This window comes from Caballeronia sp. GAFFF1 (genome assembly GCF_023630705.1).
In the GTDB taxonomy this organism is placed as follows: domain Bacteria; phylum Pseudomonadota; class Gammaproteobacteria; order Burkholderiales; family Burkholderiaceae; genus Caballeronia.
The window spans coordinates 173,015-229,296 of the sequence record NZ_JALQEM010000005.1 but is presented as its reverse complement, the minus strand read 5'-3'; the positions used below and the strand labels follow the sequence as shown (position 1 = coordinate 229,296).

53 protein-coding genes, 1 other RNA gene and 1 riboswitch (2 of these 55 running past the window's edge) are annotated in these 56,282 nt (G+C 65.1%); of the genes, 21 read left to right on the top strand and 33 right to left on the bottom strand.

Annotated features, from left to right (window positions below; all coding sequences use genetic code 11):
• A protein-coding gene (locus tag NCR37_RS03370; protein ID WP_250471617.1) for a bestrophin family protein crosses the window boundary here: on the top strand, positions 1 to 206 show its 3' portion. It extends 727 nt beyond the left edge of the window; 206 of the gene's 933 nt are visible here — the last part of the coding sequence; its start codon lies beyond the left edge, outside the window; the stop codon is at positions 204 to 206.
• Here NCR37_RS03370 and NCR37_RS03365 read toward each other — a convergent pair.
• Both NCR37_RS03365 and NCR37_RS03360 read right to left on the bottom strand, forming a co-directional pair.
• Complete coding sequence (locus NCR37_RS03365) at positions 193 to 576, bottom strand: T6SS amidase immunity protein Tai4 family protein (protein WP_250471615.1); 384 nt, start codon at positions 574 to 576, stop codon at positions 193 to 195. The two genes, NCR37_RS03370 and NCR37_RS03365, sit on opposite strands and share 14 nt — an antisense overlap.
• On the bottom strand, positions 576 to 1,064 hold the full coding sequence (locus NCR37_RS03360) for a type VI secretion system amidase effector protein Tae4 (protein ID WP_250471614.1): 489 nt from the start codon (positions 1,062 to 1,064) through the stop codon (positions 576 to 578). Before NCR37_RS03360 ends, NCR37_RS03365 begins: the two co-directional genes overlap by 1 nt.
• 180 nt (positions 1,065 to 1,244) lie before the next feature.
• On the opposite strand from NCR37_RS03360, the gene gstA reads away from it, so the two are divergent.
• The gene (gstA, locus tag NCR37_RS03355; protein ID WP_250471612.1) at positions 1,245 to 1,850 is read left to right on the top strand and encodes a glutathione transferase GstA; all 606 of its coding nucleotides are present in this window, start codon (positions 1,245 to 1,247) and stop codon (positions 1,848 to 1,850) included.
• A 90-nt stretch (positions 1,851 to 1,940) separates the two neighbouring features.
• Here the strand turns inward: gstA and NCR37_RS03350 are convergent, their stop codons facing one another.
• The 4 genes from NCR37_RS03350 to apbC all read right to left on the bottom strand — a co-directional run bounded on the left by NCR37_RS03350 (position 1,941) and on the right by apbC (position 6,813).
• Positions 1,941 to 4,226, bottom strand: coding sequence for an arginine/lysine/ornithine decarboxylase (locus tag NCR37_RS03350; protein ID WP_250471610.1), 2,286 nt, complete (start codon positions 4,224 to 4,226; stop codon positions 1,941 to 1,943).
• 104 nt (positions 4,227 to 4,330) lie between these two features.
• Complete coding sequence (gene dcd, locus NCR37_RS03345; protein ID WP_014190693.1) at positions 4,331 to 4,900, bottom strand: dCTP deaminase; 570 nt, start codon at positions 4,898 to 4,900, stop codon at positions 4,331 to 4,333.
• A 158-nt stretch (positions 4,901 to 5,058) separates the two neighbouring features.
• Positions 5,059 to 5,604: a superoxide dismutase family protein gene (locus NCR37_RS03340; RefSeq protein ID WP_250471608.1), complete on the bottom strand. Its 546-nt coding sequence runs from the start codon at positions 5,602 to 5,604 to the stop codon at positions 5,059 to 5,061.
• Between the two features lie 120 nt (positions 5,605 to 5,724).
• Complete coding sequence (gene apbC, locus NCR37_RS03335) at positions 5,725 to 6,813, bottom strand: iron-sulfur cluster carrier protein ApbC (RefSeq protein WP_250471606.1); 1,089 nt, start codon at positions 6,811 to 6,813, stop codon at positions 5,725 to 5,727.
• A gap of 259 nt (positions 6,814 to 7,072) precedes the next feature.
• Between apbC and NCR37_RS03330 the strand changes: the two genes are divergently transcribed.
• Positions 7,073 to 7,729 (top strand): YiaD family glycine zipper/OmpA-like lipoprotein, encoded by a 657-nt coding sequence (locus NCR37_RS03330; protein ID WP_250471604.1) that lies wholly within the window; start codon positions 7,073 to 7,075, stop codon positions 7,727 to 7,729.
• A 606-nt stretch (positions 7,730 to 8,335) separates the two neighbouring features.
• Positions 8,336 to 10,474: a methionine--tRNA ligase gene (metG, locus tag NCR37_RS03325; RefSeq protein WP_250471603.1), complete on the top strand. Its 2,139-nt coding sequence runs from the start codon at positions 8,336 to 8,338 to the stop codon at positions 10,472 to 10,474.
• Between the two features lie 127 nt (positions 10,475 to 10,601).
• Here the strand turns inward: metG and NCR37_RS03320 are convergent, their stop codons facing one another.
• The 10 genes from NCR37_RS03320 to NCR37_RS03275 all read right to left on the bottom strand — a co-directional run bounded on the left by NCR37_RS03320 (position 10,602) and on the right by NCR37_RS03275 (position 21,714).
• Entirely contained in the window at positions 10,602 to 11,546 is a 945-nt protein-coding gene (locus NCR37_RS03320) for an amidohydrolase family protein (protein ID WP_250471594.1), read from the bottom strand.
• Positions 11,543 to 12,859, bottom strand: a complete 1,317-nt coding sequence (locus NCR37_RS03315; protein WP_250471593.1) for an MFS transporter — start codon at positions 12,857 to 12,859, stop codon at positions 11,543 to 11,545. The genes NCR37_RS03320 and NCR37_RS03315 overlap by 4 nt, the downstream gene beginning before the upstream one ends.
• A 14-nt stretch (positions 12,860 to 12,873) precedes the next feature.
• A complete protein-coding gene (locus NCR37_RS03310; protein WP_250471591.1) occupies positions 12,874 to 14,112 on the bottom strand; it encodes an MFS transporter in 1,239 nt (412 codons plus the stop codon).
• Positions 14,109 to 15,395 (bottom strand): MFS transporter, encoded by a 1,287-nt coding sequence (locus tag NCR37_RS03305; RefSeq protein WP_250471589.1) that lies wholly within the window; start codon positions 15,393 to 15,395, stop codon positions 14,109 to 14,111. The genes NCR37_RS03310 and NCR37_RS03305 overlap by 4 nt, the downstream gene beginning before the upstream one ends.
• Positions 15,392 to 16,456 carry an amidohydrolase family protein gene (locus tag NCR37_RS03300; protein WP_250471587.1) on the bottom strand — a complete coding sequence of 355 codons (1,065 nt, stop codon included), beginning with the start codon at positions 16,454 to 16,456 and terminating at the stop codon, positions 15,392 to 15,394. The genes NCR37_RS03305 and NCR37_RS03300 overlap by 4 nt, the downstream gene beginning before the upstream one ends.
• A 13-nt stretch (positions 16,457 to 16,469) precedes the next feature.
• Positions 16,470 to 17,621: a porin gene (locus NCR37_RS03295; protein WP_350029044.1), complete on the bottom strand. Its 1,152-nt coding sequence runs from the start codon at positions 17,619 to 17,621 to the stop codon at positions 16,470 to 16,472.
• Between the two features lie 42 nt (positions 17,622 to 17,663).
• Positions 17,664 to 19,043, bottom strand: coding sequence for an MFS transporter (locus NCR37_RS03290; RefSeq protein WP_250471585.1), 1,380 nt, complete (start codon positions 19,041 to 19,043; stop codon positions 17,664 to 17,666).
• Positions 19,044 to 19,127: 84 nt separating this feature from the next.
• Positions 19,128 to 20,054, bottom strand: a complete 927-nt coding sequence (locus tag NCR37_RS03285) for an SMP-30/gluconolactonase/LRE family protein (RefSeq protein ID WP_250471583.1) — start codon at positions 20,052 to 20,054, stop codon at positions 19,128 to 19,130.
• Positions 20,055 to 20,074: 20 nt separating this feature from the next.
• The gene (locus NCR37_RS03280; RefSeq protein ID WP_250471581.1) at positions 20,075 to 21,022 is read right to left on the bottom strand and encodes an NAD(P)-dependent oxidoreductase; all 948 of its coding nucleotides are present in this window, start codon (positions 21,020 to 21,022) and stop codon (positions 20,075 to 20,077) included.
• Positions 21,022 to 21,714, bottom strand: a complete 693-nt coding sequence (locus tag NCR37_RS03275) for an RraA family protein (protein ID WP_250471579.1) — start codon at positions 21,712 to 21,714, stop codon at positions 21,022 to 21,024. Before NCR37_RS03275 ends, NCR37_RS03280 begins: the two co-directional genes overlap by 1 nt.
• Positions 21,715 to 21,880: 166 nt before the next feature.
• On the opposite strand from NCR37_RS03275, the gene NCR37_RS03270 reads away from it, so the two are divergent.
• Entirely contained in the window at positions 21,881 to 22,609 is a 729-nt protein-coding gene (locus NCR37_RS03270) for an IclR family transcriptional regulator (RefSeq protein ID WP_206470315.1), read from the top strand.
• A 53-nt stretch (positions 22,610 to 22,662) separates the two neighbouring features.
• Here NCR37_RS03270 and NCR37_RS03265 read toward each other — a convergent pair whose 3' ends face one another.
• The 4 genes from NCR37_RS03265 to NCR37_RS03250 all read right to left on the bottom strand — a co-directional run bounded on the left by NCR37_RS03265 (position 22,663) and on the right by NCR37_RS03250 (position 30,864).
• Positions 22,663 to 23,373, bottom strand: coding sequence for an IclR family transcriptional regulator (locus tag NCR37_RS03265; protein WP_250471578.1), 711 nt, complete (start codon positions 23,371 to 23,373; stop codon positions 22,663 to 22,665).
• Entirely contained in the window at positions 23,370 to 24,602 is a 1,233-nt protein-coding gene (locus NCR37_RS03260; RefSeq protein WP_250471576.1) for an alpha-hydroxy acid oxidase, read from the bottom strand. Before NCR37_RS03260 ends, NCR37_RS03265 begins: the two co-directional genes overlap by 4 nt.
• 393 nt (positions 24,603 to 24,995) lie before the next feature.
• Positions 24,996 to 29,150, bottom strand: a complete 4,155-nt coding sequence (locus NCR37_RS03255; protein ID WP_502800480.1) for a translocation/assembly module TamB domain-containing protein — start codon at positions 29,148 to 29,150, stop codon at positions 24,996 to 24,998.
• A 7-nt stretch (positions 29,151 to 29,157) separates the two neighbouring features.
• The gene (locus tag NCR37_RS03250) at positions 29,158 to 30,864 is read right to left on the bottom strand and encodes an autotransporter assembly complex protein TamA (protein WP_250471849.1); all 1,707 of its coding nucleotides are present in this window, start codon (positions 30,862 to 30,864) and stop codon (positions 29,158 to 29,160) included.
• A gap of 476 nt (positions 30,865 to 31,340) precedes the next feature.
• Here NCR37_RS03250 and NCR37_RS03245 point away from each other — a divergent pair, with 476 nt between their 5' ends.
• From NCR37_RS03245 to panD, 4 genes are all read left to right on the top strand, one after another.
• On the top strand, positions 31,341 to 31,529 hold the full coding sequence (locus NCR37_RS03245; RefSeq protein WP_175940608.1) for a DUF3460 family protein: 189 nt from the start codon (positions 31,341 to 31,343) through the stop codon (positions 31,527 to 31,529).
• Positions 31,530 to 31,624: 95 nt separating this feature from the next.
• Entirely contained in the window at positions 31,625 to 32,452 is an 828-nt protein-coding gene (locus tag NCR37_RS03240) for a segregation and condensation protein A (protein WP_175940607.1), read from the top strand.
• A gap of 72 nt (positions 32,453 to 32,524) precedes the next feature.
• Positions 32,525 to 33,358, top strand: coding sequence for a pantoate--beta-alanine ligase (gene panC, locus NCR37_RS03235; protein ID WP_250471574.1), 834 nt, complete (start codon positions 32,525 to 32,527; stop codon positions 33,356 to 33,358).
• A 14-nt stretch (positions 33,359 to 33,372) separates the two neighbouring features.
• Complete coding sequence (panD, locus tag NCR37_RS03230) at positions 33,373 to 33,759, top strand: aspartate 1-decarboxylase (protein WP_250471566.1); 387 nt, start codon at positions 33,373 to 33,375, stop codon at positions 33,757 to 33,759.
• Between the two features lie 60 nt (positions 33,760 to 33,819).
• On the opposite strand, the gene NCR37_RS03225 is transcribed toward panD, so the two are convergent.
• Positions 33,820 to 34,446, bottom strand: coding sequence for a nucleotide-binding protein (locus tag NCR37_RS03225; RefSeq protein ID WP_250471556.1), 627 nt, complete (start codon positions 34,444 to 34,446; stop codon positions 33,820 to 33,822).
• A gap of 177 nt (positions 34,447 to 34,623) precedes the next feature.
• On the opposite strand from NCR37_RS03225, the gene NCR37_RS03220 reads away from it, so the two are divergent.
• The gene (locus tag NCR37_RS03220; protein WP_250471555.1) at positions 34,624 to 35,040 is read left to right on the top strand and encodes a PaaI family thioesterase; all 417 of its coding nucleotides are present in this window, start codon (positions 34,624 to 34,626) and stop codon (positions 35,038 to 35,040) included.
• A gap of 5 nt (positions 35,041 to 35,045) precedes the next feature.
• Here the strand turns inward: NCR37_RS03220 and NCR37_RS03215 are convergent, their stop codons facing one another.
• The gene (locus tag NCR37_RS03215; protein ID WP_250471553.1) at positions 35,046 to 36,518 is read right to left on the bottom strand and encodes a cobyric acid synthase; all 1,473 of its coding nucleotides are present in this window, start codon (positions 36,516 to 36,518) and stop codon (positions 35,046 to 35,048) included.
• A 56-nt stretch (positions 36,519 to 36,574) separates the two neighbouring features.
• Here NCR37_RS03215 and cobU point away from each other — a divergent pair, with 56 nt between their 5' ends.
• The 4 genes from cobU to NCR37_RS03195 all read left to right on the top strand — a co-directional run bounded on the left by cobU (position 36,575) and on the right by NCR37_RS03195 (position 40,569).
• Positions 36,575 to 37,123 (top strand): bifunctional adenosylcobinamide kinase/adenosylcobinamide-phosphate guanylyltransferase, encoded by a 549-nt coding sequence (gene cobU / locus NCR37_RS03210; RefSeq protein ID WP_250471551.1) that lies wholly within the window; start codon positions 36,575 to 36,577, stop codon positions 37,121 to 37,123.
• A gap of 13 nt (positions 37,124 to 37,136) precedes the next feature.
• Positions 37,137 to 38,078: an adenosylcobinamide-phosphate synthase CbiB gene (cbiB, locus tag NCR37_RS03205; protein WP_250471550.1), complete on the top strand. Its 942-nt coding sequence runs from the start codon at positions 37,137 to 37,139 to the stop codon at positions 38,076 to 38,078.
• On the top strand, positions 38,071 to 39,120 hold the full coding sequence (gene cobD / locus NCR37_RS03200; protein WP_250471540.1) for a threonine-phosphate decarboxylase CobD: 1,050 nt from the start codon (positions 38,071 to 38,073) through the stop codon (positions 39,118 to 39,120). The genes cbiB and cobD overlap by 8 nt, the downstream gene beginning before the upstream one ends.
• Before the next feature lie 546 nt (positions 39,121 to 39,666).
• On the top strand, positions 39,667 to 40,569 hold the full coding sequence (locus tag NCR37_RS03195; protein ID WP_502800479.1) for a cobalamin-binding protein: 903 nt from the start codon (positions 39,667 to 39,669) through the stop codon (positions 40,567 to 40,569).
• 7 nt (positions 40,570 to 40,576) lie between these two features.
• Here the strand turns inward: NCR37_RS03195 and cobC are convergent, their stop codons facing one another.
• The 6 genes from cobC to NCR37_RS03165 are packed head-to-tail and all read right to left on the bottom strand — an operon-like array spanning position 40,577 to position 46,649.
• Positions 40,577 to 41,146, bottom strand: a complete 570-nt coding sequence (cobC, locus tag NCR37_RS03190; RefSeq protein WP_250471532.1) for an alpha-ribazole phosphatase — start codon at positions 41,144 to 41,146, stop codon at positions 40,577 to 40,579.
• A complete protein-coding gene (locus NCR37_RS03185) occupies positions 41,131 to 41,892 on the bottom strand; it encodes an adenosylcobinamide-GDP ribazoletransferase (RefSeq protein WP_250471530.1) in 762 nt (253 codons plus the stop codon). Before NCR37_RS03185 ends, cobC begins: the two co-directional genes overlap by 16 nt.
• A gap of 1 nt (position 41,893) precedes the next feature.
• On the bottom strand, positions 41,894 to 42,946 hold the full coding sequence (gene cobT, locus NCR37_RS03180; protein ID WP_250471528.1) for a nicotinate-nucleotide--dimethylbenzimidazole phosphoribosyltransferase: 1,053 nt from the start codon (positions 42,944 to 42,946) through the stop codon (positions 41,894 to 41,896).
• A 12-nt stretch (positions 42,947 to 42,958) separates the two neighbouring features.
• A complete protein-coding gene (locus tag NCR37_RS03175) occupies positions 42,959 to 43,738 on the bottom strand; it encodes an ABC transporter ATP-binding protein (protein WP_250471527.1) in 780 nt (259 codons plus the stop codon).
• Positions 43,735 to 44,751, bottom strand: a complete 1,017-nt coding sequence (locus NCR37_RS03170; protein WP_250471847.1) for a FecCD family ABC transporter permease — start codon at positions 44,749 to 44,751, stop codon at positions 43,735 to 43,737. The genes NCR37_RS03175 and NCR37_RS03170 overlap by 4 nt, the downstream gene beginning before the upstream one ends.
• Before the next feature lie 26 nt (positions 44,752 to 44,777).
• Entirely contained in the window at positions 44,778 to 46,649 is a 1,872-nt protein-coding gene (locus NCR37_RS03165) for a TonB-dependent receptor domain-containing protein (protein ID WP_502800478.1), read from the bottom strand.
• An 85-nt stretch (positions 46,650 to 46,734) separates the two neighbouring features.
• Positions 46,735 to 47,029, bottom strand: a riboswitch (cobalamin riboswitch).
• Between the two features lie 228 nt (positions 47,030 to 47,257).
• Between NCR37_RS03165 and NCR37_RS03160 the strand changes: the two genes are divergently transcribed.
• From NCR37_RS03160 to NCR37_RS03140, 5 genes are all read left to right on the top strand, one after another.
• Positions 47,258 to 47,647, top strand: a complete 390-nt coding sequence (locus tag NCR37_RS03160; RefSeq protein ID WP_248321487.1) for an ATPase — start codon at positions 47,258 to 47,260, stop codon at positions 47,645 to 47,647.
• Positions 47,644 to 47,958: a cell division protein ZapA gene (locus NCR37_RS03155; RefSeq protein ID WP_159835490.1), complete on the top strand. Its 315-nt coding sequence runs from the start codon at positions 47,644 to 47,646 to the stop codon at positions 47,956 to 47,958. Before NCR37_RS03160 ends, NCR37_RS03155 begins: the two co-directional genes overlap by 4 nt.
• 105 nt (positions 47,959 to 48,063) lie before the next feature.
• Positions 48,064 to 48,246: non-coding RNA, 6S RNA (ssrS, locus tag NCR37_RS03150), on the top strand.
• A gap of 92 nt (positions 48,247 to 48,338) precedes the next feature.
• On the top strand, positions 48,339 to 48,809 hold the full coding sequence (locus NCR37_RS03145; RefSeq protein WP_250471525.1) for an EVE domain-containing protein: 471 nt from the start codon (positions 48,339 to 48,341) through the stop codon (positions 48,807 to 48,809).
• Positions 48,810 to 48,912: 103 nt separating this feature from the next.
• Positions 48,913 to 49,602, top strand: coding sequence for an SIMPL domain-containing protein (locus tag NCR37_RS03140; protein WP_502800481.1), 690 nt, complete (start codon positions 48,913 to 48,915; stop codon positions 49,600 to 49,602).
• 44 nt (positions 49,603 to 49,646) lie between these two features.
• Here the strand turns inward: NCR37_RS03140 and lgt are convergent, their stop codons facing one another.
• Positions 49,647 to 50,543 (bottom strand): prolipoprotein diacylglyceryl transferase, encoded by an 897-nt coding sequence (gene lgt, locus NCR37_RS03135; protein ID WP_250471523.1) that lies wholly within the window; start codon positions 50,541 to 50,543, stop codon positions 49,647 to 49,649.
• A 36-nt stretch (positions 50,544 to 50,579) separates the two neighbouring features.
• On the bottom strand, positions 50,580 to 51,536 hold the full coding sequence (locus tag NCR37_RS03130; protein WP_250471514.1) for a LysR family transcriptional regulator: 957 nt from the start codon (positions 51,534 to 51,536) through the stop codon (positions 50,580 to 50,582).
• Positions 51,537 to 51,642: 106 nt separating this feature from the next.
• On the opposite strand from NCR37_RS03130, the gene ilvD reads away from it, so the two are divergent.
• Complete coding sequence (gene ilvD, locus NCR37_RS03125; RefSeq protein WP_250471512.1) at positions 51,643 to 53,316, top strand: dihydroxy-acid dehydratase; 1,674 nt, start codon at positions 51,643 to 51,645, stop codon at positions 53,314 to 53,316.
• 78 nt (positions 53,317 to 53,394) lie between these two features.
• Here ilvD and NCR37_RS03120 read toward each other — a convergent pair whose 3' ends face one another.
• From NCR37_RS03120 to NCR37_RS03110, 3 genes are all read right to left on the bottom strand, one after another.
• Positions 53,395 to 53,745 carry a DUF2486 family protein gene (locus tag NCR37_RS03120; protein ID WP_250471510.1) on the bottom strand — a complete coding sequence of 117 codons (351 nt, stop codon included), beginning with the start codon at positions 53,743 to 53,745 and terminating at the stop codon, positions 53,395 to 53,397.
• Positions 53,746 to 53,815: 70 nt separating this feature from the next.
• Entirely contained in the window at positions 53,816 to 54,232 is a 417-nt protein-coding gene (locus NCR37_RS03115; protein ID WP_250471507.1) for a DNA polymerase III subunit chi, read from the bottom strand.
• 7 nt (positions 54,233 to 54,239) lie between these two features.
• A complete protein-coding gene (locus NCR37_RS03110; RefSeq protein ID WP_250471505.1) occupies positions 54,240 to 55,781 on the bottom strand; it encodes a leucyl aminopeptidase in 1,542 nt (513 codons plus the stop codon).
• Between the two features lie 160 nt (positions 55,782 to 55,941).
• Here NCR37_RS03110 and lptF point away from each other — a divergent pair, with 160 nt between their 5' ends.
• Positions 55,942 to 56,282 carry the beginning of an LPS export ABC transporter permease LptF gene (lptF, locus tag NCR37_RS03105; protein WP_250471504.1) on the top strand. The gene runs 757 nt beyond the window's last position, so the window shows 341 of its 1,098 coding nt (coding positions 1-341); the start codon lies at positions 55,942 to 55,944; its stop codon lies beyond the right edge, outside the window.

Here is a 56,282-nt window from a genome sequence, read left to right as displayed (position 1 = left end):
CGTTGCTGGTGGCGTATGCGTTCATGGCGCTGGAGGCGATTGCCGCGCAGATCGAAGACCCGTTCGGGCTGGAAGAGAACGACCTCGCGCTGAATGCGATGTGCGCGACGCTGGAAGCGGCGCTGCATGACATGGCGGCGGATCCGGAGTTCGCGTCGGCGCCGCCCGTGTCGCGCGATTCATCGCGCAAGTTCATCGTCGATTAGCGGCGGCGGCTGGCGCAGTCACGATTCGAGCCGTAAGATCGTCGAGCGCTTTGCTATCGAAGAGATCGATGCATTTCTTCGTTCCGAACGACGAGTGAACCGCGCCGGAATATCGCCGGTTCGCATACTCGCTCGCAAGCTTGTCGACAGCCAGGTAGGCGTCAGCCGGGACACTGCCAGCTTCGAGATAGCTGCTCGCTGTTGCGTTCGCGTCGTCCTTCGCCGGTGAGTCGGGATAGACCTTCGCGAGACAACGGCTCAGTGCCCATCGCTTCAGGAGCGCCTGTTGCTTCTCAGTCACTGACCCCGGAGAGGCCAGTGCAAGCTGGCCGAGCGCCAGGAGCACGACACCTGCGACGAACGGGCGCATCAATGCAACTCCCACAGCGACGCCGTATCGGGAATGAACGTGCCGTTGTCGGGATTCTGAAGCAGGTGGCAGGAATCCGAACATGCAGCCCCGTTCCAAAGAGTCACGTGTCCTCGCGCATCCTTCCAGCCGTGTCCGCGTACGACGAGGATGCCTCGCTGACCTCGAAAATCTGCTTCCTTCGGAGACTTGACGGTTTTGTCGGGCCTTCCGAACTCGCGCTCGAGATAGGCCATCATGTCGTTCACCCGGAACAGGTACTGCTTTCCGTCCGCGCCCGATACAGTCGCATAGCCTGCTTCTTTCTTGACGGGAAACCCGGTGCTGTTCAGCACGTAGCTCATTCTTATCGGACATGCATTCTGGAAGATACCGGCCTTGATGTTGTCGTCGACGCGACCGCCGATCATTTTCCCGACATCCGCCACGCCCACGTGTACACGGGTGAATGCGATCCATGCGCTCCCGAATGCTGGCCTGCCGCTCATGATGACCTTTTTGCTTTGTTATTGGATTTAAAAGCATGGTCGTGAACAGCTCGAAGCAACACACGATTTGTCCTATTTACGGCTGCGGCAAATTGATCTCCGAATGTCAGAAGCGATCGCTCGCGCCGCGCCCTCGTCCGAATCGTTCATAATGGCGCGCGTTTCACCTTGGAGATTTGAATGAAACTGTTCTACAAAGCCGGCGCGTGCTCGCTTGCCTCGCATATCGTCCTCGAAGAATCGGGTCTGCCTTACGAGATCGAAGCCGTCGATCTGAAGACGAAAGTCACTGCGAGCGGCGCCGATTTCATGGCGATCAACCCGAAGGGCTATGTGCCCGCGCTCCAACTCGACAACGGCGACGTGCTCACCGAAGGCCCGGCGATCATGCAGTACATCGCGGATCAGGTGCCGGCCAAGCATCTCGCGCCGCTCGCCGACGCCATGTCGCGCTATCGCCTGCAAGGGTGGCTCACGTTCATCGGCACGGAATTGCACAAGAACTTCTCGCCGTTCTTCAACCCCGCCGCGACGAGCGAGTGGAAAGCCGCCGCGATGGCCAATCTGGAGCGCCGTCTCGCGTACGTGGCGAAGCATATCGACGACAAGCAGTATCTGCTGGGCGACGAATACGGCATCGGCGACGCTTATCTCTTCACCGTGCTCGGCTGGGCGCCGTTCATCGACCTCGATTTGAACAAGTGGCCGGCGTTGACCGCGTATCAGGCGCGCGTCGCGGCGCGTCCGGCGGTGCAGGCGGCGATGAAGGCGGAAGGCCTGATCTGAACGATCGGCGCTTACCCCAAAAGACAAACGGCCCTTCTATGAAGGGCCGTTTGTTTTGCGGCAGCGAATCAGACGAGCGTTACGAAGAACTCAATCGCGCACGCAATCGACGAAATACTCGATGCGCCCGTTGATCATCTCACCGACGAGCCCGTGAATATCCGTGTGGAAGCCCGGGAAGCGCTCGTTGAACTCACGCGCGAAACGCAGGTAATCGACGATCGTGCGGTTGAACCGCTCGCCCGGAATCAGCAACGGAATGCCCGGCGGATACGGGGTCAGCAGAATGCTCGTCACGCGGCCTTCGAGTTCGTCGATCGGCACGCGGTCGATCTCGCGGTGCACGAGCTTGGCGTACGCTTCGGACGGCTTCATCGCGGGCTCCATGCTCGACAGATACATTTCGGTCGTGAGCCGCGCGATATCGTTCGCGCGATAGACGCTGTGAATCTGCTCGCACAGATCGCGCAGGCCGATGCGCTCGTACGACGGATGCTGCGCGATGAACTCCGGCAGCACGCGCCACAGCGGCTGATTGTTGTCGTAGTCGTCCTTGAACTGCTGAAGCTCGGTGACCATCGAGTTCCAGCGGCCTTTCGTGATGCCGATCGTGAACATGATGAAGAACGAGTACAGCCCCGTCTTCTCCACGATGATGCCGTGCTCGGCCAGATACTTCGTCACGATGGCGGCCGGAATGCCCGTCTCGCCGAATTCGCCGTCCACGTCGAGCCCCGGCGTGATGATCGTCGCCTTGATCGGGTCGAGCATGTTGAAATTCTCGGCGAGCGCGCCGAAGCCGTGCCACCGGTCGTTCGGCTTCAGCATCCAGTCCTCGCGGTCGCCGATGCCCTCTTCGGCCAGCGCGTCCGGGCCCCAGACCTTGAAGAACCAGTCGTCGCCGTATTCGGCATCGACCTTGCGCATCGCGCGGCGGAAGTCGAGCGCCTCCGCAATCGACTCTTCCACGAGCGCGGGGCCGCCCGGCGCTTCCATCATCGCGGCGGCCACGTCGCACGACGCGATGATCGCGTATTGCGGCGACGTCGACGTGTGCATCAGATACGCCTCGTTGAAACGATGGCGGTCGAACGTGCTGTTCTCGCTGTCCTGCACGAGAATCTGCGATGCCTGCGAAATGCCGGCGAGCAGCTTGTGCGTGGAGTGCGTGGCGAACACGAGCGCGCCGGTACGCGGGCGGCCCGCGCCGATCGCGTGCATGTCCTGATAGAACGAATGGAATTCGGCGTGCGGTAGCCACGCTTCGTCGAAATGCAGCGTGTCGAGCATGTCGCCGAGCAGGTCCTTGATCATCTCGACGTTATAGACCACGCCGTCGTACGTGCTCTGCGTGATGGTCAGGATGCGCGGTTTGACCTTCGGGTTCTTCGCGAGCGCCTCGCGCGCAAACGGATTCGCTTCGATCTTCCTGCGAATGTTCTCGGGCTTGAACTCGTCGCGCGGAATCGGCCCGATGATGCCGAAGTGATTGCGCGTCGGCGTGAGGAACACGGGAATCGCACCCGTCATGGTGATGGCGTGCAGAATCGACTTATGGCAGTTGCGGTCCACGAGCACGATATCGCCCGGCGCGACGGTGGCGTGCCACACGATCTTGTTCGAGGTGGACGTGCCGTTGGTCACGAAAAAGAGATGATCCGCGCCGAAGATGCGCGCCGCGTTGCGCTCCGACGCCGCGACCGGGCCGGTGTGATCGAGCAGCTGGCCGAGTTCCTCCACCGCGTTGCACACGTCCGCGCGCAGCATGTTCTCGCCGAAGAACTGGTGGAACATTTGCCCGAGCGGGTTCTTCAGGAACGCGACGCCGCCCGAGTGGCCCGGACAGTGCCACGAATACGAGCCTTCGTCCGCGTACTGCACGAGTTCCTTGAAGAACGGCGGCGCGAGCGCATCGAGATAGACCTTCGCTTCGCGAATGACGTGCCGCGCGACGAACTCCGGCGTGTCCTCGAACATGTGAATGAAGCCGTGCAGCTCGCGCAGGATGTCGTTCGGCAAGTGCCGCGACGTGCGCGTTTCGCCGTACAGGAAGATGGGGATGTCGGCGTTGCGGCGGCGCACGGCGTTGATGAACGCGCGCAACGCGACGATGGCCGACGCCAGTTCGGGCGTGTCGCCTTCCACGACGACATTGTCGGCGTAAGGCAGCAACTCGTCGTCGTCGATCGACAGAATGAAGCACGACGCGCGGCTTGACTGCTGCGCGAAGGCAGCGAGATCGCCGTAGCTCGTGAGACCGAGCACTTCGGCGCCTTCGCCCTCGATCGCCTCGGCCAGCGCGCGAATGCCGGAACCCGAGATGTTCTCGGAGCGAAAGTCTTCGTCGATGATGACGACGGGGAAGCGGAACTTCATGAGGCGAATCTCCAAATGGAACGACCGCTGCCCGAGACTTTTTCCCGGAGCCAGCGGTCCTTCGACAAGCGCGTGCCGTGTGCGGTTCTAGGGACGCGGAGCGATCAGGTTTTCGGCAGCGTCACGCCGTGCTGCCCTTGATACTTGCCGCCGCGGTCGGCGTAGGACGTCTCGCAGATTTCGTCGCTCTCGAAGAAGAGAACCTGCGCGACGCCTTCATTCGCGTAGATTTTGGCGGGCAATGGTGTCGTATTCGAGAATTCGAGCGTCACATAGCCTTCCCACTCCGGCTCGAACGGCGTGACGTTCACGATGATCCCGCAGCGCGCGTAGGTCGACTTGCCGAGACACACGGTCAGGCACGAGCGCGGAATGCGGAAATATTCGACCGTGCGCGCGAGCGCGAAGGAATTCGGCGGAATGATGCAGACATCGCCCTTGAAGTCCACGAACGATTTCTCGTCGAACGCCTTTGGATCGACGATGGTCGAGTTGATGTTCGTGAAGATCTTGAATTCGTCGGCCACGCGAATGTCGTAGCCGTAGCTCGACGTGCCGTAACTCACGATCTTGCGGCCGTCCTCGGCCACGCGCACCTGATCGCGCACGAACGGCTCGATCATCTTGTGCTCTTCGGCCATGCGCCGAATCCACTTGTCGGACTTGATGCTCATAGGGGACGTACCCAACGTTGCGGCTGAAGTCGCGCACTTGGCGCGACTTCAGGCCTGCGGTGAAACGGCGCATGGCCTCGTGCGGCCAGACGAAAATGGAAGCGCGTATTTTACGCGGAACGACGCTCGCCGCGAGATCGGCCGTTCGGACGATGCCGTTATCGCCGGATGACGCCGCACGCAAGCGTCGGACCCACGTTGTGGGGACTCAGCGCATAAGGGTCGGCCGCTTCGCGGTGCAGCATGATCGCGCGGGAGATGACCGAGCGCACGCCGTCGAGCGACACGTCCGTCGCCACGATAAAGCCAGTGGCCGCGCCCGTGGCGTCCGCGTGAATGTTGCCGAGTTCGCCTTCGAGCCGGCTGCCGTTGCGCCCGCGGTCGGACGGCAGCGCGAAGACCGGGCTCGCGTCCCCGTTCACCGCGATGCAGTCGCCGCGTTCGTGAACTTGCAGCGCGTGGTCGCTATTGGGCGGCATGTCGACGAGGTTGTACGAAATCTGCACGCCGTCGGCGCGTTCGATGAGCGTCACCGTGCCGCGCGCCGTATTGCCGGGCGTGGGCGTCAGCGTGGCGTCCGCGCGTTTCTCGTGATTCTGGAAGATGATGCCGCAGCCGCCGAGCAGCACGCTGCACACCGCCGCGGCGACGGCGAACAAGGTGAACCAGGCGGAGCGCGTCCGCCCGTTGACTCTGTCTCTCATGCGATCCTCTCGGCGGCCCGCCGACACCCGTTGCGTCGACGCTGCCGCGTCTCGAAGGCGACATGATACCGCGAGCCGCGCCGCACAAGGCTCGCGCGAGAGGGCCGCTTTTGCGGCGGATCAGGTGTTCTGCACGACGATGCTCGGGAACTTCGAGGTCATGTCGCGCTGACGCTCGGCGACCGAGATCGCGACGCGCCGCGCAATCGCGCGATACGTCTCCGCGATGCGGCTTTCCGGCTGCGATACGACCGTCGGAGAACCGGCGTCGGTGCGCTCGCGAATCGAAATGTCGAGCGGCAACGAACCGAGAATCTGCACGCCGTATTCCTTCGCCATGCGCTCGCCGCCGCCCGCGCCGAAGATATGCTCTTCGTGGCCGCAGTTCGAGCAGATATGCGTGCTCATGTTCTCGACGATGCCGAGAATCGGAATGCCGACCTTCTCGAACATCTTCAAGCCCTTCTTCGCGTCGAGCAGCGCGATGTCCTGCGGCGTCGTCACGATCACCGCGCCCGTCACCGGCACCTTCTGCGACAGCGTGAGCTGGATGTCGCCCGTGCCCGGCGGCATGTCGACGACGAGGTAATCGAGATCCTTCCAGTTCGTCTGGCGCAGCAGTTGTTCGAGCGCGGACGTGACCATCGGGCCGCGCCACACCATCGGGTTGTCCTGCTCGATCAGAAAGCCGATCGAGTTCGCCTGGATGCCGTGGCCGGTCAGCGGATTCATCGACTGGTTATCGGGCGATTCGGGCCGGCCGGAAATGCCGAGCATCATCGGCAGCGAGGGGCCGTAGATGTCGGCGTCGAGCATGCCGACCGATGCGCCTTCCGCCGCGAGCGCGAGCGCGAGATTCGCGGCCGTCGTGCTCTTGCCGACGCCGCCCTTACCCGACGCCACCGCGATGATGTTCTTGACGTTCGGCAACAGCTTCACGCCGCGCTGCACCGCATGCGCGACCACTTGCGAAGAAACGTCGACGGCGGTATCGGTGACGCCTGGCACCTGACGCAGCGCGTCCTCGACGAGTTTGCCGATCGACGCGAACTGCGTCTTGGCCGGATAGCCCAGCACGACGCCCACCGACACCTTGCCGCCTTCGACCGTCACGTTGCGGATGCTCTTGGTGTCAACAAACTTGCGGTTAGTGTTGGGATCGGTCAGGTTAGCGAGTGCAGTGTCGATCTGCGCGCGGTCAATGCTCATTGATACTCCGTGGAACGAGGGTTGCTGCCGTGCGTCGCCGTGCAACAAACTGAGGAAATTGCAAGTAATTGTTAGCGCCGTTGCGCGCGACTTGCTTCGCGCTGCACTATGCCGCTGCTGTCGTTTTCCGGGGACGTATCGCTGCGGGAAAACGGACGATTCTCAATATTGTAGAGGCTCGTCCGAAAGCCCGTCCGAAGACCCTTTCGCACTGTCGGCGCGTGGGCGTCGAACCGCTTGTTGAATCAAGGAGATCAAGATGAAGATGAAGATGTTGACCCGTTTGTCCGTGTTCGCCGTTGCGGGCGCGCTCGTCGCAGGCTGCGCGTCGCAGCAAGGCACCAACGCGGCGGTCGGTACGGGCGTCGGCGCGGCCACGGGCGCGGGCATTGGCGCGATTTTCGGCGGCGGCAAGGGCGCGGCGATCGGCGCGGCTACGGGCGCGGCGGTCGGCGGCATCACCGGCTACAACTGGCAGGCCATCCGCAACAAGATTTCCGGCGACTCGAAGGGCACCGGCACGCAGGTGACTGAGCAGCAGGACGGCTCGCTGAAGGTCAACATCCCGAATTCCATCTCGTTCGATACCAACAGCTACGCGATCAAGCCGTCGTTCGATCCGGTTTTGAACTCGGTCACGCAAACGTTGCAGCAGCATCCTGAACTGATCGCGAGCGTCGTCGGCCATACGGACAACACCGGCACGGCCGCGTACAACCAGACGCTTTCGCAGAACCGCGCGCAGAGCGTGGCGTCGTATATCTCGACCCACGGCGTTCCCGCGCAGCGGCTGTCGGCGCAGGGCATGGGCCAGAACCAGCCGATCGCCGACAACTCGACGGAAGCCGGCCGCGCGCAGAATCGTCGCGTGGAAATCTACCTGCGCGCGACGGCGCAGCCGGGCCAGGTTCAGTAAGACCTGACTATCAGGGGATGGGCGGGGAGCGGGCAATCTGACACCGATTCAGAGGCGAGTGAAAAATTTTTGAAACTTGCCGGCGCGCCGCTTGTCTGTCGTTATGGTGGGTGGATGGCTGGGCCATCGCCTGCCATTCTCCTCTTGTCGTTGTTGCTCCGGGGCCCGATTGGACCCCGGTTTTTTTTGGGCGAACGACTCAAGCGATATCCTCGATTGCGTCGTTGCGGGGCCGAATCTGTCGGCTTTGCCCAATCCCAATCGCCGCCTCTCGCGGACGCGGATAAATCAACTTATCCATTCACCAAATGTGAACGTCCGTCGCGCGCGGCGTTAGCTTTCCCACTTCTTCAAGGATCGTCCTGTCCGCCAGCAATCGGTTGGCTGGATGGGCGACGCCGGCAGCCCGGCGACTCCTTGCCGCACACAATGGCAACAGCACGTGTGCCGTCCACCGACTGAACCGCGCTTTCGTTGGCTTCTCTCCGGGCGTACCGACTCGTGACGGGAAGAAGCGTCCGCGCCTGCGCGACGTGCCCGCCCGCCCTGCTAGAATCGACATTCCCCTTTTCACCCGCTTCCAGCACTCCTCCGGGCCGCGCCTCCATGTCAGCATCGTCAGCACCGATTTCCGCCACCGCGTCCGCCGCTTCGGCCAACGAAGGCGGCCGCCGCCAGATTCTCGTCACGTCCGCGCTTCCGTACGCGAACGGCCAGATTCATATCGGCCACATGGTCGAGTACATTCAGACTGACATCTGGGTGCGGACGCTGCGCATGCACGGCCACGAGGTCTACTACGTCGGCGCCGACGACACGCACGGCACGCCGATCATGCTGCGCGCCGAAAAGGAAGGCATCACGCCGAAAGCGCTGATCGAACGCGTCTGGAAGGAGCACAAGCGCGATTTCGACAGCTTCGGCATCTCGTTCGACAACTACTATTCGACCGACGCCGAAGAAAACCGCGTGCTGTGCGACTCCATCTATACCGCGCTTCAGCAAGCCGGCCTGATCGAAGCACGCGATATCGAGCAAGCCTACGATCCGGTCAAGGAAATGTTCCTGCCGGACCGCTTCATCAAGGGCGAATGCCCGAAATGCGGCGCGAAAGACCAATACGGCGACAACTGCGAAGTCTGCGGCTCCACGTATCAGCCGACCGAGCTCATCAATCCGTATTCGGTAGTGTCGGGCGCGACGCCCATCCGCAAGACATCGACGCATTACTTCTTCCGCCTGTCCGATCCGCGTTGCGAAGACTTCCTGCGCGGCTGGGTCGGCGGACTCGCGCAAGCCGAAGCCACCAACAAGATGCGCGAATGGCTCGGCGACAAAGGCGAAGCCAAGCTCGCCGACTGGGACATTTCGCGCGACGCGCCGTACTTCGGCTTCGAAATTCCCGGCGCGCCGGGCAAGTACTTCTACGTGTGGGTGGACGCCCCCGTCGGCTATTACGCGAGCTTCAGGAATCTGGCGGATCGCATCGGCGTGGATTTCGACGCCTGGGTGAAGCCCGGCTCGAAGGCCGAGCAGTATCACTTCATCGGCAAGGACATTCTGTATTTCCACACGCTTTTCTGGCCCGCGATGCTTCAGTTCTCCGGCCACCGCACGCCGACGAACGTGTTCGCGCACGGCTTTCTGACCGTGGACGGCGCGAAGATGTCGAAGTCGCGCGGCACGTTCATCACGGCGCAAAGCGTGATCGACACAGGCATCAATCCGGAGTGGCTGCGCTATTACTTCGCGGCGAAGCTGAACAGCACGATGGAAGACATCGACCTGAATCTCGACGACTTCCAGGCGCGCGTGAACAGCGATCTGGTCGGCAAGTACGTGAACATCGCGAGCCGCGCGGCGGGCTTCCTCATCAAACGCTTCGATGGCCGCGTGCAGGACAGCGCGATGCAGCATCCGCTTATCGCGCAACTGCGCGGCGCTGTCCCGCAGATCGCGGCGTTCTACGAATCGCGCGAATACGGCCGCGCGCTGCGCACGACGATGGAACTCGCCGACGCCGTGAACGCATACGTCGATACCGCGAAGCCGTGGGAACAGGCAAAAGACCCCGCGAACGCGGTCGCGCTGCATGAGACGTGCAGCGTGAGCCTCGAAGCGTTCCGCCTGCTCTCGCTGGCGCTGAAGCCGGTGATGCCGAAGCTCGTCGAATCCGTGGAAGCGTTCCTCGGCATTGCGCCGCTCGCATGGGCCGATGCCGAGCGCCCGCTCTCGTCCGCCAATGCGATCAACGCGTACAAGCATCTGACGACGCGCGTTGATCCGAAGCAGATCGAGGCGCTGCTCGCGGCGAATCGCGAATCGCTGCAACCGGCCGCGCCGGAAGCGACGAGCGCCGCGGCGTCGAAACCCGCCGCCAAGAAAGAAGCGAAGGACGACAGCGGCGTCATCTCCATCGACGATTTCGCGAAGGTCGATTTGCGTATTGCGAAGATAGTCGACTGCAAGGCAGTGGAAGGCTCCGACAAGCTGCTGCAACTGACGCTCGATATCGGCGAGGAGAAGACGCGTAACGTGTTCTCCGGCATCAAGTCGGCGTATCAGCCGCAGGATCTCGTCGGCAAGCTGACGGTGATGGTCGCCAATCTCGCGCCGCGCAAGATGAAGTTCGGCATGTCCGAAGGCATGGTGCTCGCCGCATCCGCCACGGACGAGAAGGCCGAACCGGGCCTCTACATTCTGGAGCCGCATAGCGGCGCGAAGCCGGGCATGCGCGTGAAGTAACGCGCGGCGTCGTCGAAGAAAGGGCACACGCGCGATCGTGTGCCCTTTTGTTTTGGTTGATCGTCAATCTGCGGGGATCGACTTCGCCTGATTGGAACAGGATGAGCGTTCCGAGATGGACCACCGCCTACGCGGCATCGAAGCCATAAAGCCTCGTCGGATTCGTCACGAATATCATCTGCTGCCACTCCGGCCTGTCGATCCAGCCCGCGATGACATCGACCAGGCTGGCGTCGTCCGGCTTGCCCGATGTCTGCGTCGGATGCGGCCAGTCCGTGCCCCAGAGCATGCGCTCAGGGGCCATGGCGATGAGTGCCCTGGCGACCGGCGCCACGTCTTCATAGCCGGGCGCGCCCGTCTTGCTGTCCACGTACGGCCCCGACAACGTGATCCACGTGTTGCCCCTCTCGACGAGACGCTGCACCGTGCGTAGCGCGTCGCTGGAGGCTCCGCCGGGCTGCGGCACGTGCCCGATATGGTCGATGACGAGCGGGCAAGGCAGCGCCGCGAGGTGCCCCTCCAGTTGCGGCAGCTTCGCGCCTTGCACGACGAGTTCGATATGCCATCCCATCGGAGCGATGCGCTTTGCGAGCGGCGGGAGCATCTCCAGCGTCGTCGCGCCGGGATAGCTCAGGTTGAATCGAATGCCGCGCACGCCGGCGCCGTTCAACGCATGAAGCTCGTCATCCGTCACCGACGTATCGACGACCGCAATGCCGCGCGCGTCGTTGCCGAAGCGCTTCAACGCTTCGACGGTGCATCGGTTGTCGGTGCCGTATGTCGATGGCGTCACGACGACGTTGCGTCGTATCCCGAGCCGCGTCTGCAACAGCCGATATTGCTCGACTGTCGCATTGGGCGGCCGCAGTTTGGTGCCAGGCGCCACCGGAAAGCGATCGTCATAGATATGCATGTGACAATCGACGGCATGCTCCGGCAATGCGAAGGACGGTCGCTCCGAACCGCTCGACCACGTTTCCTCGGCCGCCGCCGTGCGAGGCAGCGCGGCCGTCGCGAGGGACGCGCAAGCCAGTTCCAGAAAGCCGCGTCGCGACAGACCCTTGCTGCTCATGCCGCCTCCGTCTTGCCGACCATGCGCCCGGATTGACCCTTGCGCGTCAGAAGGAGCAGCGTGGCGACGCTGACGAGCGTCAGGATGCCGAGCGGCATCAGCGCGAGCGAATAGCTGCCCGTCGCGGCCTTGACCCAGCCGTAGACGTTGACCATCAGGCCGCCACCCAGCAAGTTCGCGATGGCATTGACGGTGGCCAACCCGGCTGCGATCGTGCTGTTCGACAGCATGTCCGATGCGAGCGCCCAGAACGGCCCCTTGAACGCATAGGCGCCGACGAGCACGCAGCACAGCATGCACACGGTGGGCACCAGCGAGCCGCTGAGCGACGTGGCGAAGAGACCGCCGCCGATCAAGAGCATCGGCACGACGGTATGCCAGCGATGCTCTTTCGTGCGGTCGGAATGACGGCCCCAGAAGATCATCAGAATCGACGCCAGCGCGTACGGCACGGCGTTCAGCATGCCCGTTTGCAGCACGGTCAAGCCATACGACTTCAACAACTGCGGCTGCCACACCGACAACGTGCTGCCCGCAGCGGACGCACAGGTATCGACGAGCGCGAGACACAGCACGTAGCGGTTGCGAAAGAGCTTGGTCAGCGGCATCGGCGCGACCTTCTTCGGCTGTGCATTTTCCGCGGCGAGCGCGCCGAGCAGCCACGCGCGCTCGTCTTCGTTCAGCCATGTCGCCTTGGCGGGCTTGTCGGTCAGCATGAAGAGGCACGCGATGCCGAGCAGCACCGTCGGCACCCCTTCGAGGACGAAGAGCCAGTGCCAGCCGCGCAGACCCGCAATGCCGTCCATCTGCAGCAAGAGCGCGGAGATGGGCGAACCGATGAAGCTCGCCGCCGGAATCGACACCATGAAGGTCGCGACGACGCGCGCGCGATACGCCTTCGGCACCCAGTAGGACAGATAGAGCAGCACGCCCGGCGCAAAGCCGGCTTCGGCCGCGCCGAGCAGGAAGCGCAGGATATAGAACGTCGTGGCGTTGTGCACGAGCGCGGTCGCCGCCGACACCAGCCCCCACGTAATCATGATCCGCGCGATCCAGATGCGCGCGCCGTACTTTTCGAGCGCGAGGTTGCTCGGCACTTCGCAGATGAAATACGACACGAAGAACAGACTCGCGCCGAAGCCGAATACTTTCGCGGACATGCCGATGTCGTGATTCATCTGAAGCGACGCCATGCCGACGTTGCCGCGATCGATGAACGCCATCAGATAACAGATCATCAGGAACGGCAGCAGCCGCCAGATGACCTTTCGCATCGTCTGCCGCTCGAGTGTCGTGGTGCTTGCAATTGACATGTTCGTCTCCGACTTTATGCGCCTTCGCGCTGTAGTTTGAATCGTTGCCACGCGACGATGGACAGGACGCCCACCGCGAGCACCACCGCCATCGCCGCGAATGTGTGGCGCACGCCGAGCGCCTCGGATATCGTGCCGACGAGCAGATAGCCGAACGGCATCGTCCCGTTGTAGGCCATGCCGTACATGCCGACGAGTCCGCCGCGAACGTGCTCGGGGCAGCGGCGCTGAATGGTCGCGTTCGTCGATGTCGCCGCGAACGTGAGGCTGAAGCCCAGCGCGTAGAACGCGGGCATCGATGCGCCCACCGCGCTCGTCGTGGCGAGCACCATCAGCGCGATGATCGCGGTCCACGGCGCCCACGCGATGAACCGCGCCGACGCGCGCGGACCCAGCGCCGACGAGAGCAGCACGGCCGAACTCAGCGAACCCGCGCCCGCGCAGGCGAAGAACACGCCGGTGAAACGCGCGGCGTCGTGGAACGCGCGGTCCGCCAGAAGCGGCACGAGCGTCTGGTAACTCGCCGCGAAGAGGCCGATGCACGCGAGGATCGGAAGATAGCGCGCGGAAAAGGCGTCCGACATCACATAGCCCACGGCGTCGCGCAAGCTGCTGTCCGCCCGCGAGGCGCGTGCCTCCGTGGACAGTCGAATCGAACGCACGCATATCGCCATGAAACACAGCGCGAGCGCGTAGATTGCGAACGATGCGCGCGGACCGAGCGTCGGATAGACGAATCCCGCAATCGTCGGGCCGACCATGCGGCCGACGTTATAGACCATCGTGTTCATCGCGACCGCGTTCGAGGTCAGGCTCGTATCGCGCAGGCTCGTCAGCAGCAACACCTGACGCGCGGGCACTTCGATCGCACTCGAAATGCCGATCGCCAGCGCATGCGCGAGAATCAGCGGCACATTCAGCAGATGCAATGCGGAGAGCGTGATAAGGCTGCCCGTCAAAATGAGCGACGCCGTGAGCACGCACAGCGTCACGCGACGCGCGTTCTCCGCGCGAATGCGCGATCCGGCGACGGGCGCGACGACCAGTTGCGGCCCGTACAACAGGAAGTTGAGCAGCGCGAGTATCGCCGCCGAACCCGACAGGTGATACACGAGCAGGTTCAGCGTCACGTTCTGCGTCCAGCTTCCCAGCACCGACGCGACCTGCCCGCTCAGATAGCGCCGCAGCGACGCTTCATTGAGGGCGGGAAAGAGCCTGCCGATCCATCCCGGCTGATTTGCGGCGGTCGTCATGCGAGCGTCTTGCCGCGCGTCTCCGGCGCGAAGAACACCACGATCGCGGCGGCGATGAACGCGACGATGGTCGTCGACAAGCCGAGCACGAAGCCGCCCGCAGTCGTTGCGAGTGTCCCGATGACGAGCGGCGCGATGAATCCGCCGAGCCGCCCGCCGTTGTACGCGAGGCCCATGAGAAAGCCGCGCGATGCTGTATTGCCGATGATTTCCGCGAGAAACGGTCCCGCGCCCGCGAAGATGCCGTTCACGCTGAAGCCCGTGAAGAAGATGGCGACCATCAGCACGAGCGCATTCGACGACAGGATGTAGCCGAACACCGCCGCCGCGCCGACGAGCAGATATGCCATGAACATCGGCCGGCGGCCGAGGCGATCGACGAAAGCGGAAAACATCAGAAAGCCGGCGATTGCGCCGAATTGCAGCGCGAGCACGAACTTGAGGCTATGCACGAAATCGAGGTGCTTCACCGTGACGAGGAATGTCGGCGTCCAGGTGAACACGCCCCAGTACAGGTATTGCAGAAAGAAGATGAACATGAACGCAGTGAGCAGACCGCGAACGTTCAACTTCGCATCGACGGGAGCGGTCTTTGCCTGCGCCCTCGCGCGTTTGCGTTCGAGCCAGATGGGCGACTCGGGCGTCTTGCGCGCGACGAAGAACAGGATGAAGAACGGCAGCGCACCGATCAGGAACAGCACGCGCCATCCGTGGCCCGCGAGACCGTCGTTGACGCCGCTGACGATGCCCGAGATCGTGATCGCGAGAATCGCGCCGATGGGCAGTCCCATCTGCATCAGCGCGCCGCCCTTGCCGCGGCGGCTCGCGTGCCACGTTTCGGCGATGAGCGCCGCGCCCGCCGTCCACGTCCCGCCCATGCCGAGCGCGCCGAAGAAGCGGATCGTCGCGAACCAGTGCTCGTTCGGCGCAAACGCGAGCAGCCCTGAGAACAGCGAATAGATGCCGATGCAAAGCAGCGCCGTGCGCACGCGCCCCAGCCGGTCGGACACGTAGCCGAACAGGATGCCGCCGAGAATCTGCCCGGCGGCCGTGATGCTCGTGAAAAGCCCGAGCTGGGCTTTCGACAGACCGAATTGCAGCGCAAGCGTCGGCAAGAGAAGCGAGAGGAGGAACGAGTCATAGCTCTCGAACGTCCAGCCGAGACCGGCGAGCGACAGCGAGCGCCACTCCCCGCGCGTGATGTCCTTGTAACGCTTCCCTTCGGCTTCGCTGCCGATTTCCCTTCCGATTGCGCCCGATGCGACGCTAGCGCTGGTTTTCATGACTCGTCTCCTGGTAGCCGCAAGCAATACGTCGCCGCGGCGGTGCCGCTGAATAGCGCGGATTTTTCATCCGCTGACAATGACTGCGCCAGCCGCTTGAAGGCGTTCCACAGCACGCTGTAGCTGAACATGCCCTTGTCCACGGGGAAGTTGCTCTCGAACATGCAGCGCTTCGCGCCGAACAGTTCGATGCAGGTCTCGAAGTAAGGTCGCCACGCAGCGGCGAGTTCCTCCGACGAAGGCGGCGTTTCGCGCGACGCGAAGCCGAACCCGAAGCCGAATCCGAAACCGAACACGGTCATGCCCGCGCCGCCCAGCTTCATGCGCGTGTTGGGCAGGCTCGCCAGGCGCGCGAGCCCCTGCCGCCATTCGGCCATGACCTGCTCGCGGCTGTTCGCGTGCGGTCCGACGCCGAGCGGGCCGCCGAAGTGATCGATGACCACGGTCACATCCGGCGCAGCGCTCGCCAGTTCGTACAGTTCCGCGAGTTGCGTGTGATAGACCCACGCGTCCAGCGACAGCCCGTAGCGCGCCAGCGTCTTCACCCCTTGCCGGAAGTCGGCGTTCGCCATCAGATCGCGCGGCGGCGTCACCGGGCTCGAAACCACGTCCGCGCTCGAATGCCACGCGAGCGGATTGCGGATGCCGCGCAAGCGGCCGCCCGTGACCTGAAGCATGGCTTCGAGCACGGGCGCGACCGCATCGCCCAGCGCGAGGTCCGCGCCGCCGACGATCGCGTCGCAGGCTCTCGTCGCTCCATACGCCCCGCTTGCGAACATCGCGGCGATGCCGTTGGCGAACTCCGCTTCGCCGACCGGCTTCATCGCCGCGGGACCGTGCTCACGCAGCATCGACCGGCATTGCACATACACGCTCGCTACGATGCGATGCCCGCTGCCGACATCGCGCGCGAACTCGTCGGTCAGATAGCGCCCGCTCTGCCGGTCCCACAGATGATGATGCGCATCGACGATGGGAAGATCCGGCTCCAGAATCGGCTCCTGACGGCGCGCGAGCCATTCTTCGCGGACGGGCAAATGAGGCGCATGGACGATCTGCACGGCGGTTTCCTCGTCAGAACTTCTGGCGCAGGCCGACTGTGACGCCGGTCTGGTTGTACCCGGGCGCGACCGTGCCGTAGCCGTTCACGCCGAGCGCCGACTTGTCCTTGTTGTGCGCGTAACCGACGGTCGCGTACAGGTCGGTGCGCTTCGACAGGAAGTAGTCGGCGTTGATCACAGCAAGCCACGGATCGGCGCCGGTCGAATGAACGTCGTGGTAGTACCCGGCCGCGGTCAGCTGGAACGACGGCGTGATCAGATATTGCGCGCCGAGCCAGTACAGGTTGGCGGCATTGGCGGCCGAACCGTTGGCGACGGCAATCGGATTGGCCGGCAGGAATGCGTTCGATGCCCGCAGATAGCGGTAGCCAGCATAAGCCGTCACCGGACCGAAGCTGTACGTCGCGGCGGCGAGCGCGCGGCGCTCGGTGCTCGTGTTCGTGGTGAGCGTGTTGCTGTTGCGCTGTTCGTAGACTGCGGTCGCCGCGATCGGGCCGCTCGCATAGGTCAACGCGCCGCTGAAGAACCGGCCGGTGATGAGCGCGCCCGGCACTTCGGAACCGTAGCCCGTGTCGTAGCGCGTGCTGTACATCGCCTGCGCGGTCAGCGGACCGAACTTGCCGGTGTACTTCACCGAATTGTCGATGCGAGCGGCGAGCGCATAGTCGAGCGACAGCGCTGAGTACCGCGACGAGACACCCATCGGATCGAACGTCACCGACTGTTCGTAAATCAGCGCGTTCTGGCGACCCAGGGTCAACTGCTGCCCTTTGTAGCTGAGACCGACCCATGCCTGCCGGCCGAAGAGGCGCGAGGTCGTCGTCGGGTTCGTGCCGAGGCCGCGCGTCGACTGCGAGCTCGTTCCGTCGTTGATATTGAAGCCGGCCTCGAGGTTGAACAGCGCCTTCAGCCCGCCGCCCATGTCTTCGACGCCCTTCAGGCCCCAGCGCGAGCCGGAAAGATTGCCGGACACTTCTCTCACTTGCGATCCGCCGGCACTGGTGTTGTTCAGATACTCGACGCCGACATCGGCGATGCCGTACAGCGTCACGCTGCTTTGCGCACGCGCCGCGCTGGACGCGAACGTCATGCTTGCGACTGCGACCGTCCCAAGCGCAAGACCGGTTCTAAGCTTGGCTTTCTTCTGAGCCTTCTTCACGGACATTTCGTCTCCAAACAGAGTTATGAATTTTGTGGACGCAGGGCTTCACGACTTGCGCGCGGCGCTGGCTTCGCCGGCATTCGCGCCGGGATCGCCGAGCCATGCGATCGTCAGCGCGCCGATCAGCAGCACGGCGGAGACGGCGAGCAGCGGCAGCGTGAAGCCGCCGGACATCTGCTTGAGCGCGCCGATCATCGACGGTCCCGCGAAGCCGCCGAGATTGCCGACGGATACAATGAGCGCGAGGCCGCCCGCCGCGGCGCGGCCGGTGAGGAAGCTGGAGGGAATCGCCCAGTACGTCGCCTGGAACGCGAGAATTCCGCTGACGGTGAAACACAGGGCGATGAGCTTCAGGAGCGGCACGTCGGTCAGCGCGCTGCACGCAAGCGCGGCGGCGGCAATCAGCAAAGCGCCGGCAACGTACGGCACGCGCTTTTGCGCCTTGTTCGCCACCCGCGCCCACCACAGCATGGCGAACGCGCCGATCAGGTAAGGAAGCGCCGTCAGCCAGCCGACGACCGAATGCGTGACGCCGAACTGCTTGATGATCTGCGGCATCCACAAGCCGACGCCCACCGATCCGACGATCCCGCAGAAGTTGATGAACGCGAGCACGAACACGCGCCAGTTGGTCATGGCGTCGCGCAACGTGCTGCCGTGCTTGCTGCCGATATCCTTCTGCTCCGCCGCGAGGCGCCGGGCGAGCGTAACCTTCTCTTCGTCGCTGAGCCAGCTAGCCTTGTCGGGACGATCCGCGAGGATGAAGAGGCATGCAACGCCGAGCAGCACGGCGGGCAGACCTTCGATCAGCAGCAGCCATTGCCAGCTTTTCAGGCCGTGCAATCCGCCCAATTGAAGCAGCGCGCCCGAGATCGGCGAGCCGATCATGTTCGCGACGGGAATGCCGACGAGAAACGCGGCCGTCACCTTGGCGCGCCATTTGCCGGGAAACCAGTGCGTGAAATACAGATAGATGCCGGGCGTGAATCCGGCTTCCGCGATGCCGAGCAGGAAGCGCGCGCCGGCGAAGCTCTTCGGCCCGACGACGAACGCGGTCAGCATCGAGCACACGCCCCAGGTAATCATGATGCGCGCGATCCAGACCCGCGCCCCGACCTTCTGCATGATGAGGTTGCTCGGAATCTCGAACAGGAAGTAGCCGATCGAGAACAGTCCGGCAGCCAGGCCGAACTGCTCGCCTGTGAGACCGAGGTCCTTGTTCATCGTCAGCGCAGCGAAGCCGACATTCGTTCGGTCGAGATAGCTGACAACGTAGCAGAGGAAGATGAACGGAAGAATGCGCCGGAACGCCTTCGCGAGCGTGCGTTCGCTGGCGGCGAAGTCTTCGCTGGCGAGCACGTTGCCGCTCGCCGCGTTCTTCGAACGCGCGCTGCGGGTTTCATCGATGGTTTGCGAGAGTTGCATGAGTGGCTCCTCCATCGCGCTGCTTGGGCGCAATGTCTCGGCTTCTCGTCGCGCAGGCGTGCCTGGCCCGTCGACGAGAAAGCCTCAGTATTTCTTTGCTTGCTTGGGAAGCGGTCCGGAAACGGTCATGTCGGCCTTCAACACCAGACCGTTCGTCGACTCGGTCATGAAAAGCGTCTTCATGTCCGCGCCGCCGAAACACAGGTTCGTGAGCGACACGCCTTCCTGCGCGGTCAGAATCTCGACCGGCTCGGCGCGGCGATTGAGCACCCACACGCGGCCAAGCCCCGGATTCGCGATGAACAACCGGCCATCCGAGTCAATCGTCAGACCGTCAGGACCGCTCGGGCCGTAGGACGTGAAGAACTGTCCGACCTTGCTGACCGAGCCGTCCGCCTGCAAGGGCACGCGCCACACGCAGTTGCCGCGCGTCATGCCGACGTAAAGCACCTTCTCGTCCGGCGACAGCACGAGTCCGTTCGGGCTCGGGCAATTGCCAAGCAGCATGTCGAGCTTGCCGTCCGGCGACAGCCGATACACGCGGCCTGTCGGATCGTGCAGGCCGGACTGGCCCTGATCCGTGAAATACAGGTTGCCGTGCGAATCGAAGGTCAGGTCGTTCACGCCCTTGAAGCGCTCGGAGTTGCGGCGCTCGAGGTAGGGCTTCACTTCCCCGCGCTCGATGTCGAGCAGCATCAGGCCGTTGCGATAATCGGTGATGAGCAGGTGAGCGTCGTCGAACAGCTTCATCCCGTTGGGCTCGCCGTCGTACTGCGCGACGAGATCCCACTCGCCCGAAAGCGAAATGCGAAAGATGCGGCCGTAGGGAATGTCGGTCACGTAAAGGTGGCCGCGCGGGTCCCAGACAGGACCTTCGAGAAACGAATCGGTGGTCATGCCGCCGCGATTGGCGCGTGCCCAATCCGTTTGAACATCCGCCTTGCGGTACTTCTCCGGCATGCGCGTGAACACCTGCGCTTCGCGCACTTCGGGCGACGTGAGATAGAACATGCTCAGTACTCCCGCGAACGTCACGCCACCTTGCGGGCGTTTTCCTCGATGACCGCGAGCACGTTGGCCGCAGCGCCCTTGCCCATGTTCACGTAGGCCGCTTCGCTGACGCCGCCGACGTGCGGCGACAGAATCAGATTCGGCACGGACTGGAACGGGTGCGGAACGGTCATCGGCTCGACCGCGAAGCTATCGACGCCGGCCGAGCGCAACCGGCCGCTCGCGAGCGCCTCGACGAGCGCGGCTTCGTCGATCAGCCCGCCGCGCGCCGTGTTCACGAGAATCGCGCCCTGCTTCATGCGAGCAAGCGTGTCGCGATTGATCATGTTGCGGTTCTCGTCCGTCAGCGGACAGTTGAGCGAGAGCACGTCGGACGCTGCGTAGATGTCGTCCATCGACGCGAGCGTCACGCCGTGCGGCGCTTCCTTCGCGAACGGATCGAAGGCGAGCACGTTCATGCCGAACGCGACGCCGATAGCCGCGACGCGTCGCCCGATCGAACCGAGTCCCACCACGCCGAGCGTGCCGCCGTCGAGTTCGAAAGACTTGTGCGTGGACTTGTCCCAGTGACCGGCGCGCATGCGAACATCGAGTTGCGGCACCGACTTCGCGCACGCAAGAATGAGCGCCCACGCGTGCTCGGCGACCGCCGCCGCGTTCGCGCCGACTGCCGCGCGCACCGCGATGCCGCGCGCGCCGGCGGCTTCCTGATCGATCACGTCGATGCCGCTGCCGTGCTTCGAGATGACCTGCAGGTTTTCCGCTGCATCCATGATGCGGGCGTTGATCTTGCCGTAACGGACGATGATCGCGACGGGCTTCGTCTTCTCACACAGCGCGACGATCTCGTCTTCGGTCGGCTGCTTTCCGGCGAATACGACCTTGAACGCGTGCAGCATGTCGAGCGCTTGCGGCGCGAGATCGGCGGCCGTGACGAGAACGACGGGCTCCTGAGCAGTCGTGTTCATTACAGAACCTCGCCTTCGGCCAGCATGCCCGCCGCGCGCAGTTCCTTGTCGAGCCAGCCAGGACGCACAGCGCCCTTGTGGATCGCCGCGATACGCGCCGTTTCCATATCCAGCTTCTTCTGCGCGAGTTCGACGATGCGCGCGACATCCGCGCGCGGAATCACGACGACGCCATCGGCATCGCCGACCACGAGATCGCCGGGATTGACCGCCGTGCCGCCAGCGGAAATCGGATGGTTGACGAGACCGGCCACGCTCTTGGTCGGGCCGCACGGATTCAGGCCGGCGGAGAAGATCGGATAGTCGCCGTTCGCGAGTTCGTGCGCGTCGCGCACCGCTGCGTCGATGACGATGCCCGCGATGCCGCTGACCTTCGCCTGCGTCGCCATGATCTCGCCGAGCAGCGCGCAGCTCACGTCGCCCTTGCCGTCCACGACGATCACATCGCCCGGCTTCGCGACCGCCAGCGCGGCGTGAATCGCGAGGTTGTCGCCTTGTCGCACCTCGACGGTGATCGCCGGTCCCGCGACTTTCATCTTCGGCGATAGCGGCTTCACGCGGCCGTGCACGGTGCCGCGCCGGCCTGCGACGTCGGCGAGGATGGCGGCCTGAAACTTCGCGGCAGCTTGGACGAGTTCGGGTGAAACGCGCTCGATGTCGCGGATGATCGATTGATTCGTGTCGGTGCTCATGGACTAACCTCAGGGGAGAGTTGTATTGTGTGCAACAGTGGTGTACGAAGTGAAACCACTTTAACGCGCGCTCGATGTGCGAGCCAGTAGCGTTAACCCTTTTACGCTGCACACCATCGTTTTACTGTGTACAATGCATCGAAACGATGAACGTGGAGGGGACGAGATGGGAAACGACGGTGTGGTCGCGGTCGAACGAGCGCTCGGCCTGCTCGACTGCTTCAGGCTCGGCAAAGAGAAACTCTCGCTTGCTGCGCTCGCAAGCGCGTCGGGCATGCACAAAACGACGGTTTATCGGCTAATGAACTCGCTCGAGCGCATGGGTTACGTCGTGCGTTCCGACGACGGCATGTACGGACTCGGCGCGCGCGTGCTTTATCTGGGCAAGCTGTATGAGCAGTCGTTTCATCTATCGTCTGTGGTCGAGCCCATACTCTTCGCGCTCGCGGCGCAAACGAAGGAAAGCGCCTCGTATTACGTGCTCGAGAAAAACCAGCGTCTGTGCCTGTTCCGGGCGGAGCCGTCCGAGGGTCTGCGCGAGACCCGGCTCGCGGGAACATCGCTTCCGCTCGACGACACCGCGATCGGCCAGGTGATCCGTTACTGGGGACTGCGCGAACCGATCTTTTCTGAGCCGCCGCAGCTTCCGCTTTTCACATCGGGGGCGCGGGACGTGCATACGGCGGCATTCGCCACGCCGGTCTTCGGGCCCGATGCCGAATTCATGGCCGCGTTGACGTTATCCGGCCCGGCCTCGCGCTTGAACGAGGCGCGCGAAACAGGCGAGCTGATTGCGCCGCAGCTTCAGGCTGCGTCCGATCTTTCACGACGGCTCGGGGCGAGCATGGCGTTTTGCGAGCGCATGTACGGCACCGGCGAGCGCCGTCAAGCCTGAGCCCAAGCAGCGGGCGGCTCGACAGATTCATGACGCAGATCGGCGACGCAGATTCACGGCGCCGCGCCAAGCAATGCGCTGGCAGCGAGCGCTTCGTCGAAGAGTTGCGAGCGAATGCGCTCATCGTCCACATCGAAGTGGCCGATCACGCCCGAAAGCGTCAGCACGCCGACGAACGCATCGGACACACCGAAAAGCGGCGCGGCCATCGACGCGAGCAGCGGGTCACCGACGCCCGCCGACGAGACGATGCCCGCCACGCCCGCGCTCGCGAATGCCTGCACGGTTTTGCGCTCGAAGCGTTTGAAAGCGAGACTCGACGCCGACTTGTCCATTGGACGCCGCGTGCCGGCGCGGATCGCCACGCGAACATCACGCTCGGGTTCCGCCCGCAGCAGACAAAGGCGCGCGTCGCCGTCCCGCACATAAACTGACGCGCTCGCGCCGGTCTTCTCGCTGAGCCGCTCGACGACCGGCTGCAATGTCGTCACGAGCCCCACGCTGCTTTCGAATGCACGGCCGAGCTGGGCGGCCTTGTAGCCCAACCGGTACATGCCGTTTTGCTCCTTGTGCACGAAGCCTCGTGCTTCGAGCGAAAGCATGTATCGGAGAATGACGCTCTTGAAGAGCCCCGTTTGCTGTTCGAGATCCGACAGCGACCGGCCGCCAGGCTCGCCCAGAAACGCTTCGAGCAAGGAAAGCGTCCTGTCGACAGCGGCGACTGACCGGTCTATTTGTTCATCGTCTTTATCGCTGGACTTCATTGCCCGTACCTTTGGCTTGCAGCCACGCCTTCCGGCAACCTGATCAGGACGTCCGGCGTCAATTCGTCGATGCTGACGACGCCGAGCAAGCCGAGATTGCGTTGCACCTCTGCATGCAGGATTGCGATTGCGTGCGCGACGCCCGCCTTGCCGGCCACCGAGGCGGCATAGTTGAACGGCCGGCCGACGAAGACGAAATCCGCGCCAAGCGCGAGCGCCTTCAGAACATCGGTACCCCGCCGGATGCCTCCGTCGATCATCACCGCAATGTCGTGACCGACTGCATTCGCGATTCCAGGCAGCACGCGAAGCGGCGCGGCAGTGCCGTCCAGTTGTCGCCCGCCGTGGTTCGAGATAATGATTCCATCGGCGCCATGATCCCGCGCGGCGATCGCGTCGTCGGTTGCCATGATGCCCTTGATCACGAGCTTTCCCGTCCATTGCGCCCGAATCTGACGCACATGGCTCCAGTTCAGATGGTCCTTCGCGCCGAAATCCCGCACGACGCGGCCCGAGAAGATGGGCGCGCCTCTCGTCGCATACGAGTTCTCGAAGTGCGGCATGCCGTGGTTGACGAGCGTTCTGAGCGCGGTGCCGAAGAGCCATAGAGGGCGCGTGACGCCGTCCCACGCGAGCCGCATGCTCGGCTTCAGCGGTGTCGAAAAGCCCGTGCGGATATTGTTCTCGCGATTCGCCAGCACGGCCGTGTCCACTGTCAGAACGAGCGTGTCGTAGCCGGCGCGTTCGACACGTTCGATCAGCGCGCGAATCTTCTCGGGTTCGCCGGGAAGATAGGCCTGGAACCATGTGCCGGACGCTTCCTTGGCCACTGTCTCGAGAGGAATGAGCGACGAGCCACTCATGATCATCGGGATGCCGGCATCGCGAGCGGCTTGTGCTTGCACGAGGTCGCCACGGTAAGCGGATAACGCGGAAATGCCCATCGGCGCGATGCCGAACGGAGCGCGATACGTCTTGCCGAGCAGTGTCGTCGCTTGCGTGCGCCGGGACACGTCTCGAAGCACGCGCGTCACGAAGCGATATTCCGAATACGCCCGTTCGTTGTCGTCCAGCGATGCGTTGCGCTCGGCCGCACCCGAGATGTAGCCGAATATGGGCCGCGGAAGATGCCGCCGCGCGGCGATTTCAAAGTCATCGAGCGACAAGTATCGCCGCAACGCCTTGGGAGCCGGCTGTGCCGGAGCTTGCTTGGTTGGTTCCGCTTTCATCGCCCGCCTCTCGGATGCACGCATGCCGTCAGAGGCAGGACATCCATGCTGATTCGTGGACCGCTCCGCGCATTAACGACCGCGCCGCGGCTTTGGAAATCATAACGCCGTTATGAAAACCGCGCAACGACTCCCGGCCAGCGAAGCATTCGACGAAATGGGGTGGTCAGCCGAAGCCACGTTTCAGGAAGCTGCGGCTGCTTGCTGGGATCAACGATCAGGACATCGAGCCGATGGTCGTGTTTCGGTGGCAGGCGTAGGCGCCGCTGGGTAACTGGGATGAGAGGTACGAGTGGCCGGATGATGGGACTGAGGCGGCCGGATAGAACCTGTCGCGAGCGGTCCCCGGCGAATTCGCGAAGAGCTTCTTCTTCTCAGCGCGACGCGCGGCGCTTAGTCCGAATCCACCGCCGTCGCCGATGCTCCGAACGGCGCGGACACGCCCGACGCGCCCGATGCCGCCGAAGGCTGCTCCGCCGAACGCGAATCCGTCGAGCTCGACGCAAAGAGCCGCATCCACGAATTGAAGCGCCGCGTGTACGACAGATCGACGCCCTGATACGTGCCGCCATACGCCGTCACGGACCAGAAGCGCGACAGGCTCAACGTCGCCTTGACCGCGTTGGCCGCCGACTGCAGCCCCTGCTCGTAGCCGATCACGAGCCGCTCGTTGATCGCCTTCGAAATCAGCACGACCTGCTGGTCCGTCAGGCCGACTTCGCTCGATCCGATGGAGAACTCGTCCAGTCCGAAGGTCTGCGCGATGCGCTTGCCGCTCGACCCGCCGAGGAGCGCGAGCGCGCTCGTCATCGCGCTTTGCTGGCCGATGTTGTTGCCCTGATCCGTGCCGTGGCCGAACAGCAACCACGAGAGCTTTTCGTTGTCCGGCACGTTCGGCTCGGAAATGAGCTTCGCCACCGGGGACTGCACCGTGCCCGTCACCTGCACGCCCGCCTCGATTTCCTGATTGCGGCGCATCGCCAGAATATTGAGGCCGGGATTCGTCACCGGGCCGTTGAACGTGAAGAAGCCGTTCTCGATGTTCAGCTTGCGGCCGAACGCCGTATAGGTCGATCCGGGCGTCACGCGCACGTTGCCGACCGCGCGCAGCGGCATGTTCGGCGCGCTCATCGCGGTGATCGTGCCGGCAAGCCCGAGGTCGGCGCCCGCGCCCTTGAAACGGAACCGCTGCCCGAGGTCGATATCGATATTCGCGCGCGGCGTGAACGGCCCGACCGGCTTTTCCGTCGCGGCTTCGAACGACTTCCCGTTCTCGCCCTTCACGGTGCCGTCCGGACGCATGACCACGACATCGTCGCCGAGCGCGGGCGCCGAGCTTTCGGGCAGGTCGAAGAGCCCGTGATCGACGGTGAACTTGCCGTTGATCGCTATGCCGCCTTGCAGCCCCGCGTTCGCAACGCTCGCGCTGCCCGAAAGCATGAGTTGCCGGTCCGGCGAGGCGAAGAGTTCGAGCTTGTCCGCGATGATGCTCGCCGTCAGATCGGGCTGCTGCTGGTCGAGGCGCACCTTGCCGGTCGCGCGCAAGGTGCCGCTCGCGCCGTGGAACTCCACTTGACGAAAATCGACGAGATTCTCCGACAGCGCAATCCGGATAATGCCGTCCTTCAACTGCACGCCCTGATCCACGACCGTCGCCGACACGTTGTCGCCCGTCAGCGAACCGGAGAGCGTCGGCTTTGCGACGATGCCCGCGAGCGTCAGTTTCAACGCGAGTCTGCCGCCGAGCAGATAGTTGGCGCCCAGCAGGCCGCCGGTGGTTCGCAGTTCGGGAATGTTCGCGTCGATGGCGCCGGTGAGCGGCGCTTCGTCCGCGACGGTGAGCGCGCCGTCGCGCTCGACGAGCGTCGTGTGCGCGTTCGCGTCGATCACGCCGATGCGGCTTGCCTGCGCGTGCAGCGTCGCGTTCAGGCGATTGCCGTTGCTGAAATCCGCGCGCGCGACGATATCCGAGATGCCGAGCGCCGCGACGCCGCGCGTGCCGTCGATGGTCACGTCGCCGGCGCGGCGCTTGATCTGCGCGTAGCCGGTCGCCGTCGAGCCGAGCGAGAAGTTCCAGTCGCCGTCGAAAACGAGGTCCGTGCGCAGCGACGATTCCTCGCCGGTCATTTCGCGCCGCACTTCGAGCAGACGCGGCACCGAAAGATTCGTGAGCGTGCCGGCCGATTGCATGCGCCCGTTCTCCAGCGCCAACGACTTGAGGTTGAGCACCGCGCCTTCGGCGACGAGCCGCGTCGCGCCGAGCACGATGCGCTTCGGCCCGTAGCTCACTGACAGCGGCGTTTCCAGATTCACCGACGGCGTGCCCTTGTTCGACAGCTTCGTGATGGTGCCGTCCCAGTGCGGGCCGTCGGCGGCGTCGGTGAACTTGCCGTTCGCGCCGAGCGCCAGATTCACCGCCTGACCTTGCACCTTGCCGGTCGCGGTGAGGGCGAGCGTGTGCTGCATGCGCGTGCCGTTGAGATTGGCGTCGAGCGTGGCGACTTCGATGCCCGACGTGCTCGCGTCGCGCGCCTTGAGCGTAAAGACGAGCGCGCCGTTCGCGCCGTCGCGGATATCGGCGCGGCCTTCCGCATGGCCGAGCCGGTTCGCGCCGAACACGACGCCATCGGCCTGATAATTCGCCGCGACGTTCGGGTGCGCGAGCGAGCCCGTAAGATCGCCGTCCGCCTTCACGGTGCCGGCGATGCCGAAGCCGAGCCGCTCCAGCTGCGGCGCGTCGACGCGAAAGCGCAGCCGGTCGCCCGGCGCGCCGAAACTGCCGTTCAAATCGACATCGTTGCCCGCAATCGAAAGCTGCGCCGTGCTCGGCAGGATGCGCATGCCCGCCACTTGCACCGTGCCCGCGCCGGTGAGCGGCAGGTTGTCGTATGTGCTGTCGCCGAGCTTGAACGTGGCTTTCGTCGTGAGCGTCGGCGCGAGCATGCCCGAGGCGGCGAGCGTGCCATTCACCCGGGCCTCGATCACGCGCGGCGGCGGTCCTTTCTTCGCGGCGGGCTTCGGCTGAATGAGCTGCTGCGTCAGTTGCAGCGGATTGAAGTCGATGAACTTCGCTTTCACGTCGTAGCTCGAATTCGCGTCCTTCTTCAGCGCGCCGCTCGCCTCCACGCGGCCTTTCCCGACGATGAGCTTCACGTCGTCGAGCGTGGTCGCTTTCGGATCGAGCCTGACCTTCGCCTGCGCGCGGATGGCGGCGCGCGGATCGTTGAGATCGGCGGTGACGGTTTGCGTATCGCCCGCCAGCACGACGCGCACCGGACCCGCGAAGTCCGTCGGCCGCACGCTCGGCTCGATGGCATTCAGGTCGAGCTTCGCCACGTTGAGGTCGAACTGTCCGTTGCCGCCCGACAGCGCGCCGCCGCCCGTGATCGTCGCGTTCTTCAGAAGGCGCACGTTCAGGTCCGCGATGCGCTGCGCCGACGCGTCGAGCCGCACGTTCGCCCGCGCGTCGATAAGCGGCAGCAGCTTCTTGTCGATGGAACCGGGCTTCGCGTTGACGATCGACACCGGCCCGCTCACCACGAAGGTTTTTGCGTCCGGCACCGGCTTCACTTCGGCGCGCACGGCGAGATCGGCGGCGGGCGCGCCCGCGCTGAACGCCTGCGGATTGATGTGATCGGCGGTGACGATGGCGAGCTTGAGCGGCACGTCGGCGAAAGGCGTCGCTTCGACGTGCGCCTGCCCCGCGAGCTTCAGGCCGCTCGCATTCACGTCCGCGACGAGGTCTTCAAGCGAACCCGAAAGGCGCGCGCCGACCTGCACCGTCTCGCCGCTGACCTTGCCCGCGTAGGTCACATCGCCCGCGAGCGGGAACGGCCGCGCGCCGCCGTCGAGCTTCGCGGCCGCCGTCACCGCGCCGAAAGGCGTGTCGAGCCGCTGCACCGTCGCTTCGTGATGCCGGCCGTCGCTGCGCCCGTTGAAGAGCAGGCGCGAGAATTCGGTGGTCGTCGTCCCTTGATGCAGCCGCAGCTTTTCGACGCTCAGATCGCGGACCACGAGCTGGATCGGCAGGCGCAGGTCCTTCGGCAGTTCCGTCTTCTTGCTCGGCTCGTTCGATGGCGCGATGCGCGCGTCGACGGTGCCGACATGCAGATAGTCGATGGTAAAGCGCAGCGGATCGCGCGTGAGCGACCAGCGGCCCGACACGCTGTCGACGGCGATATCGGTGCCTTTGCCGTCGAGGCTCTTCCAGTGGACATCGCGCAATTGCAGGCCCGCGGCGACCGCGCCGCCGTCCAGCTTGCCGGTGAGCCGGCCGCCGAGGAGCGAGGTCGCCGCCTGCCACAGATAGCGCGTGCCGGGCTCGGTCGTGAGCGCGAAGAAGACCGTGCCGAGCGCCAGCACGACGATGAAGAGAACGACGAGCACCAACGCCGCGAGCCAGCGCAGCGCGCGCCGCCCGCCGCTGCGGCGCGCCGGCGTCTTCGGCGCGTCGCCGTTGCCGTTGCTGTTGCCATTGCTGTTGCCGTTGCCGCCTGCTTGCGCGTCGGGTTCCGTCATGCGTTCGTTGTTGTCGGGAAGATCGCTCATGGCGTGCTCAGAACGCGATGCCGAGCGTCAGATACGGCTTGATGCTCTTGTTCTTCAGGCCGTATGCGACGTCCACGTTGACCGGCCCGACCGGGCTGCGCCAGCGCGCGCCGACGCCCACGCCCGGCTGGAACACGCGCTCGTGCCACGTATCGGTCGCCGTGCCGATGTCGAAGAACACCGCGCCGCCCCAGTCGTGCGTGAACCAGTGCTGATATTCGCTGCTGCCCGTCACCATGTACTTGGTCGGCAACACCGAACCGGACACATTGTGGCCGATACCCAGATAGCTATAACCGCGCACCGAATTCGCGCCGCCCGCGCGGAACAGAAGCGACGCCGGCACGCCGCTCGACGGCCCGGTCGTGAACACGCCGCCGAACTCGGCGCGAAACACGAGGAGATCGTTCTTGCCGAGCGGCAGGTACTGCTGGGCATTCGTGTAGAGGCGCGCGAACGTCTGATCGGTCATGACGTTTTTCACGGCGAAGCCCGCTTCCGCCCGGATCACGTTGCCGCGGCGCGGAAACAGCGGATCGTCGACGTCGCGGCGCACCCACGTCCACGCGGGCACGAGCGCGCGCGCGGTCGACGGGTTCGGCTCGTTCTGCGTGAGCCGGTCGTCGTAGAACGTCAGCGAATACGTGGTGTCGATGTTCTGCGTCGAGCGCGAACGCTGCACGCCGACGCGCGCGCTGTAGATCTTCGTATCCGATACGTCCGTGATCGTGTAGGAGCCGAACACCGCGTTGACCCAGCCGCGCGAATCCGGCGGCATGGCGAGCTGCACGCGGCCGTACTGCTGCGTCTGGTCGAGGCGTCCGGAGATGGTGAACGGATACGCCGCGCCGAACGTATTCAGATAGCTGTAGGCGCCCTGAATGTGAAAGCCCGTGTCCGTTGCATAGCCGACGCCGTAGCGCACGCTGTTGTACGGATACTCGCTCACCTTGATGTGCAGCGGCGTCTCGATAGGCTTCGTGACGTCGTTGGCAGCGTCGATCGCGACGCTCGCGTAGTACGGCGTGTTCTGCACCTGCCGCTGAAGCTCGTTCACGCGGGCGATGTCGTAGATTTCGCCTTCGTGGATCGGATTCACGTTTTCGATGATCTTCTGGGGATAACGCTTCGTGCCGCTAATATCGAGCTTGCCGAAGGTGAAGGTCGGGCCGCTGTCGAACGTGACCGAGAGATCCGCCATTTGCGTGCGCGGATTGATGCGCGCCTGCGACCGCACGATGCGCGCGCCGAGATAGCGGCGCGATTGCAGCGCGCGCAGCGCCGCGCTCTTTGCGTCGTCCCAGGCGTGCTGCGAAAAGGCGTCGCCTTCGTTGACCGAAAACGCGAACCGCGCGGCGTTTTCCTGCGTGCGGTCTTCCGTCGTCACCGCGCCCGTGAACTTCAGGTCCACCGAAGCGACTTTCGTCTGCGGACCGGGATCGACGCTGACTTTCACCGAACGCTTGTCGCCCGCCGTGTTGACGTCCGTGCGCACGACGGGCGTGAAATAGCCCTCGGTCGCGACCAGATCGCGCACGTCTTTCGGCGTCGCGGTAACGAGGAACTGGAACTGGTCGTCGCTCACGTCGTCGCGCTTGGCGAAACGCGCGAGATCGAGATGATCCTGCAACAGCTTCCTGATGCTGCGCGGGGCGTCGATGTCCACGTCGTATTTCGCGAAGGCGGGCGTCGCGGCCGCCAGCAATGCAAGCATCGCGAGCGCAGCCGACGCCAGACGGAACCCGGCGACGGCGGCCGGGCGATTGCGGCCAGGAGGCGCAAACGGTTTCGCTGTGCGCGGAATTGCGGCCAGGTTGCGCAGCGCGCGCAGCGAATCAGACAAACGCCCCGCCAAACGTGACCTCCGGCATCGGGATGAGTGGGAATCGAAAGGTGAAGCGGTCTAGCCAGTGCAGCTTCGGCGCCGCTTCGGCGCGGCTCGCGCGGCACGGCGCAGGCGCTATTTCACCACATCGATGCGCGCGGGCGACGTAAAAAAGCACGGTACGGCATGAGAGCCGTGCGCCGTTGGACGGCTCGAGGGCCCGGCGGGTTCCGCACGCGAGCGCGGCAAGCGCCGATATGCGTGGACCGCGCCTCTCCTTGCGGTAAAATCGCCGACGAACTTCGCGCGCCGGTTTGCCCCAGCGCGCCGCCCTCATCGAACCGAATCGACTCAACGGAAGCCGGATCATGTATCAGTCGGATATCACCCAGTTCATCAATCAGCTGAAAGCGCAGAAACCCACGCTGGAAGACGAACAGCGCCGCGGCCGCGCGCTCTTGTGGGACAAACAGCCCGTCGATCTGGACGAGCGCGCGCGTCAGCAAACCTCGCGCGTGAAGCAGACGCCTTACGTGTACTACCAGAACTTCTGAACGTGAGCGCCGGCCACGAGCCGCAAGCGTCCCGCGCCGGTAATCGGGAAGACAGGCGGGAAGACAGGCGGGAGGATGCACGCGAAAATCGCGACGTGGCGCTCGCCGCGCCCGCGACCGATTCGACGCCCGACACCATCGACGGCGTCGCGATCGCGCATCTCTACGGCGAGCCGCTCTGGAAGCTGCCGACGGATCTGTACATTCCGCCGGACGCGCTCGAAGTCTTTCTGGAAGCGTTCGAAGGCCCGCTGGACCTGCTGCTCTACCTGATCCGCAAGCAGAATTTCAACGTGCTCGACATTCCGATGGCGGATGTCACCGCGCAGTATCTCGGCTACGTGGACCAGATTCGCCAGTCGAATCTGGAACTGGCGTCGGAATATCTGCTGATGGCGGCCATGCTCATCGAGATCAAGTCGCGCATGCTGCTGCCGGTCAAGAAGGCCGACACCGGCGAGGACGCCGAAGACCCGCGCGCCGAACTCGTGCGGCGACTGCTGGAATACGAGCAGATGAAGCTCGCGGCGCAGCGCATCGACCAGTTGCCGCAACTCGGCCGCGACTTCCTGCGCGCGGAGGTGTATATCGAGCAGGCGTCGGTGCAACGCTTCCCGGACGTCGACATGAACGACCTGCGCGCCGCCTGGGCCGACGTGATCAAGCGCGCGAAGCTCGTGCAGCATCACAAGATTTCGCGCGAAGAGCTTTCGGTGCGCGAGCACATGAGCATCATCCTGCGCCGCCTGCAAACCGCGCGCTTCATGGAGTTCACGGAGCTCTTCGATACGTCGCGCGGCGTGCCGGTCGTCGTCGTGAACTTCATCGCGATGCTGGAGCTGTCGCGCGAATCGCTGCTCGAAATCACGCAGGCCGAGCCGTATGCGCCCATCTACGTCCGGCTGGCGTACTCTCCTGCCTAAGAACCCGCTTTTCTCCCACATTTGCCTCGGGGCAGCCGATTTCCACGCCGCCCGCCAGGAGACACCCGCTCGATGAAAGTCATCAGCTCGATCCATGAACTGCGCGACCAGTTGCGCGGCCAGAACCGAACCGCCTTCGTTCCGACGATGGGCAATCTTCACGAAGGCCATCTCTCGCTGATGCGGCTCGCGCGTCAGCACGGCGATCCCGTGGTCGCGAGCATCTTCGTGAACCGCCTGCAATTCGGGCCGAACGAAGACTTCGACAAATATCCGCGCACGCTGCAGGACGACATCGAAAAGCTGCAAAGCGAGAACGTCTACGTGCTGTTCGCGCCGACCGAGAAGGACATGTATCCGGAGCCGCAGCAGTATCGCGTGCATCCGCCGCACAATCTCGGCGACATTCTCGAAGGGGAATTCCGCCCCGGCTTCTTTCATGGCGTGTGCACCGTCGTGATGAAGCTGATGTCGTGCGTGCAGCCGCGCGTCGCCGTGTTCGGCAAGAAGGACTATCAGCAGTTGATGATCGTGCGGCAGATGTGCCACCAGTTCGCGCTGCCGACGGAAATCGTCGCTGCTGAAACCGTGCGCGACGAAGACGGCCTCGCGCTGTCGTCGCGGAACCGCTTTCTGTCGCCTGCCGAACGCGCGGAAGCGCCGCAGCTTGCCGCGCAACTGCAGCGCGTGCGCGAAGCCGTGCTGTCGGGCAATCGCGATATCGCCGCGCTGGAACGCGACGCCATCAACGCGCTCGCCGAGCGCGGCTGGAAACCCGACTACGTTAGCGTGCGCAAGCGCGCCGACCTGCTCGCGCCGGGCGAGGCGGACGCCGATGCGCCGCTCGTCGTGCTCGCCGCCGCGAAGCTCGGCGCGACGCGCCTCATCGACAATCTGGAAATCTGAAGGAAGTCCGCAACATGCAACGCACCATGCTCAAATCGAAGATTCATCGCGCGACGGTCACGCACTGCGAGCTGCATTACGAAGGCTCGTGCGCCATCGACGAGGATCTGCTCGAAGCGGCGAATCTCCTGGAGAACGAGCAGATCGACATCTGGAACGTGAATAACGGCGAGCGCCTGACCACGTACGCGATCAAGGGCGAGCGCGGCAGCGGCATGATTTCGCTGAACGGGTCGGCCGCCCGGCGCGCGCAACTGGGCGATCTCGTCATCATCGCGGCATTCGCGCAGGTGGACGAAACGGAGATCGCGGCGGGCTGGAAGCCGAATCTCGTGTTCGTCGATGAGAACAACCGCATGAAGGGCAGCCGCGACCACGTGCCGACGCAGAACTGGACGTGATTCTTCGGAGATTTCTGCTCCGAACAAGGCCGGCGCATCCTTCTGGGAGCGCCGGCTTGTTTATTTCTTCTGCGCCCAGTCAATGATCGGCTGCCACTGCTCCAGATCTTTCTCGACGCGGCTTTGCGCGACATCCCAGATGGTGAGACCGTGCGCGGCGAGCTGCACATAGTTCTGCGTGTCGCGCAGGAAGGCCAGCACAGGCAGATCGAGCCCTTCCACGAAACGATGCAGCTGGTCGGCCGAGCGCGTGCGCGCATCGACGCGCATGCCGACCACGCCCACCTGTATCGAGCCTTTGCGCACCGCCTTTTCCTTCGCCAGCTTCGCGAGAAAGTCCTGCGTCGCGAGAATGTCGAACATGGACGGCTGCAACGGCACGATGACCTTGTCGGCCAGTTGCAGCGCCAGCGCGAGCCGGTTGCCGTGCACGCCGGCCGGTGTATCGACGATGGCTTTTTCCAGACCTTTCGGCGGCTTCGCGGGCGCATCGGGATTCACGCCCCATTCCTCGATTTTCGGCAGCGTATCGGCGCGCAGCGAGAGCCAGCCGTGCGCGGAGCGCTGTTTGTCGAGATCGGCGAGCGCGACCCATTCGCCGTTCGCGGCGAAATAGCCTGCCAGGTTCGTTGCGAGCGTGCTCTTGCCGACGCCGCCTTTCGGATTTGCCACCACGATCACGGTCATGGAATGTCCTGATATTTGTACGGCGCGCGAGAAAGCGCGGAAGCCGCGCGCACGGTTTCGTCGTTATAGAACGGATACATGATTCGAGCCGTTGATAATATCGGCAAACGACACGCGCGGCACGCTGGCCGGTTGGCCGATGGCGCGCGCCTTCTCTACTCGACCGGATGACCGCTCATGCCTCTTCGCCCCGACGTCACGCTCGATTTCCTGCGCAACCGCCAGAAAGGCCGTCTGCCTGATTTGCTCGGCATCCAGTTGCTTTCGCTCGATGAAGGCGCGCTCACCGGCGAACTCATGATCCGCCCGGAACTGCTCGCGCCGAACGGCTTTCTGCACGCGGCGACCGTCGTCGGGCTCGCGGATACGTGCTGCGGCTACGCATGCATCGCGCATCTGCCGGAGAAGGCGCAGAACTTCACGACGCTCGAACTCAAGAGCAACCACGTTTCGACGGCGCGCGAGGGGAAGATCGTCGCGAAAGCGAGCGCCGTGCATCTGGGGCGCAGCACGCACGTGTGGGACGCGACGGTGACGAACGGCGATGGCAAGCTGATCGCGATGTTTCGGTGTACGCAGATGATCTTGTACTGACGCGTCTAGGCGAACAACGCCGCGACCGCATCCATATCGAGCGACTGCGCGAACGCATCCGCGAGCCGTTCCAGCGACGCCTCGCGCAGCGCGGGATAGTCGAGCGGCGCGGCATCATCGACGCCTGCCCACGCGAGCAGCGCGGCGCAGGCTTCCGGCGTATCGAACACGCCGTGCAGATACGTCGCGGCGATTTGTCCGTCGTCCGATATCGCGCCATCGACGCGCTGCGAATTTAGCGCGACCAGAGGCCGGTCCAGCGCCGCACCGCTCGTGCGGCCCATGTGAATCTCGTAGCCACGCACGGGCGCGTTCATCGCGCCGATCAGGAGCCGTCCAGTGACGTTTTCCAGTTGCTTCTGCGGCGTGAGCACCGTGTGCAGATCAAGCAGCCCGAGACCCGCAACACGCCCCGCCGCGCCTTCGACGCCATCCGGATCGTCTATCTCGCGCCCGAGCATCTGCATCCCGCCGCAAATGCCGAGCACTTTCCCGCCGTATCGAAGATGCCGCGTGATTGCGCAATCCCAGCCGTGCTCGCGCAGCCACGCGAGATCGCGCTGCACGCTTTTCGACCCCGGCAGAACGATCAGATCCGCAGGCGGCGGCGCGATGCCCGCGCGCACGTACTCGAAATCGACCTGAGGATGCGCCCGCAGCGCATCGAAGTCCGTGTGATTACTGATGCGCGGCAACGCGGGCACGATCACCTTCAGCGCGTGGCCTTCGCGCCGGGCGTGCGGCTCGCGCGGCAGCATGTCTTCGGCATCGAGCGTGAGGCCATGCAGGTACGGCAGCACGCCGAGCACGGGCTTGCCTGTCTGCCCTTCGAGCCAGTCGAGCCCCGGCTTCAGAAGGCCGATATCGCCGCGAAACCGGTTGATGACGAAGCCCCGCACGCGCGCCCGCTCGCTTTCCGACAGACACGCGAGCGTGCCGACCAGATGCGCGAACACGCCGCCGCGATCGATGTCCGCCACCAGCACCACCGGACAATCGACGCGCTCGGCGAAGCCCATGTTGGCGATATCGCGGTCGCGCAAGTTGATCTCGGCGGGACTGCCCGCGCCTTCCACGATGACCGCGTCGAAGTCGGCCTGCAAGCGCGCGTACGACTGCAAGACGGCGTCGAAGGCAATGCTCTTGTACGCGTGATAAGCGCGCGCGTCGAGATTGGCATGGGCGTGGCCGTGGATGATGACCTGCGCGCCGCGATCGCTCGTCGGCTTGAGCAGCACCGGATTGAAGTCGATGCGCGCCGGGACGCCCGCCGCCACCGCCTGCAACGCCTGCGCGCGGCCGATCTCGCCGCCGTCGATCGTCACCGCGCTGTTGAGCGCCATGTTCTGCGGCTTGAACGGCGCGACCCGCGCGCCGCCGCGCCGCGCGAGACGGCACAGGCCCGCGACGAGCGTGCTCTTGCCGGCATCGGACGTGGTGCCCTGAATCATCAACGTGCCGCGCGGAGTGAAGGGCATCGGAGGATTCCCATGAAGAACGACGCGCTATCTTAGCCCGTCAGTACAATATTGCGATGATCCCCGACATCACGTTCATCCTCGGCGGCGCCCGCTCCGGCAAGAGCGCGCACGCCGAGCGCCTCGCCGACGAAAGCGGCCTGCCCGTCACGTATATCGCGACGGCGCGTATCGGCGATGCCGAGTTCGCCGCGCGCGTGCGGCATCATCGGTTGCGCCGGCCCGCGCACTGGACGCTCGTCGAAGCGCCGCTCGATCTCTCGGGCGCGTTGCGCGAGGCGGATCGCGCGGGACAGTGCGTGCTGATCGACTGCCTCACGCTCTGGCTCGCCAATCTGCTCTGCCCATCCGAATCCTCCTTCGACGAGCCCGCCACGCTGCCGGCCGCCGCCATCGAAGCATTCGATGCCTTCGACCGCGCCCTCGCCGATGCGCGCGGAAAGGTCATCGTCGTGAGCAACGAGATCGGGCTCGGCGTGGTGCCGCTCGGCTCGGTCACGCGCCTTTACGTGGACGAGCTCGGCCGGCTGAACCAGCGCGTCGCGGCAGCCAGCACGCGCGCCATGTTGATGGTCGCGGGCCTGCCGCTCGTGCTCAAAGGCTAAGGGGCCGAACGCCATGCTCCTTCTTTCCGTCTACGCGATGTCGCTGCTCGCCGTGCTCGGCGTGATCGTCGATCGCATCTTCGGGGAACCGCGCGGGCGCCACCCGCTCGTCGCGTTCGGCCAGTTCGCGACGAAGCTCGAAGCACGGCTCAACACCGGGCGTCGCGCGCGGCCCGCGGGAATTCTCGCTTGGATCGTCGCGGTCGCGCCGCCGGTTTGCATCGCGTGGCTCGTCGTGAGCGTGCTGCCGTTCGCGTACGCGTGCATCGTTCACGTGATGCTGCTGTGGTTCGCGCTCGGCGCAAAGAGTTTGCGCGAACACATCGCGCCGATTGCGCGGGCGCTCAGTCTCGGCGATCTCGACGGCGCGCGCGCGCTCACGTCGCGCATCGTGTCGCGCGATACGTCGCAGGCGGACGAGCTGGCGTTGTCGCGGGCGGCGGTCGAATCGGCGCTGGAAAACGGCAACGACGCGATCTTCGGCGCGCTCTTCTGGTTCGCGATCGCGGGCGGGCCGGGCGCGCTCGCGTTCCGGCTCGCGAACACGCTCGACGCGATGTGGGGTTATCGCACGCCGCGCTACCTGCGCTTCGGCTGGGCGGCGGCGCGCTTCGACGACGTGCTCAACTACCTGCCCGCGCGTCTCACGGCCGCGAGTTACGCGCTCACGGGCGACACCGGCATGGCGTGGCACTGCTGGCGCACGCAGGCGCGGTCGTGGGACAGCCCGAACGCCGGGCCGGTGATGGCCGCGGGCGCGGGCAGCCTGAACGTGCTGATCGGCGGCGCGGCGGTCTATCACGGCGTGCTCGAAGCGCGGCCGACGCTCGGCGCGGGCCACAACGCGACGCCCCGGCATGTCGTGGCGGCGCTGCGGCTCATCGACCGTTCGGTGCTGCTGTGGCTCGCCGTGTTTCTGGTCCTCGCCATCCTGAGTGTGACGACGAATGCCTGATCCGATTCCGCACGGCGGCAATCTGCGGGAAGCCGCGCGCCGCTATTCGATTCCGCTCGACGACTGGCTCGACCTCTCCACGGGCATCAATCCGCGCGGCTATCCGGTGCCGCCGGTGCCGCCCGACGCCTGGCGACGCCTGCCCGAAGACGACGACGGCCTCGCCGATTGCGCCGCGCGCTACTACGGCGCGCCGCTCGCGCTGCCGGTGGCGGGCTCGCAAGCGGCGATCCGCGCGCTGCCGTATCTGCTCGAGCGCGGCACGGTGGGCGTCGCGCCGCTGACGTACGGCGAATATGCGCCGGCGTTCGCGCGCGCGGGCCATCGTGTCGTGCCGCTCGATATCGGCTGCGGGGAGCTGCCTGCGTCGCTCGATCACGTGATCGTCGCTAATCCGAATAACCCGACGGCCGAGCGGCTCGACCGAGAAACCCTGCTGCGCTGGCACGCGCGGTTGGCTTCGCGCGGCGGCACGCTGATCGTCGATGAAGCCTTCGCCGACGCCGATCCCGCCGCGTCGCTCGCCGCCGAGAGCGCCCGCGATGGTCTCGTCGTGCTGCGTTCGGTCGGCAAGTTCTTCGGGCTGGCAGGCATCCGCGCGGGCTTCGTGCTCGCCGCGCCCGCGTTGCTCGACGCGCTGCGCGACATGCTGGGCGCGTGGACCGTCGGCGGACCGTCGCGGCATGCGGTCATGGCCGCCTTTGCCGATCACGCGTGGCAGGCGGAGACGCGCGAGCGTTTGCAGCGCGACGGCGCGCGACTCGCTGCAATCATCGCGCGACATGGGTTCGATGTGCGCGGCACGCCGCTGTTCGCATGGACACGAACGCCGCGCGCGCGGTCGCTGCATCACGAACTGGCGACGCGCGGAGTCTGGACGCGGCTCTTCGACCGGTCGGATATGACGCCGAGTCTGCGCATCGGTCTGCCGGGCAGCGAAGGCGACTGGGCGCGGCTCGAACGCGCGCTTGCGGAGATTGCGGATGAACTTGTGCCTGAAGCTTTGCGCATGCGTTGCCGGGCTGGTGATGAATCGCGCTGATTGCCTGCGGCCATACGGGCGCTCTATTGACGCTTCCAGCGCCACGGAGCTCGCCGGATGAACGCGCGCTTTTGCAACCTGCGTCTTTTCGCATGCGCCGCCGTCTTCGGGATGGATCGCGCGCCGACCGTCAGCGGCCACAGCACCGCTCCGGACGCTTGCAGCGCCACGGAGATCGCCGGATGAATGCGCGCTTTTGCACCCTGCGTCTTTTCGCATGCGCCGCCGTCTTCGGGATGGATCGCGCGCCGACCGTCAGCGGCCACAGCACCGCTCCGGACGCTTGCAGCGCCACGGAGATCGCCGGATGAATGCGCGCTTTTGCACCCTGCGTCTTTTCGCATGCGCCGCCGTCTTCGGGATGGATCGCGCGCCGACCGTCAGCGGCCACAGCACTGCTCCCGACCCTTCCAGCGCCACGGAGATCGCCGGATGAATGCGCGCACACGTCTCTTCTCATGCGTCGCCGGCTTCGCGATGGAGCGGACTGACCGTCAGCCACACCGGCGTCCCCTCGACGCTTCCCGCGCGCACGAAAATCGCCACATGAACGCGCGCAAGTGGACCCGCTATGCAGCCACATGCGCCGCCCTCTTCGCGATGAATCAAGCCTACGCGTCGCTGACCGTCACGGACGACACCGGCGCTGCCGTGACGCTCGCCGCGCCCGCGACGCGCGTCGTGAGTCTCGCGCCGCATGTCACCGAGTTGCTGTACGCGGCGGGCGGCGGCGCGCGCATCGTCGGCACGGTGAGCTATAGCGATTATCCAAAGGAAGCGCTGTCGATCCCGCGCGTCGGCGACAACAAGGCGCTCGATCTCGAGCGAATCGTCGCGCTGCATCCGGATCTGATCGTCGTATGGCGGCACGGCAATGCGGCGCGTCAGACGGATAAGCTCAAGGCGCTCGGCATCCCGCTCTTCTTCAGCGAGCCGAAGCATCTGGCGGATATCCCCGCGAGCATCGACAAGCTCGGCGCGCTGCTCGGCACGCAAGACACGGCGCGCGCCGCTTCGACGGCTTTCACGCGCGATATCGCGGCTCTGCGCGCGCAGTACGCGCAACTGCCGCCGGTGCGCGTGTTCTATCAGGTGTGGGACGATCCGCTGATGACGCTCAATCGCGACAACGTGTTCAGCGAAGTGATCGGGCTATGCGGCGGCGTGAACGTGTTCGCTGCCGAAGCGCCGCGCGTGCCGACCGTTTCGACCGAAGCCGTGCTCGCCGCGAACCCCGAAGCGATCGTGACCGCGACGCCCGGCGCGACGAAGCCGGACCGCCCGTTGCCTGCGCTCGACCGGTGGAAGCAGTGGACGTCGCTGACGGCGGTCGCGCGTGACAATCTGTTCGGCATCGACGGCGATCTGATCAATCGGCCGACGCCGCGCCTTGCGCTCGGCGCGGCGCAGCTTTGTCGTGATCTGGACGTGGCGCGGAAGCGGCGTTAAGAAAGCGCTACGCATTCCACCGCACGAGCCCCCACGCCGTACCGAACCGACGAAGCTGCACAATCCCACCGAACGCGAGCGGCCATTGCAACACGCTCGCCCGATCCACCCTGAGCAGTTGCGCCGCGAGCACCCGCACGACGCCCGCGTGCGCGACCACATGCACCGCGTTCGACGCGTTCGCGCGCGCCTCATCGAACCATCCCGTCACACGCTCGCTGAACTGCGCGAGACTCTCGCCGCCGTGCGGACGCGCGTGCTCGATATCGGCGGCCCACGCGTCGATGAGCGCGCGGTCGATATCGTTCCACGCGCGACCTTCCCATGCGCCGAAATGCAGCTCGGAAAGCCGCGCGTCGATGCGGGCGGCGCCGAACGCCTCGGCCAGCAAAGCGCATCGACGTAAAGGGCTCGTGTGCCATCCATCGACGCAAGCGGGAACATCGAGCGAACGCATGCGCGCGTCGAGTTCATGCGCCGAAGCCCGCGCATCGCGGGCAAGCGGCACATCGGTCTGGCCGTAGCAGACGCCTTCATCGACGGCCACAGCCGGGTGACGTATCAGTACGAGGTCCATGCGAGCCCGACGAGATAGATCGCGATTTCGAAAACCTGCTGCGCGCAGCCGAGGCAATCGCCCGTATAACCGCCGATGCGCCGCACGAAGTAGCGGCCCGCCATCAGGCGCAGCAACGCGAGCACGGCTATCGCGACGCAGGCGAACTTCCAGCCGAAGCAAAAGAGCCACGGCACGCCGAAGAGCATCGCGATCGCGAAGGACATCGCGCTCATGCGCTGCGCGACCGGCTTCGCCTTGCCTTCGGCGCGCACGTAATCGAGCGTGACGAGATAGCTGATCGCGAACGCGCGGCTCGCGGCGTGCGCGGCAGTCATCAGGATTCCTGCACGCATCGGCGGCAACGCCGCAAGGCTTTGCCACTTGAGCGCGAGCGCAATGACGAGCGCGATCGCCCCGAACGCGCCGATGCGCGAATCGTGCATGATGCGCAGCACGTCATCGCGCGTGTAGCCGCCGCCGAAGGCATCGGCGCAATCGGCGAGTCCGTCTTCGTGGAAAGCGCCGGTGAGCAGAAGCGTCGCGGCCATCGAAAGCAGCACCGCGATGCCTGCCGGAAACACGCGCAGCGCGGCGAGATACACGAGCGCCGCGACGCCGCCGACCATCGCGCCGACGAGCGGAAAGTACCGCGCCGCCGCGTTCAGATAGTCGCGCTCGAAGCCGACCCAGCGCGGCACCGGCACGCGCGTGAAATAGCCGAGCGCGGTGAAGAAATAGCGCAGTTCGTCGAGCGGCCGGTTCATGTCAGGCTTGTTTGTTCGAGACGCCCGCCGCATCGAAGCTCGCCATCTCGTCGACGAAAGCCACGGCCGCGCGCAGGATCGGCAGCGCGAGCGCCGCGCCCGTGCCTTCGCCCAGACGCATGTCGAGTTGCAAGAGCGGCGCGGCGTCCAGATGCGCGAGCATGCGCCGATGCCCCGCTTCGTTCGACGCATGCGCGAACACGCAGTACTCGCGCACGTCCGGCGCGATCCGCGACGCGACGAGCAGCGCGGAAGTCGCGATGAAGCCATCGACGAGAATGGTCATGCGCGCTTCTGCCGCCGCGAGATACGCGCCCGTCATCATCGCTATTTCGAAGCCGCCGAACGTGGCGAGCGTGTCGATGGCGTCGCCGCTCGCCGCATGCGATGCCAGTGCGCGCCCGAGCACATCGCGTTTATGCGCGAGGCCGCGATCGTCGAGGCCCGTGCCGCGACCGACGCATTCGTCGATAGGCAACGCGCACAGGCGGCTCATCAGGCACGCCGCCGCCGACGTGTTCGCGATGCCCATTTCGCCGAAGCCGATCACGTTCGTCCCGAGCGACGCGTGATGGCGCACGCGCGCAGCGCCCCGCGCGATGCCTTCGAGCGCCGTCTCGCGCGACATCGCCGCCTCGCGCGCGAAGTTGCGCGTGCCGAGACCGAGCGACAATCGCTCGTAGCCGTGGTCGACCGGAATGGGCGTCGCGACGCCCGCATCGACCACTTCGAGCGCCATGCCGACGGAGCGCGACAACGCGTTAATCGCCGCGCCGCCCGCCAGAAAGTTCGCAACCATCTGCGCCGTCACTTCCTGCGGATACGGACTGACGCCTTCGGCCGCGATGCCATGATCGCCCGCGAAGACGATCATCGCGGGCCGCTCGATGCGCGGCTTCGTCGTCTGCTGGATCAATCCCATTCGAAGCGCGAGCGTTTCGAGCCGGCCGAGGCTGCCGGGCGGCTTCGTCTTCATGTCGATGATGCGGCGCAGCTCCGGTTCGATGCTGCGGTCGAGCGGGCCAGGCTTGGGCAGCGCGTGGGCAGTGAACATCGGCGTTCCTCGTCAGAAAGGGTGAAGCGAAGGCACGAGCGCTTCGTGCTCGCCATCGCGAAGCAGGACCAGCGGATAGCCGAACGCCGCGCTCGCGCGCGCGGGCGTCAGCACGTCGGCGACAGGACCGACATGCGCGCCGCCCTTGCCATCGAGCAGCAGCGCGTGCGTGGCGAAGCGGCGCGCGAGATTCAGGTCGTGGCACGAAAAGACGATCGCGCGTCCTTCGTCGCGGGCCGCTGCGGCGAGCGCATGCAGGCAGTCGATTTGATGATGCAGGTCCAGATGCGCGAGCGGTTCGTCGAGCAGCAAGAGCGGCGCTTGCTGGCAGAGTGCAGCGGCAAGCGCGACGCGCTGCCGTTCGCCGCCGGAGAGCGTGAGCACGTCGCGCGAAGCCAGGTCAGCGAGACCGAGCGCCGCAAGCGCGGCGTGCGCGGCGGCGCGGTCGTCTTCGCTTTCCCAGCCCCATCCCGTCAGATACGGAAAGCGGTTGAGCAGCACGGTGTCGAGCACGGTCGCGCTGAAGGCGTCGTGCGTGCTTTGCGGCATCAGCGCGCGTTCGCGGGCGAGGTCCGCCGCGCGCCACGACGCGAGCGCGCGGCCGCCGAGCGTGATCGCGCCCGACGCGGGCTTGGCGAGTCCCGCGAGCACGCCGATGAGCGTGGTCTTGCCCGCGCCGTTCGGCCCGGCGATACACCACACTTCGCCCGCCGCGATGGTCGCGGAAAGGCCATCGACGAGCGTTCGGGCGCCCGCGCGCAAGACGAGATCGTGGATAGTGAGCGGCTTCATCGCGGCCTTCGCAGCAGCATCCACAGGAACACGGGCACGCCGATCAGCGCCGTGACAACGCCCACCGGCAACTGCGCCGGCGCGATGACCGTGCGCGCGGCAAGGTCCGCGCTCATCACGGCGAGGCCGCCCGCCAGCGCGGCGGCCGGCACGAGCATGCGCTGGTCGTTGCCGAACGCGAGCCGCAGCAGATGCGGCACCACGAGCCCGACGAAGCCGATGGTTCCCGCCGTCGTCACCGCAGCCGCCGCCGCGAGCGATGCCACCAGATAGACACGCAGCCGCACGCGTTCCACCGGCACGCCGAGCGAACGCGCCGTGGCCTCGCCGCGCAGCAGCACGTTCAGCTGCGGCGCGCACGGCACGATCAAGGCAAGCGCCACGCCGAGCGCGATCATCGCGGGCCAAGGCGTCGATGCGCCGTTGAGGTCGCCGGTCAGCCAGAAGATCATGCCGCGCAGCCGGTTCTCCGGCGCGATGCTGAGTATCAGCGTGATAAGCGCGCCCCAGCCCGCCGCGACCACGACGCCCGTGAGCAAGAGCCGTGGCGAAGCATCCTGTTCGCCGTGCCACACGTGCGTGCGGGCGAGCCCGAGCACCAGAACGATGGATGCGAGCGCGCCCGCGCACGCAGCGAGATCGACGCCCCACCACGGCATCGACGCGAGCATCGCGGAAAGCGCGAACGCAGCCGCGCCGCCGGACACGCCGAGCACGTAGGGTTCGGCGAGCGGATTGCGCAGCAGCACTTGCAGCAGCGCACCGGCGAGCGAAAGCAGCGCGCCCGACGCGAAGCCCGCGAGCGCGCGCGGCAATCGCAGGGTCAGCACGATTTCATCGGCGATGTCGGGCGTGGCCGCGTGAGCGTGCAGCAGCGCGGCGATGGCGCGCGACGGTGGCAGCGCGACGCTGCCGAGCGCGAGCGACGCCGCCAGCACGATGACAGCGGCCAAGCCCAGCGCGAGCCAGATCGCGGCGGCGCGGCCTGCGTGCATCGCCTTTATCGCCTTCATCGGGCGGCGCGCGTCAGCGGCGTGGCTCACGACGGATGCCAGCCGATCGTGACGTAAGCGCCGCGACGCGGCGTGTTGTACGAGTAAGCCAGTTCATAGTTGCGGTCGAACAGGTTGTCGATGCGCGCATTCACGTACCACGACTTCGTGATGTCGTACTGCGCGGACAGATTGACGACGCCGTAGCCCGCGAGCGTCGAATCGTAATCGCTGCGCGCGCCGCTCACGATCCACTCACCGCCCACGCGCCAGCGTCCGATAGAGCGATGCGCCGACAGCGACGCGAAGCGCCGCGCGCGACGCGTGAGATCCTCGTGATTCGTCTCGTCGACGGGATTCTGGAAGGTGACGCTCGCGCGCATGTCGGTCGCGCCCACGTGTCCCGCCCACGCTCCCTCGACGCCCTGCACCTTCGCGCGCCCCACGTTCTGCGCGGTATAGAAGCCGCTGCTGTCGCCCACGTAGTCGATCAGGTTCGAATAGCGCGTCTCGAACGCTGTCACGCGAACCACGCCGATCTTGTCCGACGCGTACTGCAACGCAGCCTCGGCCGAATGGCTGCGCTCCGGCTGTATCGACGGATTGCCGCTCAACGGATAGTAGAGATCGTCGAAGCTCGGCGCGCGGAACGACGCCGCGTAACTCGCGCTCGCGCGCCAGTGGGAGTCGAAGTTGTACGCATAGCCCAGATAGTAGCTGTTCGCGCCGCCGAAGTCGGAATACTGGTCGCGGCGCACGTTGGCCTGCACTTCGCTCGGACCGAAGCGGCCGACATAGCCCGCGAACGCCGAGTTCACATGCCGGTCGGGCGCGCTGAACTGATCCGAATCGAGCGACTGGTCCAGATGCTCGTAGCCGAACACGAACTTGTGCGCGTCCGTGAGCCGGAAGTCGTTCTGCCACAGATACTGATGATTCTCCGAGTTGAAGCGGCTCGTGTAGACGCCGTTCTTCTCGATGTTCGCGCGGTCTTGTCCCTGCGCGATGGTGAAGTGCGTCGTCCAGTTGTCGGTGAGCGTGCCGTTGGCGAACACCGACGCCGAGCGCACGCGATCATGCGATTCGTTGAGATCGGTCGGCACGCCGTAGGGATCGTCGAAGCTGTTTACGCCGTTCGATTGCAGAAAGCGCACGCCTGCGTCCCACTTGTCGCTGAACTTGTGGCGCAGCGTCGCGGCGACGCTTTCGTTCAGGTAACCGTTCGCGTTCGGATTCGCGGCGGGCGCGAGCGCGGGATTGATCGCCGAGAAGCCGTCGGTCTTCTCGCGCGACACGTTCAGGCTGAACGTGGTGCGGCCCTCGGCATCGAGCGCGCCGTCGACGCCCGCCGACTGCCGCTGAGTGTGATAGCTGCCGTATTCGGCTTCGAAGTGAAAGCGCGGCGGATGTGCTTCGCCCTCCTTCGTGAAAATCTGCACGACGCCGCCGATCGCGTTCGACCCATACAGCGCCGACACGTTGCCGTTGACCACTTCGACGCGGCCGGTCTGATCGAGCATCAATTGCGACAACTGGGCCGCGCCCAGAGAGACCGATTCGACGCGCACGCCGTCGATCAGCACGAGCGATTGCGTCGACGACGCGCCGCGTATGAAAACGCCCGAGGTCGCGCCCGGCCCGCCGTTGCGCGTGACCTGCACGCCGGGCGCGAGCGCGATGAGACCGAGCACATCGTCCGCATTGCTGTCGGCGATGTCCTCTGCGTCGAACAGCGTCGCCTGCGGGATGGAATGGGCGAGCGGTTGCGCGCTGCGCGTCGCCGTAACGACGACGGGCGCGAGTGTCTGCGACGGAGAATCGGAATCGGCGTGCGCGGCCTGGGCAAGCGGCGCACTCGCGGCGGCGCACATCACGACGCGCGCCGCGCGACGAATGAGGCCGGACGAAGGCAAGACCATGTGTGAAGCGTTCCCGTTGGAGACTGGCGCGTGCCCTGCTCCCCGCGAGGTCTGTGCGCGACGCGCGCGCCGCTTCGCAAAGCATCGGCGCGCTGGACGATTGGCCGGTATCCGGGCTGGCGACGCATCGTCCCGCCTTCCCGCGCTTCGAAGCGCAGTGGCGCCGACACGTTTCTTGCAGTCGCGTCTCTGATGGCAAACGACCACGGAACAACGAGAAGAAACGCGCGAGGGACGACTTGCAACTTGCGTTGCGGTCGCTTACCGTTGCGGGGGCAGCACAGGTTGGCGAGCCGCGCGAGGCGAGACAACGCTTCCTGTTTCCCGTTTGACTGCGCCGCAAGAAAGGCGGCGCGAGCACCAAAAGTGCGGCAAGTGTAGGAGCGCGCATGGGGGCCGTCAAGAAGGCGCGCGCCCCGTCATCGCGAGGCCCGAACGACGCCGAAGCGTCGTCAGCCGCGCATCCGAGTGCGTCACGCGCGGCCATTCCGCACATGAATACGCGGCGATGCGCGCAAGATCGCGTGTTGTTACGTCTCGAAACGAGACAATTATCGGAAGCACCGTTGAACCGCGCTAAAATGCCAGGTCTTTAGAGGACGCAGCACATGCTCAACGAACTCGAATCACTGTCAGGGAACATCGGCCGGCTGATCAAGATCAGCGAGCGCCACAATCAGGCGCGTCTCGCGCTCGAAGCACAAATCGAACAGTTGCGCGCCGATTACGCCAGCGTTCAGGCCGAACTCGCGCAGGTTCGCCACGAGCGCGACACGCTGCAAGGCGAACGCGATTCGCTGTCCGCGAAGATCGACGACGCGCAAGTGCGCCTCAACGCGATCCTCGAAAAGCTGCCGCGCGGCAAAGCGCATCATGCCGAGAGCGACAATCAGCTCGATCTTCTGAACGCCGAATCCAGCGCGTCGCGCGAAGCGCAGCACGAACATGCGCACGCGGAAGAAGTGCACGGCGAGCATCATCAAGGAGAGAAGGCATGACGACCACGCAGATCGAAGTATCCATTCTCGGCCAGCAGTATCGCCTCGCGTGCTCGCCGGAGACCGAGGCCGCGCTGCGCGAAGCCGTGGCCCGCGTCGATGCCGAAATGAACAAGGTACGCAACGCAAGCAGCGTGCGCGGCACGGACCGCATCGCGGTGATGGCCGCGCTTTCGCTGGCGTCCGAATTGCTCAGGCTGCAGGAAAGCGTGCGCCACGGCGAAGCGTTTCCCGCCGAGGAAATCCGCCGCACCATGCATTCGATGAACGAGCAGCTCGGCGCTGTCATTGCGCAATACGAAGCGCACTGACGGTGATGCGCTGATCTAATCAGCGTCGCGATATCCATCAAAAAAAGATACCGCGAGAAACGCAGGCAAGGGGCTGCAAGGACCAAACGTTTGGTGTACAGTGAGGTCTCCCTGCCTGGTACGCCAAGGTCATATATTCCTTGAACCAATGCTACATTGGCACGGTTGCGGAACGTTGCAGCACGGGCGCGCGCGTCACTCTGTCTGATGTACCCGAAGTGTTGCTTACCGCGACCAATCTTGAACCCAGGTTCAGGATGCCGGCCTAGCGGCTGAGGCGGGGACCTTATTCATAGAAGCACGAACGGCATCGGTTCTTACCGGTGCCGTTTTTGTTTGCATCGACCGAACCTGCACGCATACTCCTTCACGCCGAATCCATGCGCTACTGGCTGATGAAGTCCGAACCGGACGAAGCGAGCATCGATCATCTCGCGCACGCGCCCAAGAAGACGCTGCCGTGGACCGGCGTGCGCAACTATCAGGCGCGCAACTTCATGCGCGACCAGATGCAGATCGGCGACGGCGTGCTCTTCTATCATTCGAGCTGCCCCGAGCCCGGTATCGCCGGAATCGCGAAGGTCTGCTCGACCGCGTATCCCGATCCCACGCAGTTCGATCCCAAGAGCGCCTATTACGATCCCAAATCGACGCAGGACACGCCGCGCTGGATGCTCGTGGATGTGAGCTTCGTGAAGAAGACGCGGCTCATTCCGCTCGCCGAACTGCGCGAACATGCGCAACTCGCCGGGATGCAAGTGCTCGCGCGCGGCAACCGGCTGTCGATCACGCCCGTCACCGAGGACGAGTGGCGCTTTATTACCGAACGCCTCGTCGAGAGCAGGAACTAAGGACCCGAACCGGACGCCTAAGTGCGGTCGCGAATCACGCGACGCCTTGCGTTGGAGTCCTTCGATGATGAACAAGAAAACAGCCGCCGCCCTCGCCCTCGCGATGTCGAGCGCCACTCTCTGCTATTGCGCGTCGGCCGCCGCGCAGACGGTTATCGCCAATCCGCAGCCCGCGGGCGTGCTCTCGCTTTCGGCGCAGGCGAGCGCGCAAGTGCCGCAGGATGTCGTCACCATCACGCTCTTTTACGAGCAGGAAGCCGCCGATCCTTCATCGCTCACCGCGACGCTCAATCAGCGCGCCGAAGCCGCACTGCGCGAGGCGAAGGGTGTCGATGGCGTGACCGCGAAAAGCGGCTCGTTCACCGTGTATCCGTCCACCGACCGCGACGGCAAGATATCCGCATGGCGCGGACGCACCGAGATCGTGCTCGAATCGCACGACTTCGCGGCGGCCTCGAAGCTCGCGGGCAAGATGAGTTCCTCGATGCAAGTTGGCAACGTCACGTTCTCGCTGTCGCCGGAAGCGCAGCGCGCCGCGGAGCAGAGGCTTTCGACGCAGGCCATCGATTCGTTCCGCAAGCAGGCGCAAGCCGCTTCGCAGGCGTTCGGCTACAGCAGCTATTCGATTCGCGAGGTGAACGTCGGGCATAGCGGCGTGGCGCCGCGCCCGGTGATGATGATGCAGTCGCGCGCCATGGGCGCCGACGCCAAGATGGCCGCGCCGATGGCGCTCGAAGCCGGCACGACGACCGTCACTGTGGATGTGTCCGGCTCGGTGCAGATGGGCCGCTGATCGAGCGAGGTAAGCGGGACCGCATGGCGCGGCCCCGCACGAAATCACGCCGCGTTCGCCGCCACGCGCCGATGCCGCTTGTACGCCCACACCATCATGATGACGCCCACGACGATCATCGGCAGCGAAAGCCACTGGCCCATCGAGAGGCCGAGCGCGAGCAGGCCGAGATAGTCGTCCGGTTCGCGGGCAAATTCCACCGTGAAGCGCGCGAGCCCATAACCGATCAGAAAGAGCGCGGAAATGGCGCCGACCGGGCGGGGCTTGCGCGAAAACGTCCAGATCACGATGAACAGCACGATGCCTTCGAGCGCAATCTCATACAGTTGCGACGGATGGCGCGGCAGCATGTGATAACGCTGGAAGATTTCCGTCAGGTGCCACTGCGCGTCTAGTTGCGGGTTCTTCGCGAGCCAGACGGCGTCGTCGTTGGTCGAATTCTGGAACAGCATCGCCCAGGGCGCGGCAGGGTCGGTCACGCGGCCCCACAACTCACCGTTGATGAAGTTGCCGAGACGCCCCGCCGCGAGGCCGAGCGGCACCATCGGCGCGACGAAATCCGTCACTTGCAGCCACGTGCGTTTGCGCTGGAAGGCGAACAGCACCATCGCGAAGGTCACGCCCAGAAAGCCGCCGTGAAACGACATGCCGCCTTCCCACACCTTGAAGATATCGAGCGGATGCGCCGCGTAATAGCTCGCCTTGTAGAACAGCACATAGCCGATGCGCCCGCCCAGAATCGTGCCGAGCACGCCGTAGAACAGCATGTCGTCGATGTCCTTCGCGCTCCAGCCTTGCGCGGCCACGAACGGCAGCCGCAGGCGCAGCCGTCCGATGACGATGGCGGAAATGAACGCGACCAGATACATGAGGCCGTACCAGCGCACGGCGAGCGGTCCGAGATGAATCGCGACGGGATCGAAATTGGGGTGAATGAGCATCGTAGAGTTCTGGAGCCAAGCGAAGTCAGGCACGAATCATAAAGCAGAGACGGCGGCGGCCCGCGCGCGCACGATATCGATGAAGCCGGCGAGCACCGGGCTCACCTCGGCCGCGCGCCACACGAGGCCGGTTTCGACGACCGGCGCATCGGCCACCGGCCGCAGCGGACGATACACCACGCCCGTGCGCCGCAGATGCCGCAGCGACTGCGGCACGAGCGCGACGCCCATGCCGGCGGATACGAGGCTCACGATGGTCTGCATCTGGATCGCCTCCTGCCCGATGCGCGGCGTCAGGCCCGCCACGCCGTAGCAGCCCATAATGATGTCATACAAACCCGGCGCGAGACGCCTCGGAAACACGACGAGCGGCGCGGCGGCGAGATCGCGCAGATCGACGGGCGTGTCGGCCCATTCCGCCGCGCCCTGCTGCAACCGCTCGGCGGCATCGGCGGACATCGCGACGACGAGCGGCTCGCGGGCAATCGCGAGATACGACAGCGACATCGCGTGGCGCGGCGGCAGCGGCGGAATGACGAGCCCCGCGTCCACGCGCCCGGCGACGAGTTCTTCGATCTGCACGTCGCTCGTCGCTTCGGTCAGTTGCAGCCGCACGCCGGGATAGCGCGCGCCGAAATCGCGCAGGAGCGCCGGCAACAGCCCGTAGTCGGCGGTGGACACGAACGCGAGCGACAGCACGCCCGCCTCGCCGCGAGAAAGCGATTGCGCGAGCGGACGCAGCGCATCGGCGGCGGCGAGTATGCGCCGCACCTCCGGCAGCAGATCCTTGCCGACCGGCGTCAGTTCGACCGTGCGCTTCGTGCGCGCGAAGAGCGCGACGCCGAGCGCGTCTTCGAGCGCGCGGATCGCCTGGGAAAGCGGCGGCTGCGTCATCGCGAGGCGCGCGGCGGCGCGGCCGAAGTGCATCTCCTCCGCCACGGTCACGAAGTAGCGCAGCAAACGCAGTTCGATCGGCGCGTTTCGCTCGTCCATCGATATTTTCTCCGACCTAATAGACCCTGAATAATATATTGGACAGACACAAGCCGACGCTGCATTCTTGCGCCACTAGACAAAAGAATCTTCAAGGAGCCCCAACATGGCCTTTAATCGCCGCTCGAAAAACGTGACGCAGGGCGTCGCGCGTTCGCCCAATCGTTCGATGTACTACGCCCTCGGCTACAAGGAAGAGGATTTCGACAATCCGATGATCGGCGTCGCCAACGGCCATTCGACCATCACGCCGTGTAACGCCGGCCTGCAGCGCCTCGCCGATGCCGCCATCGCGGCGATCAAGCAGTCCAACGCGAATCCGCAAGTGTTCGGCACGCCGACGATCTCCGACGGCATGTCGATGGGCACCGAAGGCATGAAATACTCGCTCGTGTCGCGCGAGGTGATCGCGGACTGTATCGAGACGGCCGTGCAAGGTCAGTGGATGGACGGCGTCGTGGTGATCGGCGGCTGCGACAAGAACATGCCGGGCGGCATGATCGGCTTGGCGCGCATGAACGTGCCGGGCATCTACGTGTACGGCGGCACCATTCGTCCGGGCAACTGGAAGGGCAAGGATCTGACCATCGTGTCGTCGTTCGAGGCGGTCGGCGAGTTCACGGCGGGCCGCATGTCGGAAGAGGACTTCAAGGGCGTGGAGAAGAACGCGTGCCCGTCCACCGGCTCGTGCGGCGGCATGTACACGGCCAACACCATGAGCTCGTCGTTCGAGGCGCTCGGCATGTCGCTCTTGTATTCGTCGACGATGGCGAACCCCGACGACGAAAAGGTCGTCTCCGCCGCCGAATCGGCGCGCGTGCTCGTTGAAGCGGTGAAGAAGGACCTGAAGCCGCGCGACATCATCACGAAGAAGTCGATCGAAAACGCGGTCGCGCTCATCATGGCGACGGGCGGCTCGACCAACGCCGTGCTGCACTACCTCGCCATTGCGCACGCGGCGGAAGTGGAATGGAGCATCGACGACTTCGAGCGCATGCGCAAGAAAGTGCCGGTCATCTGCGACCTGAAGCCCTCGGGCCAGTATGTCGCGACGGACCTGCACAAGGCCGGCGGCATCCCGCAAGTGATGAAGATCCTGCTCGACGCGGGTCTCTTGCACGGTGACTGCATCACGATCACCGGCCGCACGCTCGCCGAAGAGCTGAAGGACGTGCCGGGCAAGCCGCGCGCGGATCAGAAGGTCATCTACCCGATCGAGCAGGCGCTCTACAAGGAAGGCCACCTCGCCATTCTGCGCGGCAATCTCGCGGAAGACGGCGCGGTCGCAAAAATCACGGGCCTCAAGAACCCGGTCATTACCGGCCCGGCGCGCGTGTTCGACGACGAGCAAACCGCGATGGAAGCGATTCTCGCCGACAAGATCAAGGCCGGCGATGTCGTCGTGCTGCGCTATCTCGGCCCGCAGGGCGGCCCGGGCATGCCGGAGATGCTGGCGCCGACATCGGCGATCATCGGCAAGGGGCTGGGCGAATCGGTCGGGCTCATCACCGACGGGCGTTTTTCCGGCGGCACGTGGGGCATGGTGGTCGGCCACGTCGCGCCCGAAGCGTTCGCGGGCGGCACGATCGGGCTGGTGCAGGAAGGCGACTCCATCACCATCGACGCGCACAAGCTGCTGCTTCAACTGAACGTGGACGACGCGGAAATCGCGCGCCGCCGCGCCGCCTGGAAAAAGCCCGCGCCGAAGTACACGCGCGGCGTGCTGGCGAAGTTCGCGGCGCTCGCGCTGCCAGCGAATCGCGGAGCGGTGACGGGCTGACGCTGATCGACTACATTCGCTGATGCAAGCAAAAGGGGCGCTCGATGCGCCCCTTTTGTCGTTCCGGCAACGCGAGGCTCAGCCGCCCCGCTGCCGCTGCAACTCTTCCTCGACCGCCACGGCCACCCACTCGCGCATCTTGCTTTCGAGCGCCAGCGACACTTCGCGCGTGATCTCCTGCACCATCTTCGCCGAATGCTCGCGCAGCACGTCCTGGCAACGCGCCTCGATGATTGCGCGGGCATCGCCGCTCAGAAACTGCGTGACACGGCCTTGCAGGCGCTCGCCGACGCGCTGCGCCTCGTAAGCGGCCGCCGCGTCGTTGACGCCCGCGGCGCGCGCGAATTCCGGCTTGCCGGGCACGACGACCTCGGTGAGAACGGGAATGGACGAATCGAAAGATTCGGGCGTGTGCGTGTTGTCGGTCATGATGTCGGATGGTCTCTCAGTGGTCTCCACGCGCCGATGCTAACGCGGCGCGGGCATGCGCACTGTTCGCTCAACCGCCTTGCTTGTGCGTTTCGATGGCGTAGCCGCGGTCGCGATAGAAGCGGAAGCGCTCGCGCCCTGCCGCAAGCTCGTCGGCGTCGTCGCCGATGATTTCCACCAGACGCTCGAAGCGCGCGAACTGCGCGGGCACCGGCGCGCCCAGATTCACGAGCACCTGATGATGCGGCACGTCGTCGAGGTCGGGGGCGAGCACGACCGGCGTTTCCTGCGCGAGCGCGCTCTTCGCCATGCAGTGCGGCACGAACTCGAGCGGCGCGAAGGTCCACAACTGTTCGTCGAACGCGGCGAGGCGCTGCGGCTCCGCGAGCACGACGAGCGAGCGCCCGCTCGCATACGCCTTGCGCGCGAGGCGGCAGGCATAGGCGAGCGGATCGCCGACGTTCGTGTGAAAGTCGATGCGCGTCATGGCGCGATCACTGCCCCGCGCGGTCGATCAGGAACTGCGAGAGCAGCGGCACCGGACGTCCTGTCGCGCCCTTCGCCGCCCCGCTCTTCCACGCGGTTCCCGCGATATCCAGATGCGCCCACGGATAGTTCTGCGCGAAGCGCGACAGGAAGCACGCCGCCGTCACGCTGCCCGCCGGACGCCCGCCGATGTTCGCGACATCCGCGAAATTCGACTTGAGCTGATCCTGATACTCCTCGTCGAGCGGCAGACGCCACGCCGGATCGACTGCCTCGCGCGATGCGTCGAGCAGTTCGCCCGCGAGCGCGTCGTCTTTGGAGAACAGGCCCGTGTTGTGATGGCCGAGCGCGATGATGCACGCGCCCGTCAAAGTGGCGATGTCGACCACCGCGGCGGGCTTGAAGCGTTCGGCGTAGGTGAGCGCATCGCACAGAATGAGGCGGCCTTCGGCGTCCGTGTTCAGCACTTCGATGGTCGTGCCGTTCATTGCGGTGACGATATCGCCCGGTTTCAGCGCGTTGCCCGCAGGCATGTTCTCGCACGTCGGCACAATGCCGATCACGTTCAGCTTCAGACCCATTTCCGCGACCGCGCGCAGGGTGCCGAAGACCGAGCCCGCGCCGCACATGTCGTACTTCATCTCGTCCATCGCCTCGCCGGGCTTGATCGAGATGCCGCCCGAATCGAACGTGATGCCCTTGCCCACGAGCACGATGGGAGCGTTCTTGTTCTTGCCCTTGCCGGATTCGCTTAGACCCGCGCCCGCGCCCTGATACTGCATGACGATGAACTGCGGCGGCTGCACCGAACCCTTCGCCACGGAAAGAAACGAGCCCATGTTGAGCGCTTCGATCTGCTTGAGGCCGAGCACGTCTACTTTCAGCTTCCAGTCGCGGCCGAGCTGCTTCGCGGTCTGGCCGAGATAGGTCGGCGTGCAGACATTCGGCGGCAGATTGCCGAGATCGCGCGTCAGGTCCATGCCGTTCGCAATCGCGACGCTCTGCTTGATCGCGGTGCGGCCGGCTTTTTCTTCCGCGGGGTCGATGCTGAAGACGATCTTCTTCAGCGAGCGCGCGCCGTTTTCGGGCTTGCTCTTCATCTGCGTGAACTTGTAGGTAAGCTCGCGCAGCGCGAGGATGGCGGCGCGCACCGCCCAGTCGCCGCTGCGCTCCTGGATGGGCAGTTGCGCGAGCGTGAACGTGACTTGCGCGATCTTCGTGCCGAGAATGACGCGCCACGCCGCGCGCACGGCTTCGCCATACGCTTTCTGACTGAACGCGTCCTGCTTGCCGAGGCCGACGAGCAGCACGCGCGCCGCGCCGATGCCCGTGACTTCGGGCACCAGCAGCGTGGTGCCCGCGCGGCCGCTCATGTCGCCCGCCTTCACGATGCGCGAAATCAAGCCCTTCGTCGCGAGATCCAAGGCGAGGGCCGCGCCCGAGAGCGTCTGCGCTTCGAAGACGCCCAGCACCACGACATCGGCCTTTCCGGTCAGGAAACCATTTGACTCGCCTTTGCTCCAATCACAGGCTTTTATGCTAAAGTCCATCGCGCTTATCCTCGGTAAAATCCAGGCTGAAGGATGAAAGCCGCAATTATCCGCTATTTTTACCGCGGCGGTCACAGGCTCGCGGCGCCGGGGAACGAAGCTGCATTTCCCGGGTCAGTCAACGCGTAGCCGCATCGCCGCCGGCCTCAAGCAGAAATCAATGATCTTCGAACGCTCCCTGCAGCGCGAACTCGCGTATACGGCCGGCGCCGTATTCATGGTGCTGCTCACGATCATGCTCACGACGATGATGATCCGCATCGTCGGCTTCGCGGCGCAAGGTCAGGTCGACCCGCGCGATGTCGTCGTGCTGATCGGCCTCACCGTCATCGGCTATCTCGCCGTCATGTTGATCGTGACGCTCTTCGTCTCGATTCTTTTCGTGCTCACGCGCTGGTATCGCGATTCGGAGATGGTCGTATGGCTCGCCTCGGGCGTGAGCCAGACGCAGCTCATCAAGCCGATCGCCGTGTTCTCCACGCCGATCATCATTCTCATCAT

Coding starts and splice junctions, on each gene's coding strand:
- NCR37_RS03365 (WP_250471615.1), bottom strand. CDS start 576: ATGCGCCCGTTCGTCGCAGGTGTCGTGCTCCTGGCGCTCGGCCAGCTT.
- NCR37_RS03360 (WP_250471614.1), bottom strand. CDS start 1,064: ATGAGCGGCAGGCCAGCATTCGGGAGCGCATGGATCGCATTCACCCGT.
- gstA (WP_250471612.1), top strand. CDS start 1,245: ATGAAACTGTTCTACAAAGCCGGCGCGTGCTCGCTTGCCTCGCATATC.
- NCR37_RS03350 (WP_250471610.1), bottom strand. CDS start 4,226: ATGAAGTTCCGCTTCCCCGTCGTCATCATCGACGAAGACTTTCGCTCC.
- dcd (WP_014190693.1), bottom strand. CDS start 4,900: ATGAGCATCAAGTCCGACAAGTGGATTCGGCGCATGGCCGAAGAGCAC.
- NCR37_RS03340 (WP_250471608.1), bottom strand. CDS start 5,604: ATGAGAGACAGAGTCAACGGGCGGACGCGCTCCGCCTGGTTCACCTTG.
- apbC (WP_250471606.1), bottom strand. CDS start 6,813: ATGAGCATTGACCGCGCGCAGATCGACACTGCACTCGCTAACCTGACC.
- NCR37_RS03330 (WP_250471604.1), top strand. CDS start 7,073: ATGAAGATGAAGATGTTGACCCGTTTGTCCGTGTTCGCCGTTGCGGGC.
- metG (WP_250471603.1), top strand. CDS start 8,336: ATGTCAGCATCGTCAGCACCGATTTCCGCCACCGCGTCCGCCGCTTCG.
- NCR37_RS03320 (WP_250471594.1), bottom strand. CDS start 11,546: ATGAGCAGCAAGGGTCTGTCGCGACGCGGCTTTCTGGAACTGGCTTGC.
- NCR37_RS03315 (WP_250471593.1), bottom strand. CDS start 12,859: ATGTCAATTGCAAGCACCACGACACTCGAGCGGCAGACGATGCGAAAG.
- NCR37_RS03310 (WP_250471591.1), bottom strand. CDS start 14,112: ATGACGACCGCCGCAAATCAGCCGGGATGGATCGGCAGGCTCTTTCCC.
- NCR37_RS03305 (WP_250471589.1), bottom strand. CDS start 15,395: ATGAAAACCAGCGCTAGCGTCGCATCGGGCGCAATCGGAAGGGAAATC.
- NCR37_RS03295 (WP_350029044.1), bottom strand. CDS start 17,621: ATGTCCGTGAAGAAGGCTCAGAAGAAAGCCAAGCTTAGAACCGGTCTT.
- NCR37_RS03290 (WP_250471585.1), bottom strand. CDS start 19,043: ATGCAACTCTCGCAAACCATCGATGAAACCCGCAGCGCGCGTTCGAAG.
- NCR37_RS03285 (WP_250471583.1), bottom strand. CDS start 20,054: ATGTTCTATCTCACGTCGCCCGAAGTGCGCGAAGCGCAGGTGTTCACG.
- NCR37_RS03280 (WP_250471581.1), bottom strand. CDS start 21,022: ATGAACACGACTGCTCAGGAGCCCGTCGTTCTCGTCACGGCCGCCGAT.
- NCR37_RS03275 (WP_250471579.1), bottom strand. CDS start 21,714: ATGAGCACCGACACGAATCAATCGATCATCCGCGACATCGAGCGCGTT.
- NCR37_RS03270 (WP_206470315.1), top strand. CDS start 21,881: ATGGGAAACGACGGTGTGGTCGCGGTCGAACGAGCGCTCGGCCTGCTC.
- NCR37_RS03265 (WP_250471578.1), bottom strand. CDS start 23,373: ATGAAGTCCAGCGATAAAGACGATGAACAAATAGACCGGTCAGTCGCC.
- NCR37_RS03260 (WP_250471576.1), bottom strand. CDS start 24,602: ATGAAAGCGGAACCAACCAAGCAAGCTCCGGCACAGCCGGCTCCCAAG.
- NCR37_RS03255 (WP_502800480.1), bottom strand. CDS start 29,150: ATGAGCGATCTTCCCGACAACAACGAACGCATGACGGAACCCGACGCG.
- NCR37_RS03250 (WP_250471849.1), bottom strand. CDS start 30,864: ATGCTTGCATTGCTGGCGGCCGCGACGCCCGCCTTCGCGAAATACGAC.
- panC (WP_250471574.1), top strand. CDS start 32,525: ATGAAAGTCATCAGCTCGATCCATGAACTGCGCGACCAGTTGCGCGGC.
- panD (WP_250471566.1), top strand. CDS start 33,373: ATGCAACGCACCATGCTCAAATCGAAGATTCATCGCGCGACGGTCACG.
- NCR37_RS03225 (WP_250471556.1), bottom strand. CDS start 34,446: ATGACCGTGATCGTGGTGGCAAATCCGAAAGGCGGCGTCGGCAAGAGC.
- NCR37_RS03220 (WP_250471555.1), top strand. CDS start 34,624: ATGCCTCTTCGCCCCGACGTCACGCTCGATTTCCTGCGCAACCGCCAG.
- NCR37_RS03215 (WP_250471553.1), bottom strand. CDS start 36,518: ATGCCCTTCACTCCGCGCGGCACGTTGATGATTCAGGGCACCACGTCC.
- cobU (WP_250471551.1), top strand. CDS start 36,575: ATGATCCCCGACATCACGTTCATCCTCGGCGGCGCCCGCTCCGGCAAG.
- cbiB (WP_250471550.1), top strand. CDS start 37,137: ATGCTCCTTCTTTCCGTCTACGCGATGTCGCTGCTCGCCGTGCTCGGC.
- cobD (WP_250471540.1), top strand. CDS start 38,071: ATGCCTGATCCGATTCCGCACGGCGGCAATCTGCGGGAAGCCGCGCGC.
- NCR37_RS03195 (WP_502800479.1), top strand. CDS start 39,667: ATGAACGCGCGCAAGTGGACCCGCTATGCAGCCACATGCGCCGCCCTC.
- cobC (WP_250471532.1), bottom strand. CDS start 41,146: ATGGACCTCGTACTGATACGTCACCCGGCTGTGGCCGTCGATGAAGGC.
- NCR37_RS03185 (WP_250471530.1), bottom strand. CDS start 41,892: ATGAACCGGCCGCTCGACGAACTGCGCTATTTCTTCACCGCGCTCGGC.
- cobT (WP_250471528.1), bottom strand. CDS start 42,946: ATGTTCACTGCCCACGCGCTGCCCAAGCCTGGCCCGCTCGACCGCAGC.
- NCR37_RS03175 (WP_250471527.1), bottom strand. CDS start 43,738: ATGAAGCCGCTCACTATCCACGATCTCGTCTTGCGCGCGGGCGCCCGA.
- NCR37_RS03170 (WP_250471847.1), bottom strand. CDS start 44,751: ATGAAGGCGATAAAGGCGATGCACGCAGGCCGCGCCGCCGCGATCTGG.
- NCR37_RS03165 (WP_502800478.1), bottom strand. CDS start 46,649: ATGGTCTTGCCTTCGTCCGGCCTCATTCGTCGCGCGGCGCGCGTCGTG.
- NCR37_RS03160 (WP_248321487.1), top strand. CDS start 47,258: ATGCTCAACGAACTCGAATCACTGTCAGGGAACATCGGCCGGCTGATC.
- NCR37_RS03155 (WP_159835490.1), top strand. CDS start 47,644: ATGACGACCACGCAGATCGAAGTATCCATTCTCGGCCAGCAGTATCGC.
- NCR37_RS03145 (WP_250471525.1), top strand. CDS start 48,339: ATGCGCTACTGGCTGATGAAGTCCGAACCGGACGAAGCGAGCATCGAT.
- NCR37_RS03140 (WP_502800481.1), top strand. CDS start 48,913: ATGTCGAGCGCCACTCTCTGCTATTGCGCGTCGGCCGCCGCGCAGACG.
- lgt (WP_250471523.1), bottom strand. CDS start 50,543: ATGCTCATTCACCCCAATTTCGATCCCGTCGCGATTCATCTCGGACCG.
- NCR37_RS03130 (WP_250471514.1), bottom strand. CDS start 51,536: ATGGACGAGCGAAACGCGCCGATCGAACTGCGTTTGCTGCGCTACTTC.
- ilvD (WP_250471512.1), top strand. CDS start 51,643: ATGGCCTTTAATCGCCGCTCGAAAAACGTGACGCAGGGCGTCGCGCGT.
- NCR37_RS03120 (WP_250471510.1), bottom strand. CDS start 53,745: ATGACCGACAACACGCACACGCCCGAATCTTTCGATTCGTCCATTCCC.
- NCR37_RS03115 (WP_250471507.1), bottom strand. CDS start 54,232: ATGACGCGCATCGACTTTCACACGAACGTCGGCGATCCGCTCGCCTAT.
- NCR37_RS03110 (WP_250471505.1), bottom strand. CDS start 55,781: ATGGACTTTAGCATAAAAGCCTGTGATTGGAGCAAAGGCGAGTCAAAT.